Source organism: Sphingomonas citricola (assembly GCF_019429535.1).
In the GTDB taxonomy this organism is placed as follows: domain Bacteria; phylum Pseudomonadota; class Alphaproteobacteria; order Sphingomonadales; family Sphingomonadaceae; genus Sphingomonas; species Sphingomonas citricola.
The window spans coordinates 223,840-280,143 of record NZ_JAHXZM010000004.1 but is presented as its reverse complement, the minus strand read 5'-3'; the positions used below and the strand labels follow the sequence as shown (position 1 = coordinate 280,143).

The following is a 56,304-nucleotide window of genomic DNA, read 5'->3' as shown; positions in this document are numbered from 1 at the left end:
GTTACCCGTCTCACCGCCCATCCGCTTCGCAGTCGCGGCAAAGAAGGCGCGTGTCGTGTCGGTGAAGGTGACGGGGAATTCGTACCCCTGCACCGCCTTCAACGCGTCGGCGAGTTCGTAGATCGCATTGTCGGGCGGCGGCGCCGAGCTGTGGCCGCCGGGGTTGGTGACGAGGAAGGTGTAATTCTGCGCCGCCTTCTCGCCGACCTGCACCGCGAGCAATTGCCGGTTGCCCTGCGCGTCGAGCCGTCCGCCGCCGCCTTCGTTGAGCGCAAACTCGGCCGCGATCAATTCGGGGCGGTTCTTGGCCAGCCATTCGGCGCCGTTGAACGCGTAGGTCGTCTCCTCGCCGCAGCTTAGCGCGAGCTTGATCGTGCGCTTGGGCTTGTACCCCTGCTGACGAAAACGGATCATCGCGTCGGCCCAGATCGCGGCCTGCGCCTTGTCGTCGACGGTGCCGCGCCCGTAGTAGAAGCCGTTCTCCTCGACGAGGGTGAACGGGTCGCGCTGCCAGTCGGCGCGCTTCGCCTCGACGACGTCGAGGTGACCCATCAGCAGCATCGGCTTGGCGTTCGGATCGCTGCCTTTCAGCACCGCGACCAACCCGCCGTCATTGGGGTGATCGGGGGTGGAGAACAGCGTGATGTCCTGATCGGTATAGCCCGCCGCCTTCAACCGCGTCGCGATCTGCGCCGACGCCTTGGTGCAGCTGCCGGTGCCGACGACGGTGTTGGTCTCGACCAGCTGTTTATACAGGTCGAAGAACGGCTTCTCGTCCGCGCGCATCTGCGCACCGGCCGGCATCGCGGCGAGCATCACGCCCGCTCCCGCCAGCGCCGTGCCGAGCAGCCCCCGCACCCACATTCCACGCATGCCCATCCCCTCGTCGATCTCGTTGGCAGCAGCGTTGCAGCGATCGCGCGCGGACGCAACGCCGATCAGCGCGCGGCGGCACCTCGCGGCAGCAGCAGCCGCAATTCGCGATTGGCGAAGTCGACCTCGACCCTTCGGAACAGCTTGAGCGCATCCATGCCGAGGAACAGTGCGGGCTTGTCGTCGAGCGCGAAGGCGCGGAACGGCGCCGCATCGGCGAAGGCGATCGGCAGCCCGGAGATCGACGCGGTGCCGAGTTTCAGTTCGCGCACCGCCGCGTAATCGGCGACCAGCGTATCGCCCAGCACGCTCACCATTTCCGCCTGCGCCTGCTTGCCCCCGCGTGCCAGCATCCGCTGCAATGCGCGGTTGCCGAGGCTGATCGAGGTGCCGGTATCGAGCACGACGCGCACACGCCGCCCGTTCAACGTCGCGCTGGTGACGACGAGCTGGCCGAACAGGCTCCGCGCCTGGATCACGATCTCACCGGGCGCCGCGCGCGGTGCGCGGTCCTGCCGCGTCGACGGTGCGACACTCATCCGCCCCGCGTCGAAGTCGATGACGAGCCGATGCCCCTGCAACGTATCGATGCCGAGCAGACCGAGCGCGCCGAGATCACTGCCCTCGAGTGCGGGCGCCTCGATCCGTTCGCCGCCGATCGTGCTGACCGACAGCGACGGGATGATCACCGTATCGACCACGCTCGACCCCGTCATCGCGGTCAGCCGGACGCGGCGGCCCGCGGGCAGGTTGAGCCGGCGCGCTAATTGCCGCGAGATCACACTGCGCTGCGCACCGGTATCGATGATGAAGCGGTACGGTCCCGCGCCCGCGATCTGCACCGGCACGGTCATGCGCCGGTCGACCTCGGCGAAGGACAGATCGTCGGGGGCGGGAGCGTTCGCCGCGGGCGCGGGCCCGGGCCCGGTTGTGGACGGAGCGGAGACGGCGGCGGGCGGGCCGGGCACGGGAACCTGCGCGGGCGCGGCGCACGTGATCGCGCCGAGCAGCAGCGCGGCCGGATACCTCTCCATGGCCGCGATGCTACGCCTGTCCGCGGCCACGTCAACGCGGGGTCGCCTTACTCGATCGCCATCGCTTCCTGTGCCAGCGCCTCGGCCTCGATCAGCAACGCGTCGTCGGCGCTGTTGGTCGAGATACGCTCGCGCCCGATCAGCACCAGCACCGGCACCGCAAGCGGCGAGACGCGCGGCAGGTCGACGTGGACCATCGTATCCGCCGCGCGCTCGAGCAGGCTGGCGAGCCGCCCGACATCGGTCATCCGCGCGCGCGCGTCGTTCCACGCGGCCTGCAGCAGTACGTGGCCGGGCTCGTACTGGCGGAGGACGTCGTAGATCAGGTCGGTCGAGAAGGTGACCTGCTTCCCCGTCTTGCGCTTGCCGGGATGCTGTCGCTCAACGAGCCCGCCGATCACCGCCACCTCGCGAAACGCGCGCTTCAACAGGTGCGAGCGCTCGACCCAGTCGACGAACTCGTCCTCCAGAATGTCGGCGGAAAAGAGCGCGGCGGGATCGGTGATCTTTTCCAGCCCGAAGCACGCCAGTGCGTAATCGTTGGCGACGAAGCCGAGCGGCTTCAGCCCCATCGTCTCCATCCGCTTGGTGACGAGCATGCCGAGCGACTGGTGCGCGTTCCACCCCTCAAAACTGTACGCGACCATGTAATGCCGCCCTTCGCGCATGAACGTCTCGACCAGCAATTGGTCGGGGCGCGGCAGGACCGAGCGGCGATCCTGTATCTCCAGCCATTCGCGCACGTCGGGCGGGAAGCGGTGCCATTCGGCCGGGGTGGCGAGGAAACCGCGCACGCGATCGGCAAGGCTGGTCGACAGCGGCATCCGGCTGCCACCGTAGGTCGGGATCCGCGCAGGCCGGCTGGTCGCGCGGACGATCAGATCCTCGGTATCGATCTTCTCGACCTCGAGGCTCAACCCGGCGAAGAAAAACGTGTCGCCGTGTGACAGCGTCGAGGCGAAACCCTCCTCGACCTTGCCGAGCGCGCGGCCGTTGCGGAAGCGGACCTTGAGCATCGTCGCCTCGACGATGATCCCGGCGTTCAACCGATGCTGCGCGACGAAGCGCGGATGGCTGACGCGCCACATGCCGTCCGCGTCCTGCGCCAGCCGCTTGAACCGGTCGTACGCGCGCAGCGAATAGCCGCCGTCGCGGATGAAACCGAGCACGCGGTCGAACAATTCGTCTGTCAGCGCCGAATAGGGAAGGGCGGCGCGTACCTCGTCGAGCATCGCGGCCTGTTCGAACGGGGCGGCGCACGCGCACGCCATCAGATGCTGCGCGAGCACGTCGAGCGCCCCCATGCGGAAAACGTCGGGGTCGAGCTCGCCTGCCTCGACCGCATCCAGCGCGGCGCGTGCCTCGAGATATTCGAACCGATTGCCCGGCACGACCAGCGCGCGCGACGATTCGTCGAGCCGGTGGTTCGACCGCCCGATCCGCTGGAGCAGCCGCGACGATCCCTTTGGCGCCCCCATCTGGATCACACAATCGACGTCGCCCCAGTCGACGCCGAGATCGAGGCTCGAGGTCGCGACCAGCGCGCGCAGCCGACCCGACGCCATCGCCGCTTCGACCTTGCGCCGCGCCTCTTTCTCCAGACTGCCGTGGTGGATACCGATCGGCAGCTGGTCGGTGTTCGACTTCCACAAATCCTGAAAGATTAGCTCGGCGAGGCTGCGCGTGTTGCAGAAGATGATGCTGGTGCGATTGCGCGCGATCTCCGCCATCACCTGCGCCGCGGCGTAGCGGCCCGAATGACCCGCCCAGGGCACGCGGTCCTCGGGCAGAAGGATCGCGATGTTCGGGTCGGCACCGCCTTCGCCCTGCACCAGGCTGACCGTATCGATATCGCCATCGGGGGCGAGCCAGGCGCGATAGCCGTCGGGGTCGGCGACCGTCGCGGACAGCGCGACGCGGCGCATGTCGGGCGCGATCCGCTGCAATCGCGCCATGCACAGCGACAACAGGTCGCCGCGCTTGCCCGTAGCAAAGGCGTGGACCTCGTCGACCACGATCGTGCGCAACTGCGCGAACATCGTGAAACTGTCGGAATAGCTCAGCAGCAGCGACAGCGATTCGGGCGTCGTCAGCAGGATCTGCGGCGGCTTCACGCGCTGGCGTGCCTTGCGGTCCGATGGCGTGTCGCCGGTCCGCGTCTCGACGCGGATATCGAGCCCCATCTCGTCGATCGGCGTGACGAGATTGCGCTGGATATCGACCGCCAGCGCCTTCAGCGGGGAGACGTAGAGCGTGTGGAGCCCATCGGTCGGCGCGTCGATCAGGTCGGCGAGCGTCGGCAGGAACCCGGCGAGCGTCTTGCCCGCGCCAGTGGTCGCGACCAGCAGTGCCGACCGGCCGCGCCGCGCCTCCGCCAGCATGGCGAGCTGGTGGCGGCGCGGTTGCCACTGACGCGCGTCGAACCAGCGCGCGAGGGGGGCGGGCAGATCGGTGGATGCGGTCACGGGGTCATCCGACCGCGACGATATCGCTCAGGCAAGCGCGATCACGGCGTGCGCGCGCGGTCCTCGGCCGATTGCTCGTGATAGTTTCGCCGCGTTGCCTCTTCGGTGCGGCGGAGTTCCGCCGGCGTCTGCTTGTTGCGGGTTTTGGCGAACAGGATCGCGCCGCCCAGAACGACGAAGCCGAGAATGACGACGATCGCCAGCAGACTGTCACCGAACATACGCGCCACTCCCGTTTCGTGATTGCGCGTCCAACGTGCGTGCCGCACGATTCGATCCCGGAACGCAGCCGCCGCCCCGCCGGTTGTGGGGGTGATGGCCGCTCGCACACAAACCCTCGGCGACTGGATCGAACCGCACCCGCACGGCATCTACGTGCGCCCCGCGGACGCGTGGATCGATCCCTCGACTCCGCAACCGCGTGCGCTGGTGACGCACGGGCACGCCGACCACGCGCGCGGCGGGCACGGCGCGGTCTGGGCGACGCCCGAGACGCTCGCGATCATGGACGTGCGCTACGGGCAGCAATCCGCGCACCCGGTGCAGTACGGCGAGACGATCCGCATGGGCGAGGTCGAGGTCGGCTACGTTCCCGCGGGTCACGTGCTCGGCTCGGCGCAGATCGTGCTCGACTATCGCGGCGAGCGCATCGTCGTGTCGGGCGACTACAAGCGCCGCAGCGACCCGACCTGTACCCCGTTCGAGCCGGTCAAATGCGACGTGTTCGTCACCGAGGCGACGTTCGGCCTGCCGGTGTTCCGCCACCCGGATACGGGCGACGAGATCGACAAGCTGATCGCGGCGCTCCACGCCAATCCGACGCGCTGCGTGCTGGTCGGCGCCTATGCACTCGGCAAGGCGCAGCGCGTGATCGCGGAATTGCGCGAACGCGGCCACGAGGCGCCGATCTACCTCCACGGCGCGTTGCAGCGCCTGTGCGACCTGTACGTCGAACAAGGCGTGCGGCTGGGCGAGCTGCGCGCGGTCGCCGACGCGACCAAGGCGGATATGGCGGGGCACGTCGTCATGTGTCCGCCGGGCGCGCTCAACGACCGCTGGTCCAGGCGACTGCCCGACCCGATCACCGCGATGGCGAGCGGGTGGATGCGCGTGCGCCAGCGCGCGCGGCAGAAGAACGTCGAGCTGCCGCTGATCCTCTCCGACCACGCCGACTGGGACGAATTGACGACGACATTGCTCGAGATCAGCCCGAAGGAAGTATGGGTGACGCACGGGCGCGAGGATGCGCTGGTCCACTGGTGCATGACGCGGCAGATTCGCGCGCGCGCATTGGCGCTTGCCGGGTTCGAGGACGAGGACGACTGACCGCGCATCAACCGCAATCGGGTTTGCCGCCGCCGTTCGCGTAGAGGAACGCGATCACGTCGGCGCGGTCGAGCCCGTTGCGCAGGCCGGGAAAGCGCATCGACGTACCCTTCACGAACGCAGCCGGGTTGGTCAGCCAGCGATCCAGCCGCGCGCACGTCCATGTGCCGCCGACCGATTGCAGCGCGGCGGTATAGCCGAAACGCTGGCTGTTGTGCCCGACCTGCGCGCGCGTGACGCCGTACAGGTTGGGCCCGTCGCGGTCGCCCGCGCCCTCGTTGATCGTGTGGCAGGCGGCGCACTGGCGAAACACCGCGCGCCCGGCCCCCGCATCCGCGACCTTCATCCGTGCTGCGAGCGGCGCATCGGGTGAGACACCGCGGTCGCGCGCGGCGGGCGCGCAGGCGGCGGTGAATGCCGCGAGCGCGAGGCTAGTCGAACGAACTGCCGCCCGCATCCTGATCACGCCCCTCCAGTTTCGCCCACAATCCCCCGGTCCCCGCCTCCTGCGCGCGATTGACGTATTGCGACGCGACGAGGCAGCCCTTGATCGGGCGCAGCGGCAACAGGCAGCCGAGCGCCATGATCGGTACCGAGGTGACGAGATGCACCCACGCCGGCGGGTCGTACGCCACCTGTATCCACACCACGATGAACGTCAGCGGCAGCGCGATGATGCAGAGCGAGAAGAACGCAGGCCCGTCGTCGGCGGCGGCGAAGCGGTAATCGAGCCCACAGCGCTCGCACTTGGGTGCGATCTTGAGCCAGGAGGAGAACAATCGCCCTTCGCCGCAGCGCGGACACAACCCCTTCAACCCGCAGCGCAGGATCCATTTGAGCGGCGACGGGCGCTCGGCGGGCGGTGTCTCGGGCTCGTCCATCTCGGCTAGATGGGCGCTCGCTCGCGGATTGGCGAGGGCGGCGCGACGACGAATGGCTGATCCACGTTACCGCGTCCCCTCCGCGTCAGCGCGCCGGCGCGCGCTCGACCTCGCCGCCCTTCATCACGAACGCGACATGCTCGAGCGTGCGCACATCCGACAGCGGATCGCCGTCGACCGCGATCAGGTCGCCGTATCGACCGGGCGCGATCGCGCCGACGTCGCTGCGGTTGAGTGCCTCGGCCGCGTTCTTCGTCGCCGCCTGGATCGCCTCGACAGGCGTCATGCCCCATTCGACCATCTTGGCGAACTGCCGCGCATTGTCGCCGTTGGGATAAACGCCGCCGTCGGTGCCGAACACCATCTTCACGCCGGCGGCGTGCGCGGCGCGGAACGTCTCGCGCTGCTTGCGGCCGATCACCTTTTCCTTCTCTAGGCTCTCGGGGAAGGCGCCGTTCTTCGCGCCCTCGGCCAGAATGTAGTCGTCGTTGTAGATGTCCATGCTGAACCACGCGCCGTGCTCGCGCGCGAGCTTGAACGATTCCTGGTCGGCGAGGCTCGCGTGCTCGATCGTGTCGACGCCTGCGCGCAGCGCGTCGTTGATCCCCGCGGTGCCGTGCGCGTGCGCGGCGACGCGCATGCCGAGCATGTGCGCCTCGTCGGTCACCGCCTTCATCTCGGGGTAGCTCATCTGCTGCGCGCCGGGCGAATCGCGCTTCGACAGGACGCCGCCGGTCGCGCAGATCTTGATCACCTCCGCGCCGTATTTGCGCATCGTGCGCACCAGCTTGCGATAACCGTCGGGCGTATCGGCGACGCTCGGATTGGGCAGCACCGCGAACGACGGCGGCAGCGCCTCGGTCGCGTCGCAGTGACCGCCGGTGGCACCCAGCGCATAGCCCGCGGGGACGATGCGCGGACCGGGCACGTAGCCGCCCTCGATCCCCTGTTTCAAGGCGACGTCGTCGTAATTGCCCGACCCGACGTTGCGCACGGTGGTGAAGCCCGCGTCGAGCGTCTTCTTCGCGTTCGCGACGCCGACGACGGTGGCGAAATTGTCGGTGAACTCCAGCCCACGATACCCCGACAGCCGCGGATCGCTGGTCAGGTGGACGTGCATGTCGATCAACCCGGGCAGCAGCGTGCGCGCACCCAGGTCGACCCGCTCCGCGCCCGCGGGAACGGCGTCACCGCGACGGCCGACCGCGGTGATCCGGCCATCGGTCACCACCACCTGCGCGTCGTCGACGCGGCGGCCCGACAGGACGTCGATCATGCGCGCGGCGGTGACGACGACGGTGCGCGCCTCGGCGGCGAGCGGCGAGAGCGCGAGCATGGTGGCGCCGAGAAGCGCGGAGAGACGATGCATGAAAAACCCTTCCCCTGTTGTGCACAACCTCGCCGCGCGGACGGCGGCGCACAAGTGCTTTCACGCAGTCGCGCCGGGTGCGCTCGCCCGGCGCGGCGGCGGCGGCCCGCTTTCGCTTGAATGGGTGAAGGATGCTGGCCTAGGTTCGCGCAAACGAGATTGAAGAGGGGATTGCGCGTGGTGCGATTGGCGTCGTTGTTGCTGCTGGGCGCGGGGTTGACCGTCAGTACCGCCGGATTGGCCCAGGAACGCGCGGGCGATCGCGCCGGCGCCGACAAGGCCGCGGCGAAGGAGAAACCCGGCCGCACCAATGCCGAGGTCCAGCGCGACGCGGTCGAGGCCGATTACGCCAGTGCCCCCGTCGCCGAGCGCGCGGAAGTATCGCGCGGCAACGTGACGGTCGCTGGCAGGCGGCTCGGCTATACCGCGACCGCGGGCACGCTGACGCTGCGCGATACCGAGGGCAAACCGACCGCGTCGATGTTCTACACCGCCTACACGCTCGACGGGACGAAGCCGGGCACGAAACGCCCGATCACCTATTTCTACAACGGCGGACCGGGCAGCCCGACCTTCTGGCTCCACATGGGGTCGTTCGCGCCGGTGCGGCTCAAGACCGGCAACCCCGAATCGATCCGCCCCGCGCCGTATGACTTCGGCCCCAACCCCGACACGTTGCTCGACAAGACCGATATGGTCTTCCTCGACGCGATCGGCGCGGGCTATTCGCGGCCCTTGGGCGACATGAAGCCCAGCGCCTTCTACGGCACCGACGAGGATGCCGACGCCTTTGCCAAGGCGATCATCCGCTACTCGACCAAATACGGCCGCTGGAATAGCCCGAAGTTCATCTTCGGCGAAAGCTACGGCACGCTGCGATCGGGCGCGCTCGCCTATCAGTTGCAGGACCGCGGCATGGCGCTGAACGGCGTCGTGCTGCTCTCGTCGATCATGAACTACGGCTATCGCCAGCCTGGACTCGATCAGGTCTATCTCAACTACCTGCCGAGCTACGCCGCGACCGCCTGGTACCACAACCGTGTCCCCAACCGCCCCGCCGACGTCGCGACGATCGTGCAAGCCGCGCGCGAGTTCGCGACCGAGCCATACATGTCCGCGCTTGCCAAGGGGCAGAACATTTCGGTGCAGGAACGCGACGCGGTCGCGCGGCGGATGAGCGAGCTGACCGGGCTCAGCCCGGAATTCATCATCCGATCCAACCTGCGCGTCGACCTGCCGCGGTTCCAGAAGGAACTGCTGCGCGGGACGCGCCAGACGATCGGGCGGTTCGATTCGCGCTACACCGGGCTCGACGCCGATGCGGCGGGCGAGCGGCCCGAAACCGATGCCTCGTCCGACGCGATCTCGGGCGCGTTCATCGCGACGTTCAACGATTATGCGACGCACACGCTCGGCTACAAGACCGACATGCCCTACCGCCTGTCGGCGCGCGACGCCGCCGGCTGGGACTGGAACTGGAAGCACCGCGCGCCGGGCGGCGGGCAGGGGATGCAGAACAACCCCAACACTGCGGTCGATCTCGCCGCGGCGATGCGCGCCAACCCGTACCTCCACGTATTATCGATGAACGGTTGGTACGACATGGCGACGCCGTTCTTCGGAACCGAGAATGACCTCGGCCACATGATGCTCGAACCCGCGCAGCAGCAGAACCTGAAGTTCACCTACTATCCCGCCGGTCACATGACGTACCTCAACCCCGAGGCGCTGCACGCCATGAAGCGCGATCTGTCGGCGTGGTACGACGCGGCGGTCAGCGATGCGAGGAACGGCACGCCCGCGCAGCCCGCCAGCGTGTCGGCGGCGCAGACGACGCCGCCGAACTGATCAAGAACAGGGGAGAAGATATGTCGATCCGTCACCTGACGCTGGTGCTGCTCGCCGGCGTCACCGCTCCTGCCATCATCGGCGCGACGCAGGCTCCGTCACCCGCGGCGCCCGCCGCCAGCAACACCGCGGCCGAGGATGCGCGCCTCGTCGCGTTCCTCGACCGCGCCTTCGACGAGCAGGTCGCGCTCAGCCCGGAGGCGCAGACGAGCCTGGGGTTGAAGACCAACTACGATCGTCTCGACGATTACACCGATGCCGCCGCGGTCAGGAGCCGCGACCTCGGCGAGCGTCAGCTCCGGCAGATGCGCGCGCAGTTCAGCCCCGCTCGGCTGGGGACAAGCGCACGGCTCAGCTACCGCCTGTTCGAGCAGCAGGCCGAGCAGGCGCGCGAGGCGTTCCGCTTCCGCGACCACGGCTATCTCATCTCGACCAACGGCAGCCCGATGGGCGAGGTGCCGGTGTTCCTGATCAACAATCACCGCATCGACTCGGCCGACGACGCGCGCGCCTACATCGCGCGGTTGCGCGATACCGAGCGCGTGATGCGCGAGAGCGCGGCCGAACTGCGCGCGCGTGCCGCCAAGGGAATCGTCCCGCCGAAGCTCAACTTCGCCCCCGTCCGCGCCGATGCGATGAAGGTCGTGACCGGCGCGCCGTTCACGACCGGCCCCGACACCGCCGTCCTCGCCGATTTCAAGAAAAAGGTCGCCGCGCTCACCATTCCGCAGGGGGAGAAGGACAAGCTCGTCGCCGATGCGGTCGCGGCGATGACGGGTCCGTTCAAGCGCGGCTACGACGTGATGTTCGCAGCGCTCGACGCGGTCGAACCGATGGCGAAGGGCGACAATGGCGCGTGGAGCCTGCCCGACGGCGCGGCTTATTATCAGCAGCGGTTGCGCGCGACGACGACGACCGACCTGACCGCCGACCAGATCCACCAGATCGGGCTGAACCAAGTCGCCTCGATCGGCCGTGAGATGGAGGCGATCAAGCGGCAGGTCGGCTTCACCGGCACGCTGCCGCAATTCTTCGACTACATCCGCACCGATTCAAAGTTCAAATATCCCAACACCGAGGCGGGCCGCGAGCAGTATCTGTCGGACGCGCGCGCTGTGATCGCGGACATGATGGCGAAGGCGCCGCGCTGGTTCAGCCACCTGCCAAAGGCGAAGCTCGAGGTGCGCGCGGTCGAGAAATGGCGCGAGGCGACCGCGCCCACCGCCTTCTACAACCAGCCCGCGCCCGACGGTTCGCGCCCCGGCATCTATTACGTCAATCTGGTCGACATGAACCAGACGCAGAAGGTGCAGATGGCGGGCATCTCGGTCCACGAAGGCGCGCCCGGCCACCATTTCCAGATCGCGCGCGCGATGGAGCTCGAAGGGCTGCCCAAGTTCCGCCGCTTCGGCGGCTACGGCGCCTATGCCGAGGGGTGGGGGCTCTATACCGAGCGGCTGGCGAAGGAGATGGGGGCGTACAAGGACCCGTATTCGGAATTCGGGATGCTCTCGCTCCAGATGTGGCGCGCGATCCGGCTGGTGCTCGACACCGGCATCCACGCGAAACGCTGGACCCGCGCGCAGGCGATCGAATATTTCAAGGCCAATAGCTCGGTCAGCGACACCGACATCGCGCGCGAGGTCGATCGCTACATCAACTGGCCCGGACAGGCGACCGCGTACAAGATCGGCCAGCTCAAGATCACCGAGCTGCGCGCCAAGGCGGAGCGGGCGCTGGGGCCGAAATTCGACATCCGCGACTTCCACGAGGCGGTGCTGGCGCAGGGCGCGCTGCCGCTCGACGTGCTCGAGGAAGAGGTCGACCGCTACATCGCGGCGAAGAAGGGATAGGCGACGGGACAGGCCGGGTCCGCGCCCGGCCTGTCGACAAGACTGTGGATAAGCCGTGGATTGTTGCGGCTAGCCCGCCAGAGCGCGCGCGCGTCGGCGCTGGACCGAGCTGCCGATCCCCATCGCCTCGCGGTATTTCGCCACCGTCCGCCGCGCGATGTCGAAGCCCTTGGCGTTGAGCAATTCGACCAGCGTATCGTCCGACAGGATCTTCGCCCCCTCGTTCGCGATCAGCGCGCGGATCGCGCTCTTCACCGCTTCTGCCGACACCGCGTCGCCGCCGTCGGCCGACTGGATCGCCGAGGTGAAGAAATATTTGAGCTCGAACAGCCCGCGCGCGCACGACAGATATTTGTTCGACGTCACGCGGCTGACGGTCGATTCGTGCATGTCGATCGCCTCGGCGATCCGCGACAGTGTCAGCGGCTTTAGGTGCGATACGCCGTGGACGAAGAACGCCTCCTGCTGGCGAACCAGCTCGGTCGCGACGCGGATGATCGTGCGCTGCCGCTGGTCGAGCGCCTTGACCAGCCAGTTGGCGCTGGCGAGCTGATCGCCGAGCCAGGCCTTCGACGCCTTGTCCTGCGCGCCGGCGGCGAGCTCGGCATGATAGCGGCGGTTGACCAGCACGCGCGGCAGCGTCGCGCCGTTGATCTCGACGTTCCAGCCCTTGGCCCCGCGCGTGACGTAGACGTCGGGGACGACCGCGGGCGCGACCTCGCCGCCGAAGCGGCAGCCGGGCTTGGGATCATAGCCGCGCAGTTCGCGGATCATGTCGGCCATGTCCTCGTCGTCGACGTGGCACAGGCGTTTGAGACGCGACAGTTCGCCGCGCGCGAGCAGGTCGAGGTTGTCGATCAACCGCGCCATGCACGGATCGTAGCGGTCGACCTCGCGCGCCTGGATCGCGAGGCATTCCGCCAGATCGCGCGCGCCGACGCCGGTCGGATCGAACGTCTGGATGACGCCGAGTACCGCCTCCACCTGCGCGAGCGGCACGCCCAACCGCTGCGCGACCTCGAGCAGGCGGACCTGTAGATACCCGGCCTCGTCGATGTGGTCGATCAGATGCTGCGCGACGAACAGGTCGCCGGCGGCAAACGCGGTGCCGGCCTGCGCGAGCAGATGGTCGGCGAGGCTTTCCGCGCGCGTGTCGGCGAACGCGTCGAGGTTGGGCATCTCGCCCCCAGCAACGCTGCCGCCACTGGGCCCCAGTGACGTGCCTCCATCCGAGGGCCCGTCGTCGAACCGCTCCGCCGCGATGTCGACGTCGAGCGCCTCGCCCGCGGCCTCGCCCGCCATCACCAGCTCGTCAGCACCCGCGGGCTCCTCGCGCGCCGGCGTTGGCGCGTCGGGTGCGACCACCGGCGCGTCGTCGGCGGCGGGCGCGGTTTCGAGTAGCGGATTCTTCTCGACCTCTTCGGCGATCACGCCCTCGATTTCGAGGTTCGACAGCGCCAGCAGCTTGATCGCCTGCTGCAACTGCGGCGTCATCACCAGCGATTGCGACTGGCGCAGGTCGAGCCGCGGCGCGAGGCTCATCGTTGGTCAGGCTCGCTCACGCCGGTGCGGCGCCGGCCGACTTCCCCACCCGACCGCCCGGGCGGCGTACCGACGCGACGCTCGGGTGGTAAAGCGGACCGGCATCGCACGAACCTCGACCAGCCCATGGCTACAGCGTGAAGCCTTCGCCGAGGTAGAGCCGCCGGACGTTGGCGTCGGCGACCAGTTCCTCCGGGCTGCCGGTGAACAGCACGCGCCCGTCGTAGATGATGTAGGCGCGGTCGACGATGTCGAGCGTCTCGCGCACGTTGTGGTCGGTGATCAGCACGCCGATGTCGCGGCGCTTCAGGTCCTTCACCAGATCGCGGATGTCGGCGATCGAGATCGGGTCGATGCCCGCGAACGGCTCGTCGAGCAGCATGATCGACGGATCGGCCGCGAGCGCGCGCGCGATCTCCGCGCGTCGCCGCTCACCACCCGACAGCGCCATCGCGGGCGCGTCGCGCAACCGCGTCAGCCCAAATTCGTCGAGCAGTTTCTCGAGCTTGGCCGAGCGCGCCGACGCATCGGGCTCGGACAGCTCGAGCACGGTCATGATGTTCTTCTCGACCGACAGCCCGCGGAAGATCGACGTTTCCTGCGGCAGATAGCCAAGCCCCAGGATCGCGCGGCGGTACATCGGCAATCCGGTGATGTCGTCGCCGTCGAGCATGATGCGCCCGGCATCGGGCTTCACCAGCCCCATCACCGAATAGAAGCACGTCGTCTTGCCCGCACCATTGGGGCCGAGCAACCCGATCACCTCGCCGCGCCCGACCGACACCGACACGTCGGTCAGCACGGTGCGCTTGTCGTATGATTTGGCGATCGAGACGACCTGCAACCCGTGGCTGACGGGGGCTTCGTGGATCGCCTCGACCTGATCGAGCGTGGGGTCGGCCGTAGTTGCCATGCGCGCGGGCACTCTCGTGGATAACGGGGGAACACCCCTTGAGCGGCATTCCGTTATGCATGCTCTACGCCAAAGCTGATCGGGCGAAAAGCTGGAGCGGGCATTTGCGCCGCCCGCCCCTCGCGGCAGCGGTATCAGCGAGCCTTTTCAACCCGCTGCGTTGATCGATGTTAGGTCGTTCGCGCGGAACCGCGCCCATGATTCGCCCGTATGGCCGATCCATGCCTATGCCCGAGACCCCGATGTTCCCCTGGCGCCATTCCGCGCAGGCGGAGCTCGAATCGATGATGCACGCCCATGTCGACGACCGCGCTTTTCCCTGTGTCGGTGCGAAGGCCGCGCTCGCGAAGGGGACGTTGCAGGTGCTGGCGTGCAACAGGATCGACAGTTCGTGGGACGATCTGCGCATCCACGACGGGCTGATGCGCTTCGCGCAGGCCTACCGCGACGAACCCGGGTTGTTCCGCAGCTTCGCGGTGGTGTTCGAGGGGCCGGACGACCTCGACGAACAGACCTTCGAGCGCGCTTTGTGGAAACGCATCCAGTCGCTGTCGGACAAGGATGTCTGGCGCGGCCAGGATTACGACACGCGCGTCAGCGCCGATCCCGATGACCCGCATTTCTCGCTCAGTTTCGGCGGCGAGGCGTTTTTCGTCGTCGGGCTCCACCCGCACGCCTCGCGGCCGGCGCGGCGCTTTGGTCGCCCGACGATGGTGTTCAATCTCCACGACCAGTTCGAGACACTGCGCGCCGAGGGTCGCTACGAGACGATGCGCGAAAAGATCATGGTGCGCGACGAAGCGATCGCGGGGTCGCGCAACCCGATGCTCGCGCGCCACGGCGCGTCGAGCGAGGCGCGGCAATATAGCGGGCGCGTCGTCGATGAGGCATGGCGCTGCCCGTTCCATTATTCGGGTGACAGCGAACAGTGACCGACCGCGTGACGACGACCGAGATTCCGCCGCGTTCGGGCACCGCCTTCACGCTCGACGCGGGGCAGACGCTGACCGTGATCGACCCGCGCGGGGTGCAGGTGGCCGATCTGCTCGCCTACAACCGCGACGATCTGCGCGAGGTGATCTCCTCGGGGCGGACGCTCGATTACGCCGAGACGATCCGGCTGACGACCGGGCACCTGCTTTACTCGAACCGCTCCCGCCCGATGCTGGAGATCGTCGCGGACGATGTCGGGGTGCACGATTTCCTGCTGACGCCGTGCTCCTACGACACGTTTCGCCATTTCTACCCCGCCGAGCCGCCGCACCGCGGCTGTTTCGGCAATCTCGCCGCCGCGCTCGCCCCCTACGGCGTGGCCGAGGACATGATCCCGATCGCGTTCAACTGTTTCATGAACGTGCCGGTCGACGGCGCCACGGGCCGCCTGCAGGTGCTGCCCCCGCTCAGCAAGGCAGGTGACCGCATCGTGTTCCGCGCGGCGATGGACCTCGTCATCGGGCTGACCGCCTGTTCCGCGGGCGCGTCGAACGGCGGCAGTTTCAAGCCGATCGAATATAGGGTCGACTGACCAGCAATTCGCTCGCCCGCACGTGCGCGGCATAGAGGTCCGCGCGGGCGAGGTGGATCTGCCGGATCGCTGGCGAGATCGCGCGGTCGGCCATCTGGCGCGCCTGATCGGCACGCCGCCGCCAGAAATCGACGTCATTCTCTGTTCTCATGTCCCGGCTCCTTTGAACAAAGCGGTGGTGAGGGTGATGACGAAACGCCATGATACGCGCACCTGACGGGGACTGCCTTGATATGCATCAGCGACGAGCGACAATTCGGCGGCAATCCTCGTCACTTACATCAGCAGGGGCGATGGGAACGCCCCGGTGAGCGACGCGTCGGCCTTTACCCGCGTCGCCGCCGACGGCGCACGCGACACGGTTGTTCGCGCGCTGGTGCCCGAGCATCCCGTCGCGATCGAGATCAACGGGCTGGGCTATGCCGTGATGATGGCGACACCCGCCGACCTCGCGGATTTCGTCACCGGCTTCGCCTTGTCCGAGCGGATCGTCGCGCGCGCGGACGAGATCGCCGAGCTCGACCTGTTCGAGGCCCCGCTCGGCTGGATCGCGCGGCTGTCGGTCCCGCCCGCGCGCGCCGCCGCGGTCGCCGCACGCGTGCGTGCGCGCGCGAGCGACAGTTCGTGCGGCCTGTGCGGGATGGACAATCTTGAGGCGGTCCACCGCGCGCTGCCGCAGGTGCCCACGACCACGATCGACCCGCCCGCGATCTTCCGGGCGCTGGCCGCGATGCGCGCGCACCAGCCGCTCAATGCCGCGACCGGTGCCGCGCACGCGGCGATGCTGTGCGCGGCCGACGGCGCGATCCGCCTCGCGCGCGAGGATGTCGGGCGCCACAATGCCTTCGACAAGCTGATCGGCGCGATGGCGCTGGGCGGGCTGGAATGGGACGGCGGCTTCGCCTTGCTGTCGTCGCGCTGCTCGTACGAGCTGGTCGAGAAAGCCGCGCTCGCGCTCTGTCCTGTGCTGGTCACCGTGTCGGCGGCGACCGATCTCGCACTGGCGCGCGCGGCGCAGGCGGGGCTGACGCTCGTCAGCCTCGCGCGATCGGACGCGGTTTTGTTCCCGCCGCCCGCACCCGCCGGTACTTTTCCCCGTTTCGCGAGTTAGATGTCCATGGCCAAGCAACACGAAGATCGCCCCGATTTCACGCCCTATACCGGGCCCTCGGGCGGTTGGGGCTCGATGCGCTCGCTCGCCGACATCGTCCCGCGCGAGAAGAACCCGGTTGAAACCTCGGCCGAGCTGCTGCGGCAGAACAAGCATGATGGGTTCCAGTGCGTCAGTTGTGCGTGGGCAAAACCCTATCCGCCCAATCCGGCCGAATTCTGCGAGAACGGCGCGAAAGCGACCGCGTGGGAGATCACCAGCCAGCGCGTGACCCCCGAATTCTTCCGCGCCAACACGCTGACCGCACTTCGCGAATGGAGTGACTACCGTCTGGAGGAAGCCGGGCGGCTGACCCATCCGATGAAGTACGACGCGGCGAGCGACAAATATGTCGTCGTGCCGTGGGAAATGGCGTTCAAGGAGATCGGCGCGAAGCTCAAGAGCCTCGCGCCCAAGTCGGTGGTCTTCTACGCCTCGGGCCGCGCCAGCCTCGAAACCTCGTACATGTACCAGTTGCTCGCGCGGATGTACGGCAATCAGAACCTGCCCGATTCGTCGAACATGTGCCACGAATCGACCTCGGTCGGGCTGAAGGCGGCGATCGGCGTGCCCGTCGGGACGACGCGGCTCGAGGATTTCGACACCACCGACTGCATCCTGCACTTCGGTCAGAATGTCGCGACCAACAGCCCGCGGATGCTCCACCAGCTCCGCTCAGCGCGCAAGCGCGGCGTGCCGATCATCGTGTTCAATCCGCTCCGCGAACGCGGGCTCGAACGCTTCACCGACCCGCAGAACCCGATCGAGATGGCGACTGGCGGCGAGACGCGGATCGCGACCCAATATCATCAGGTGCGCGCGGGCGGCGATCTCGCCGCAATGATGGGGATGGCCAAATGGCTGATCGAGCACGACCGGCTCGATCACGACTTCATCGCCGAGAACACGCACGATTTCGACGCTTTCGCCGCGAAGGCGCGCGCGACCGGCTGGGACGAGATCGAGCGCGAATCGGGGCTGACGCGCGACGCGCTGTCGATGGCGGCCGAGGTATACGGCCGCGCCAATGCGACGATCGCGATCTACGGGATGGGGCTGACGCAGCACGTCAAGGGCGTCGACAACGTGCGGATGCTCGTCAACCTGCTGCTGATGCGCGGCAACATCGGAAAACCTGGCGCGGGCCCGACTCCGGTGCGCGGCCATTCCAACGTCCAGGGGCAGCGCACCGTCGGCATCACCGAGAAGCCCGAACTCGCCCCGCTCGACAAGTTCAAGGAGATGTACGGCTTCGAACCCCCGCGCGAGAAGGGGCTCGACACCGTTGAGGCGTGCCGCGGCGTGATCGACGGCAGCGTGCGCGGCTTCGTCTCGCTCGGCGGCAATTTCGTCCGCGCGACGCCTGAGACGCGGTTGATGGAGGAAGGCTGGCGCCAGCTCGACCTGTCGGTCCAGATCGCGACCAAGCTCAACCGCAGCCACCTGATCCCCGCGAACGGCGACACCTGGCTGCTGCCGTGCCTCGGCCGGATCGAGCGCGACCTGCAGGAAACGGGCGCGCAGCACGTGACGATGGAGGATTCGACCAGCGTCATCCACCCGTCGTTCGGCAAGGTCGATCCCGCCAGCCCGCATCTGTTGTCCGAACCCGCGATCGTCGCCGGCATCGCGAAGGAAACGCTCGAACCCAATCCGCGCGTGCCGTGGGATAAATGGGTCGGCGATTACGCGCTGGTGCGCGACCAGATCGCGGAGGCGTTCCCCAATTTCTTCGAACGCTTCAACGAGCGGTTGAAGGAGCCGGGCGGGTTCTGGAAAGGCAACAAGGCCGCGGGCCGCGAATGGGACACGCCGTCGAAAAAGGCCGAATTCATCGTGCCCGACGTGCTCAACGCCACCGGCTTCACCGATACCGACGGCCGCTACCGCATGTTGACGGTACGCTCGAACGATCAGTTCAACACCACGATCTACGGCTATTCGGATCGCTTCCGCGGCATCAACGGCACGCGGCAGGTGGTGATGATGAGCCCCGCCGACATCGCCGAGCGCGGGTTGTCAGAGGGGCAGAAGGTCACGCTGGTGGGCGACGCCGGGGACAACGTCTCGCGCCGCGTCGAGGGACTGATGGTCGTCGCGCGTGACGTGCCCAAGGGCTGCATCGCGACCTATTACCCCGAGTGCAATCCGCTGATCGCACTCGAACACCATGCCGAGGAAAGCCACGTCCCCGCGGCGAAGTCGGTGCCGGTTCGCATCGAGATCGAACCGATCGGCGCTTGACGCCTGCGCCAGCATAACAGATGTTATCCTGCATGACGGGCGCGCAGCCCGCATGCGGGAGAGCGATGTGGAGCTAGGGCCGGAACTCGCGGCGATCATCACCGGCGGCGCCTCGGGGTTGGGGCTCGCCACCGCGCGTGCGCTGCGCGACCACGGCGTCCGCGTCGCCTTGTTCGACAAGAATGCCGAGATCGGCCCAGGTATCGCCGACGAGATCGGCGCAACCTTCTGCGCGGTCGACGTGATGGACCAGGCGTCGGTCGACGCGGGCTTCGCCGCCGCGCGCGCCGCGAATGGGCAGGAACGCATCCTCGTCAATTGCGCCGGCGGCGGCTTCGGCGGCCCGAACAAGACGGTCGCGCGCGCGCGCGACGACGGCGCGATCACGCCCTATCCGATCGAGAATTATCAGAAGACGATCGAGCTCAACCTCGTCGGCTCGTTCCGCTGCATCGTCGGCGCCGCGGCGGGGATGATGACGCTCGACCCTCTGCCCGACGGTGATCGCGGCGCGATCGTTAACACCGCCAGCGTCGCGGGCGAGGAGGGGCAGGTCGGGCAGGTCGCCTATGCCAGTGCGAAGGCGGGGGTGATCGGCATGACGCTGGTCGTCGCGCGCGATCTCTCGGCCGAACACATCCGTTGCAACACGATCCTGCCCGGTATCTTCGACACGCCGCTGCTCGGCCGTGCCAAGCCGCAGGTAAAGGCGGCGCTGTCGGCGATGGTCCCCTTCCCCAAACGGCTAGGCCAGGCGGAGGAATATGCGCGCCTCGCGCTCGAGATGATCCGCAACGGTTATTTCAACGGCGAGGACGTCCGGCTCGACGGCGCGATCCGCATGCAGCCGCGCTGATCGACGGGGGAGCGACATGAACTTCGATTATTCCGACGAACAGAAAATGCTGAAGGACGAGGCACGAAAGTTCCTCGACGCGAAATGTCCGCCCGCGGTGGTGCGCGGGGTCCTCGATCACGCCGACCGCGCCTATGACGAGTCCTTGTGGCGCGGGGTCGCCGAACAGGGCTGGCTCGGCGCGGCGATCCCCGAGGCGCATGGCGGGCTCGGGCTCGGCCACGTCGAACTATGCGCGCTCGCGGAGGAACTGGGCCGCGCCTGCGCGCCGACCCCCTTCGCGTCGACCGTTTATTTCGTCGCCGAGGCGCTGATGCTGTTCGGCTCCGAGGCGCAACAGGCGAAATGGCTGCCGCGCATCGCCGCGGGCGAGGTGATCGGCGCGTTCGCGACGAGTGAGGGACCGGGGCCGACGACGGCGCGATCGATCGGGACGAGCGTGACCGGCGGGCGTCTGTCGGGGGTGAAGATCCCGGTCACCGACGGCGACGTCGCCGACCTGATCGTCGTGCTGGCGGGCGACGGCCTCTACCTTGTCGAGCGCGGCGCGGGCGTCATCGCCGAGGTGCTGACGACGCTCGACCCGACGCGGTCGGCGGCGCGGCTGACCTTCACCGATGCCGCGGCCGAACCGCTCGGCGACGAGGACGGCTTCACCGCCGCGCAGCAGGTGTTCGACCGCGCCGCGGTGCTGCTCGCATTCGAACAGATCGGCGGCGCGGACAAGGCATTGGAGATGGCGAAGCGCTACGCGCTCGACCGCTACGCCTTCGGCCGCCCGATCGGCGGCTATCAGGCGATCAAGCATAAGCTCGCCGACGTGTACGTGAAGAACGAGATCGCGCGCTCGAACGCTTATTACGGCGCCTGGGCATTGAACGCGCGCGCCGCCGAACTCCCGCTCGCCGCCGCCACCGCGCGTGTCGCGGCGAGCGAGGCGTTCTGGTTCGCATCCAAGGAAAACATCCAAACGCATGGCGGGATCGGCTTCACCTGGGAGGCCGATCCGCAGCTCTATTACCGCCGCTCGCGCCAGTTGAGCCTGGTCGCGGGTGCGCCGGCGCAGTGGCGCGAGCGGTTGGTGGCACAGCTCGAGATGAAGAACGCGGCCTGAAGGGAAGAGCGACGATGGACTTCAACGACACCCCCGAAGAGGCCGAGTACCGCGCCACCGCCCGCGCCTGGCTCGACGCCAACGTACCCGAACATAAGGCGATGCCGCATGCCGACGACCTGGCGGCGGCGCGCGCGTGGCAGGCGCGCAAGGCCGCGGCGGGCTACGCGCAGATTACCTGGCCCAAGGAATGGGGCGGCGGTGGCGGCACCCCGATCCAGAGCGTGATCTTCGGTCAGGAGGAGGCGCGCCACCCGGTTCAATACGGTTATTTCACCATCGGGCTGGGCATGTGCGTGCCGACCGTGATGGCGTTCGCCGACGATGCCACCAAGCAGCGCTTCGTCGGCCCGGCACTGCGTGGGGAGGAGATCTGGTCGCAGCTCTTCTCCGAACCAGCTGGGGGATCGGACGTGGCGGCGATCCGCACGCGCGCGGTGCGCGACGGCGACGACTGGATCGTCAACGGGCAGAAGGTGTGGACCTCGGGCGCGCATTATTCCGATTTCGGCATCGTGCTGGTGCGTACCAACCCCGACGTGCCCAAGCACAAGGGGCTGACGATGTTCTGGCTCGACCTGCGCAGCGCGGGCGTCGAGATCAGGCCGATCCACCAGATGTCGGGCGGGTCGAACTTCAACGAGGTTTATTTCACCGACGTCCGCATCCCCGACGCACAGCGGCTGGGGAAGGTCGACGACGGCTGGCGCGTCGCGCTCGTCACGCTGATGAACGAACGGCTCGCAGTCGGCGGCGGGGGCGGCGCTGGCCCGAGGGAGATTCTGAAGCTGGCGCGTGAACTCGACGCGGGCGAGGGGACGCTGCTGCAGGACAAGGCGTTCCGACAGAAGCTCGCTGACTGGTACGTCCAGGCCGAGGGGCTGCGCAACACGCGGATGCGCACGATCACCGCGCTCAGCCGCGGGCAGACGCCTGGTCCCGAAAGCTCGATCGGTAAGATCATCGCCGCCAACCAGTTACAGGACATCGGCAACAGCGCGGTCGAGGCGGAGGATCAGTTCGGGATCATCAACGACGCCGCGGTGTCGCCGATGCGCGCCCTGTTCCAATCGGCCGTGATGAACGCGCCGGGCCTGCGAATCGCGGGGGGTACCGACGAGATATTGAAGAACATCATCGCCGAACGCGTCCTCGGCCTGCCGGGCGAGATTCGCACCGACAAGGAGGCCGCGTTCCGCGATCTGCCCGCCGGGCGCTGACGCCATGCGGGCATAATTGCGCGACATTTCACCGCTAGCGCCGACGCGCCCGCCGATTGGGTAAGGGAGTGTGGCGTTGCGATTGTTCCTGTTGCTGGCGAGCACCGCCGCTGTTCCCGCCTTTGCGCAAACGGCGCCGCAGCTTCCTCCTGCTCCCGCACCGGCGCAGCCGGCACCCGCGGATGCGCCGACGCCCGCGACAACGGCGGAACAGGCGCCTGCCGTCCCCGCCGCGATACCGCCCGCCGGCTCCCCCAGCGAAGCCGCCGCCGCTTCACCCGACGCACAGGGTGAAGCGGGTGAGGGCGAGGACATCGTCGTCACCGGGCGCAAGCCGGTCGGCAGCGTCGTTGGCGACATCCCGCCCGAACAGACATTGTCCCCCGCCGACATCCGCAGCTACGGCGTCAGCTCGGTCGCCGACCTTTTGACCGAGCTCAGCCCGCAGACGCGCTCGGGTCGCGGATCGGGCGGCGCGCCGGTGGTGTTGCTCAACGGGCGGCGGATCGGCGGCTTCTCCGAGATCCGCGACCTGCCGACCGAGGCGATCCTGCGCGTCGAGATCCTGCCCGAGGAGGTCGCGCTCAAATACGGCTATCGCGCCGACCAGCGCGTCGTGAACTTCGTGCTGCGCCCACGCTTCCGCGCCTATACCGGCGAGCTGATCGACACGCTCGCGACCGACGGCGGGCGCAACCAGCCCGGCGGCAAGGCCGACTGGCTGCGCATCCAGCGCACCGGGCGCACCAGCGTCCACTTCGAATATGATCAGGCGAGCGCGCTGACCGAGGCGGAGCGTAGCATCATCCAGGCGCAGGGCGGGGCGTCGAGTGCGGGCACGGTCACGTTGGCCGACGGCACCACGCTCGGCGCACCCGCGTCGGCGGCGAACGGCGTGGTCGCTGCAGGTGATTTCCTCACGACCGTCAGCTCCGTCGACCAGTCGCGCTTCCGTACGTTGCTGCCCGCAACCAAAAGCTTCCAGGCGAATGGCGTCTACGCCACCAGCCTGACCGATCGGATCGGCGCGACCTTCAACGCGCGTGTTCAGCATGACGTGAGCGATGCGGACCGCGGACTCGTGACGGGGAACCTCCTGCTGCCCGTCGGTAATCCTTTCTCGCCCTTCGCCAGCGAGGCGCGGGTCAGCCGGGCGTTTCCCGATCTCGGCGTGCTCGGCCAGCATGTCGAGAGCACCGACGCGCATCTGGGGGCGAGCGCGAACGGCGACCAGGGGCGCTGGCGTTGGACCGTCAACGCCAACGCCGACTACAGCGCCAGCGACACGCGCAGCCAGACGGGGCTCGACACGACCGCGTTTCAGGCGCTGCTGACCGCTAACGACCCCGGCGCCAATCCGTTCGGCGCATTCGATCTGGTGCGGACGCCCGACAATCTCGGCCGCTCGCGCTCGACCAACCTTGCGCTCGACACATTGGTGACCGGGCCGGTCTTCTCGCTGCCCGCGGGGGACGCCAACACCAGCATCCGTATCGGCGCGTCGAGCGCCGATTTCGCCAGCCGCTCAACGCGCGCAGGCGTGACGCTGCCCGCCGACATCTCGCGCGATATCGGCAACGCGCAGGTCAATCTCGACCTGCCGATCGCCAGCCGCACGCGCGGGGTGCTGAGCGGACTCGGCGACTTCTCGCTGAACGCCAATGTCGCAGCGGATCATTTGTCGGACTTCGGCACGCTCTGGACGCTCGGCTACGGCGCAAACTGGTCGCCGCTGCGCGGGTTGCGACTGATCTACTCGGTGACGAACGAGGACGAGGCACCCTCGGCGCAGCAACTGGGCAATCCGCAGGTGCCGACCGCGGGCGTGCGCGTGTTCGATTACGTCCGCGGGACGACCGCGACCGTCACGACGGTAACCGGCGGCAACCCATTCCTACGCGCCGACGAGCGCCACGTGACCAAGCTGGGCGCGACGCTCCAGCCGTGGTCGGATCGCGACATCAATCTTATCGCCAATTACGTCACCGAACGCGTCGACGATCCGATCGCGAGCTTCCCCGCCGCCAGCGCCGCGATCGAGGCGGCGTTCCGCGATCGCTTCACGCGCGTGAACGGCGATCTCGTTCGCCTCGACACCCGCCCGGTCAATTTCGCGCGCAGCGAGCGGTCGGAGCTGCGCTACGGCTTCAACGTCTCGTTCAAGCTCAAGTCCAAGATCCAGAAGGAGCTGGAGGCGTTCCGCGCCGGCACCGGTCCCAACCCGTTCGCGGGGCTGCGCCCGCCCGGTGGGCGCCGTCGCGACGGTGAGGGTGCGACGGCCGATACGACCCGCCCCGACGGCAGCGGCGCGCGCGCGGCGGCGAACGGCGGCGAGCAACCCCGCGGCGGTGACGCGCCGGGTGGCGGACGCGGACCCGGCGGCGGCTTCGGTGGTGGTCGCGGTGGTTTCGGCGGTGGGCGCTTCGGCGGCGGCGGCGGGGCGGCCGCCGGGGGACGCGTGCAGTTCGCGCTGTACCACACCTGGCACTTCACCGACCGGGTGACGATCGCCAACGGCGGCCCGGTCCTCGACCTGTTGAACGGCGACGCGATCGGCGGCTCGGGCGGACAATCGCGCCACGAGCTGGAGGGGCAGGCGGGTTACTCGAACAACGGCCTCGGTGCGCGCGCATCGCTCAATTTCCAGAGCGCGACGCGGGTCAACGGCGGGACCCCGACCAGCCCGCAGACGCTCGATTTCGGCAGTTTGACAACGGTCAACCTACGACTGTTCGCCGACTTCGGGCAGCGGATCGACCTGATCCGCGCGCATCCGTGGCTGCGTGGCACGCGTGTCACGCTCTCGCTCAACAACGCGTTCAACCAGCGTCAGCGCGTTACCGATCAGACCGGCACCGTGCCGATCGGGTTCCAGCCGGGCTACCTCGACCCATTGGGCCGGACGGTGCGGCTGTCGATCAGAAAGCTGTTCTTCTAGAGCCCGACCTTGGCGGCGAGCCAGCGCGCCGCCGCCTCGGGCGTCGCCTTGTTGGCGTCGCGATCGACCATGTAATTCGCCTCGCGCATCGCGGCGACGTTGATGCGGCCGACGAGCGGGCGGAGCGCAGCAAGGAAGCGCTGATCCTTCGTACGCTTCGGCGCGACGAGCAGGATCGCGTCGTAGCCGGGGATCGCGCGGCGAGGGTCGGTGAGCGTCACCAACCGGTCGGCCGCGATCCGCCCGTCGGAGGAAAAAGCACTGATCACGTCGGCGCGCCCGCTCTCCAGCGCACGGTACATGAAGGTCGGGCTGTACGGCGTCGCAGCGGCGAACCGCATCGGATAGGCGCGCCGGATGGCCGCCCATTCGGCACGATCGAGAAATTCGAGATCGGCGCCCAGCTTCAGCTGCGGCGACGCGGCGGCGAGGTCGGCGAGCGACGCGATACCCCGCCGCCGCGCATCGTCCCCGCGCATCGCGAAGGCGTAGGCATTCTCGAAGCCGAGCGAACCGACCAGCCCGACACCGCGCTTCGCACGCGCCCATTCGGTGATCGCGCGCACCTGCACGTCGCGCGGCGGCACGTCGGCGCGCTTCATCTCGCCCGCCCAGATCGTGCCGGCGTAATCAACGTACGCGTCGATCTCACCCCCAGCCACCGCCCCGAACGCGACTGCGGAGCCGAGCCCGTCGCGATACTGAACGGTATAGCCGGCGCGCGTCAGCCGATCGCCGATCAACCGCGCGAGGATGTACTGCTCGGAGAAATTCTTGGCCCCGATCACCACTACCCGGTCGCCGCCGCGCGCCCACAGTGGCGTACTCGCCACGACGGTCGCCGCCGCCAGCGCTACCACCGCGCCCCAGGTCAGCCATCCGCGCTGCGTCCGCGCACCATGTTCGGCCAGCCCCAGCAGCGCATCGACGCCTAGCGCAAGCGCCGCCGCCGACACGCACCCCGCGATCACCAGCGTCCACGCCTGCGTCTGCAACCCCGCGAAGATCAGGTCGCCGAGACTCGGTTGGCCGACCGTGGTCGACAGCGTCGCCGCACCGATCGTCCACACCGCCGCGGTGCGGATACCCGCCATCGCGACCGGCAGGACGAGCGGTATCTCGACCAGCCTGAGCTTCTGCGCCGGGGTCATCCCGACGCCGTCCGCCGCCTCCAGCACCGCGGGGTCGATGCCCGTCAGACCGGTCACAAGATTGCGGATAATCGGCAGCAGCGCGTAGAGCGTCAGCGCGAGCAGCGCGGGCAGGAAGCCGAGCGCGGGCACGCCGCCGCCGACCACACCCGACACCCACAGCAGCACGGGATAGAATAGCGCCAGCAGTGCGAGGCTCGGGATCGTCTGCACCAGGCTTGCGAACCCCAGCGTCACGCGCGCCACCCGCGGACGCCTGGCCGACCACCAACCGAGCGGCAGCGCGACGCCGAGCGCCAGCACCAGCGCGCACATCGCGAGCAGCAGATGCTGCGCAGCGAGCGCGGGGACGCGAGCGAAGGCGTCGCCCATCAGTGCAAGCCACCGGTCGCGAGTGCCGCGATCCGCTCGGCCTGCGCGCGCGGCACCGCGACCAGTCCTTGCGCGGTGTCGCCGCCTTCACCGCGCATCAGTGCCGCGGGCGACGTGTCGGCGGCGATCCGCCCGTTCTCCATCACCAGCACGCGTGTCGCGTCGAGCAGCGCCTCGGCCATGTCGTGCGTCACCATCAGCACGGTCAGCCCGCGTTCGCGCTGCAATCGCGCGATCGCCTGGCCGAGCGCATCGCGCGTGACCGGATCGAGCGCGCCGAACGGCTCATCCATCAGCAACAACCCCGGATCGGTCGCCAGCGCGCGCGCGACGCCGACGCGCTGGCGCTGCCCGCCCGACAATTCCGCGGGCATCCGCCGACCAAGCGCGCGCGGCAGCTCGACCGTGTCGAGTAACGCGTCGACGCGTGCGGGATCGGCCCGACGTTCCAGCTTGAGCGGTAGAGCGATATTCTCCGCCACCGACAGATGCGGAAACAGTCCGACGTTCTGGAACACGTAGCCGATCCGCCGCCTGACCTGCCACGCCGGCCCCTCGCTCACGTCCGCGCCGTCGATCAGCACGCGGCCGTCGCTCGGCGGCACCAGCCGGTTGACCGTCTTGAGCAGCGTCGACTTGCCCGACCCCGACGCACCCACCAGCGCGACGAAGCTGCCGGCTGCGATCTCGCACGACACCGCGTCGACCGCGACCGTGCCGTCGGCGTAGCGCTTGGTCACGCGCTCGAACGTCACCGCAGGTCCGGATGGCGGTTGCCCGGATTTCTCTGGCATCGCCCGCGACGATGCGGGAAGGATGCGCACACGACAAGAGGGGAGAGGGCATGAAGGCGATCCTGATCACCGGCGGCGGCTCAGGGATTGGGCGCGCAGTGGCGCAATTGTTCGCGGCGAAGGGCTGGCGCGTCGGATTGGCCGATGTCGACCGCGGCGGCTTGCGCGACACCGCCGCACTGCTGCCGCCCGAGCGCACCAGCACGCACCAGATGGACGTGCGCGACCCCAGCGAGTGGGAGCATGTGCTCGACGATTTCGCGGGGCTGAGCGGCGGTCGGCTCGACGTCTTGTTCAACAATGCCGGCATCGCGCTCGGCGGGCCGTTCGGCGAGCTGTCACTCGACGCGCTCGACCGCGTGATCGACATCAATTTCCGCGGCATCGCCTACGGCGCGCGCATGGCCTATCCGTATCTCAAGGCGACACCGGGATCGTGCCTGCTCAACACCGCCTCGGCATCGGCGATCTACGGCTCGGCGGGGCTCGCGGCCTATTCGGCTACCAAGTTCGCGGTGCGCGGGCTGACCGAGGCGCTCGATGCCGAATGGGCGGCGGATGGCATCAAGGTGCGCGACCTGATGCCCGGCTTCGTCGACACCGCGCTCCTTAATGCCGGGCTGCCCGGCACCAACCGCAGCGTGCGCGAGGCAGTGGTCGCGGCCAAGCTCGAGTTCACACCCGTAGAGACGGTCGCGGAGGCAGCATGGGACGCGGTGCACGGCGATAAGGTGCACGCGGTGATCGGCCCGACTGCACGGCGGCTGTCGTTCGGCGCGCGCTGGATGCCGGGCCGCGTCCGTCGCATGATGACCGCGCGCTCGCTCGGCTAGTAACAGGCGATCTCGCCGCTCGCGTCCGACACGCAGCGGCGCACCGGCGGCGCGCCCGCGGGGCGGGGCGCGGTCGGCACACGCACGCGCGGACGCGCGACAGGCAACGGTGGGTCGATCCGCTCCAACTCGATCCGCGGCGCCGAAGGTGGCGTCGGTGACGATGCAGGCGCCGGTGCGGCCGCGACGGCCGGGCGCGGCTCGGCGGTGGCCGGGCCGACATCGGTGAACCACGACGGCGCGCCGGTTTCAATCACGAGATCGAACGACTGCAGATAGCCTGCGTCGCGGCCGACCCGCGCCGGGTCGAGCGTCAGCAGCACGACGTCGACCCCGCCCGGACCCCGCCGCAGCATGAATTGCCCACGATAGCGAATCGGCGAGCGGATCTTGAGCGCGGGCTCCAGCCTCCGTGCCTGCGCGAACTCGGCCGCCAGCTGCGTGAAATCTAGGATCGTGCGCGACAAACGCTTGGTTGCGGCACAATCGAGTCCCGACGCCCCCGGATTGAGCGCGAGCCTGGGGTCGAGTTCGAACGGAACCGTTAGCCCGTTGCCGCTCGGCACGTTGGTCGAGGCGGTGTCGTCCAGCCGCAGGCCGCCGGGCGCGACCGGCACGCCGAGCGTCGCCGCGGTCCCGATCCGGGACAGCGTCACGCGCAGTTCACCGCGCACCTTGCCCACCGCCAGCCGCTGCTGCCGCGCATAATCGGAATAGGCGAAGTCGAGGTAATCGCACTTCACCTCGTTCAGCAGCGTCGCGACGGGCACCAGCGCGACCGGCGGCGTAGGGGCGGGCGCTGGCGAACGGTCCCGCGCGTCACCTACCGACGTCGCGCACATCAGCGCGAAACCGCCGATCGCGTGCGCGGCGATGCGCCACGCAGCGCACCTCGATGTGGAGCCGATCATCCTGCACCCCCGCTCCCCCTCGCGCACTGCCCCGTGCCGCGCGCGAGTGTTGACGATTCGTTAACGATCGTCGGGAAAGCGCGCCCGCCCGTCAACCGGCTGCGTGGCGGCGCAGGCGTGAGCCTCAGCCGCCCAGGATGTCGTCGATCGCCCCCGCCAACTCGACGTCGCGCGACGACAGCCCGCCCGCGTCGTGCGTCGTCAGCAGGATTTCGACGCGGTTGTAGACGTTTTTCCACTCGGGATGGTGATCGGCGCGTTCGGCGAGCAGCGCGACCTGTGTCATGAAGCCGAACGCTTCGGCGAAATCGGTGAACACGATCGTGCGCGTGATCGCGTCGCGCGACTCCTCGAAATCCCATTCGGGCAGCGCGTCCAGCGCGTCGGCGCGCTCGGCCTCGCTCAATTGCTCGATCATGCCCTCGTCTCCCTGCTTGCCGCCCGAACCTGCCTCCGCCTATGGCGAGCGCGATGGAGCGGCAAGAGGTCTTGGGCGCGGCACCCGGCGCCGCGGTGATCGAGGCGTATGCGCTGGGCGTGATTGCGCGGCTGCCCGCCGCCTTCCGGCAGCATCTGGGTGATGTCGTGCTGCTGGTCGAGGAGGAGGCCGATGCCGAGATGCTGGCGGGGGTCGGGCTCGATCATCCGCTTGACCTGACGGGCGTCTATGTCGGGCGACCGGTCGGGGAGAAATCGTCGTTCGACAGCGGCGCGCTGCCCGATCGCATCCACCTCTATCGTCAGGCGATCCTCGCCGAATGGTGCGAAACGGGCGTGCGGCTCGACGATCTCGTTGCGCACGTGACCGTGCACGAAATCGGGCACCATTTAGGCCTCAGCGACGATGACATGCACGCGCTTCAAGACGCGGTGGCGGATTGAGCGACGCGCTGGTCGTCGACCGCCTCGTCGTCACCCGCGGCGAGCGGCGGTTTTCGCCGGTCAGTTTCGTTGCGCCGCCGGGCGGGGCGGTGCTGGTCACCGGACCCAATGGCGTCGGCAAGTCGAGCCTGTTGCGTGTGCTCGCCGGCATCGGGCGTATCGGCGAGGGGGACGTCGTGCGACCCGCGGGCGGGGTCGCGCTGATGGACGAGGCACACGCGCTCGACCGCACGCTGCCGCTCGGCGCCGCGCTGCGTTTCTGGGCGCGGCTCGATGTCGCGCCCGAGTCCGCGACCCGGGTCGCGGCGGCGCTCGCGGACGTCGACCTGACCGAGCTCGCCGCAGTGCCGGTGCGGTTGCTCTCCGCCGGCCAGCGCCGCCGCGCCGCGCTCGCGCGCGTGGTGGCAAGCGGCGCGCGCTTGTGGCTGCTCGACGAGCCGGGCAATGCGCTCGACGCCGCCGCGCTCGATCGTCTGTCGGCGCTGATCGCCCGGCATCGTGCACGAGGCGGGATCGTCGTGGCGGCCACGCACCAGCCGCTCGCATGGCCGGGTGCTGAGCAGGTGCGTCTGTGATCGCGCTCGTCTGGCGCGATTTGCGGCAGGGCTACGCGGGCGGTGGCGCGACGCTGGTGGTTGCCTTCTTCCTGCTCGTCGCGATCCTGTTCCCGTTCGCGATCGGCCCCGACACCGCGCTGCTGTCGCGCATCGGCGGCGGGGTGATCTGGGCGGCGGCGCTGCTCGCCGCGCTGATGCCGGTCGAGCGGCTGGTCGCGCCCGATCTCGAATCGGGTGTGCTCGATCAATTGGCGGTGCGCGGGGCTTCGCTGGCGGCGGTCGCAGCGGCGAAGATGCTCGCCCACTGGCTCGCCTTTGCGCCGCCGCTGATGCTCGCCGCGGTGATCGCGGCCGGCCTGCTCGACCTGCCCGGCGAAACGCTGCTGCTGGTCGAGGCGGGGCTGCTGCTCGGCACGCCGGGGCTCGCCGCGCTCGCGGTCGCGACCGCCGCGCTGCTGGCGGGCGCGCGCGGGGCGGGTGCCGTCGCGGGGCTCGTCATGCTGCCGCTCGCGGTGCCGCTGCTGATCTTCGGCGCGGGCGCGATCACGGGGGGGCCAAGCGGTCTGAAGCTGCTCGCCGCGACCAGCCTGCTGCTCGTCGCCGGCGCGCCCCTCGTCGCGGGCGCGGCGATCCGCGCGGCGATGGAATAAGCCGGCGCCTCAGCGGCTCCAGCGCGCCCAGATCGCGGTCGGCAGCGTCAGCCCGCGCGCTTCCTCGCGTACCGCCAGTTCGCCCGCCTCGACCGTGCCCGGCAGGTCGGCGAACGCCTGGCGCAGCATCTCGCCGATCGCCAGCGCCGACATCCGCACTGCGTAGACGGTCAGGAACAGATAGCGCGACTCGGCGTCGAGCAATTGCCGGCAATCGGCGATCAGCCGCGGCAGATCCTCTTCCAGCCGCCACACCTCGCCCGTCGGCCCGCGCCCGTATTTGGGCGGATCGAGCAGGATGCCGTCGTAGCGCCGCCCGCGCCTGACCTCGCGCGCGATGAACTTCGACGCATCGTCGATGATCCAGCGCGTCGGCGCGTCGGACAGCCCCGACACCGCCGCATTGTGGCGCGCCGCCTCGACCGACTTCTTGGATGCGTCCACGTGCACCATCCGCGCACCGATCGACGACAGCGCCAGCGTGCCGACCCCGGTATAGCCGAAGAGATTGAGGCATTCGGGACTCTCGGCGCCCTCAAGCTGCTGGCGCATCCACACCCACACCGGCGCCATGTCAGGAAAGAAACCCAAGTGGCGGAACGGCGTGTTCTGCGCGGTGAAGCGCGCCTCGTGCCACTCCAGCGTCCATCCGTCCGCAGGCACGCGCTTGGTGAAGCGCCACTGCCCGCCGCCATCTTCGTCGCTGCCGGGCACGAACTCGCCGTGCGCGTCCCAATCGGCGCTGGCTGGCGCCCACAATGCCTGCGGCTCGGGGCGGATGAAGCGATACGGGCCGTAGCGCTCAAGCTTGCGGCCGTGCCCCGAATCGATCAGCCCGTAATCGCCCCAGGGCTCGCCGATCAGCGTCTCGAGCTTCATCGTGCCACCGCCCGCTCGGCGATGTACCCGCTCACCGCAGCGTAGCTGGCGTCGAGCACGTCGTACCGCTCCTCGCGCTCGAACAGGTCGCCGACGCGTGCGGGTAGCGCGGGACGCGTGCCGGTCGCGCGCTCCACCGCGTCGCGGAACTTCGCCGGATGCGCGGTCGCGAGCGTCACGATCGGCACGTTGCTCGCGTGGCGCTGCGCGGCGGCGAGTGCGATCGCGGTGTGCGGGTCGAGCGTCTGGCACGCATGTTCGTGCGCCCAGCGCATCGCCAATGCCATCTCGTCGAGGTCGACACGCTCGGCGGCGAACAGCCCCGCCGCGCCCTGCGACTGCGCGTTGGTCAGCCGCATCGCGCGGCTCCCCTCAAAGCCGCGCATCTGCGCCGCGATCGCATCGCCGTCACGGTTGCCGAGGTCGAACAACAATCGCTCGAAATTGCTCGACACCTGGATGTCCATCGACGGCGTCGGCGTCTGCACCACATCGCGGCTCGAATAATCGCCGGTGGTGAGCGCGCGCGCGAGGATGTCGTTGACGTTGGTGGCGACGATCAGGCGGGCGATCGGCAGCCCCATCTTTGCCGCGACATACCCCGCGAACACGTCACCGAAATTACCCGTCGGCACGCTGAACGCGATCCTGCGCTCGGGCGCGCCGAGCCTGACCGCGGCGTAGAAATAATAGACCACCTGCGCCATCAACCGCGCCCAGTTGATCGAATTCACCGCGGAGAGGTGAAAACGACCCGCGAAGGCGGGATCGTTGAACATCGCCTTCACCAGTGCCTGCGCATGATCGAAGTCGCCGCGGATCGCGATGTTGTGGACGTTGGGCGCGCCCACCGTCGTCATCTGCCGCCGCTGGACGTCGCTGACGCGACCTTCGGGGTGGAGCATGAAGATGTCGACGCCGGCACGCCCCGCGACCGCGTCGATCGCCGCCGATCCCGTATCGCCGCTGGTCGCGCCGACGATCGTCAGGTGGTACCTCGATCCGGTCAAAAACCGCTCGAACAACAGGCCGAGCAACTGCAACGCCACGTCCTTGAAGGCGAGCGTGGGGCCGTGGAACAGCTCGAGCAACCATTGATCGTGGTCGAGCTGGACGAGTGGCGTGACCGCGGCGTGCGAGAAGCGGCCGTATGCCTGCGTACACAAGGCGTGCAGCTCGTCGCGCGTCATCGTCGTCCCGACGAACGGCATCATCACCGCGACCGCGGTATCGACATACGACAGCCCCGCGAGCGCGGCGATCTCGTCCTTCGTTAACGTCGGCCATGCCTCGGGCACGTAAAGCCCGCCATCGGTGGCAAGCCCGGCGAGCGTGACCTCGCGAAAGTCGAGTACGGCCGCCCGGCCGCGCGTGCTGACGTAGCGCATGGACGCGCGGGGTAGCCCTAAGCCCCTGGCCCCGCAACCGGCGCGCGACGCCGGAGCACCGCAACCGCGTAGATGATCGCGGCGACCGCGGCGAACAGGAACCACTGCACCCCGTATGCCAAGTGATTGTTGGGTACGACGCTGACGTCGGGCCTGGTGTTGGCGGCAAGCCCTGCGACCGGGCGGTCGGCGACCAGAAGCATCTCCTGCGGCCTGTGGTCGAACAGCCCCGCAATCAGCGGGCGGGGGTCGGGCGCGTGGCTGATGAAGCCCGACACCGCGCCGCCGCGCCAGTCAACCCGCTTGTTCGGATCTCGCGTGGTGCCGAGCTGGACCTTCACGCCCGGACCTTCCGCGCCGGTGCGGCAGGCGGCGATCAATCGGAAGCCCGCATTGCCCGCGCCGGCACGCATGATCGTGACGGGCGACAGACAGACGATGCTGCTGCGCCGGAACAGCAAGGCGTCGTCGCTCTGCCTAGGGAAGGCGACCGCCGGCTTCGCCGGATTCCCTGCGAGCTGCGCGAGATAGGCTTCCTTCTCGGGCAGGCGGACCGTGATCTGCCAGATGCCGAGCGCGATCATGCCGCATACCGCGAACGCGACGATGATGGTTGGGACGACGGGGATGCGCTTCATCACGCCCGCCTCTTACCCCGGCCTGCGTGCGCCGTCGCGCAACAAAGAAGGGGCGCGGTTCGCATCCGAACCGCGCCCCCTCATCGAACCGATGGCCGGTCGATCAGCCGCCGTGGACCGGCGCGCCCCAGCCGCCCCAGACGTAGATCGTGACGAACAGGAACAGCCACACCACGTCGACGAAATGCCAGTACCAGGCCGCGGCCTCGAACCCGAAATGTTGCTTCGGCGTGAAATCGCCCTTGTAGGCGCGGATCAGGCAGACGATCAGAAAGATCGTGCCGACCAGCACGTGGAAACCGTGGAACCCCGTCGCCATGAAGAACGATGCGCCATAGTTCAGTCCCTTGAACGGGAACGGCGCATGCATGTACTCATACGCCTGAATCGAGCTGAACAGCGCGCCGAGCGCTACCGTCAGCCACAAGCCCTTCAGCACGCCGTCACGGTCGCCCACGCCCAGCAGACCCCAGAAACCGCGCTTCTCACCGCCGCGCTGGTTGTGGATCAGCGCGTGGTGCGCCCAGGTGACGGTGGTGCCGCTCGTCAGCAGGATCAGCGTGTTGAGCAGCGGCAGCTCGAACGCGTTGATGACCTCAAGCCCCTTGGGCGGCCATTGCGCCGCGATCGCGGCCGCACCTTCGGCTGCGCGCTCGACCTGTCCGTCGACGAAGCTCATCGCGGTCGGGAACAGCGCGAAATCGAAATACGCCCAGAACCAGCCGACGAAGAACATCACCTCGGAGGCGATGAACAGGATCATGCCGTAGCGGAAGTGCAGCTGGACGACCGGGGTATGATCGCCCGCGTGCGCCTCGCGGATGACCTGATGCCACCAGCCCCACATGGTGCCGAGCACGCCCGCCAGACCGATCAGGAACACCCAACCGCCGCCGACCGCGCTGTGCATGTACATGATGCCGCCCGCCGCCATAACGAGCGCCATCATCGATCCGATGAGCGGCCACGGGCTGGGTGGAAGGATATGATAATCGTGGTTCTTCGCGCCGGCCATGCGTGGCATCCCCCTAAAGGCGTTTCTTTACGCCTTAACCCGCCGTTTTGGCAGAATCCACCGGGTAAAACGTGTAGGAGAGCGTGATCGTCTCGACGTCCTTGGTGTCGGGATCGGTCAGGATCTTCGGGTCGACGAAATAGATCACCGGCATCCGCTGCGTCTCACCGGGCTTGAGCGTCTGCTGCGTGAAGCAGAAACACTGGATCTTCGTGAAATATTTCCCTGCCACCGCCGGCGTGACGTTGTAGGTCGCGGTGCCCGTCACCTCCTGTGCACCGCGGTTGGTCGCCTGGAAGAACGCCATGTCGCGCGCACCGATGTCGACCTCCTGTTCCTCCTGCTCGGGCGTGAAGCGCCACGGCAATTTGGGGCTGGTGTTGGCATCGAACGCGATGCGGATCGCGCGGTGGACGCCGCCGGGTGCCTTCAATCCGCGGTTGGTCGTGCCGTTCAGCCCGGTCGCTTCGCAGAACAGGCGGTAGAGCGGCACGCTCGCGAACGCGACGCCGGTCATGAAACAGATGCCCAGCACCGCCAGCAGCGCGGTGCGCACGCGCCGGTCGAGCCGTCCGATCACTGCGCCATCCCCTCCCTGATCTTCGCGATGGTGATGAAGAAGGTCAGCACCACGAACGCGAGCAGCAGCACCGCGGTCACGATCGCACGCGCCTTCTGCCGCCGCTGGATCAGCTCCTGTTCGTCACCCATGGGTCCATCCGTCATGCGAGCCACCGATCGACGACCAGCGCGCCGAAGATCACGAAAAGATAGATGATCGAGTAAGCGAACAACCGCTTCTCCGGCTTCATGCCGGGGGTGTTGCGCCCGATCGTCACGCGCGCGGCGAGTGCGCCGAAGATCGCAGTCAGCGCAATCGAGGCCGCGCCGTAGAACGCGCCGGTCAGCCCGAGCGGCCACGGCGCCACCGCCACCAACGCCATCGGGATCGTGTAGAGCCCGATCTGCCGCCGCGTCGCACGCTCCCCCGCCACCACCGGCAGCATCGGGATCCCGGCCTTGGCATAGTCCGACTCGATGAACAGCGCGAGCGCCCAGAAATGCGGCGGCGTCCACAGGAACACCAGCGCGAACAGCAACACCGGCAGTACCGCGACCTCGCCGGTCGCCGCCGCCCAGCCGATCAGCGGCGGAAACGCACCCGCCGCGCCGCCGATGACGATGTTCTGCGGCGTGCGTCGCTTCAGCCACACGGTGTAGATCAGCACGTAGAACAGGATCGACACGGTCAAGATCGCCGCGGCGGCCATGTTGACCGCCAGCCCCATCAGGATGACCGAGAAGGCGGCGAGCCCGACGCCGAAATGGAGCGCCGATTGCCGGTCCATCCGCCCCGCGGGCAGCGGGCGCTTGGCGGTCCGTTTCATCACCGCGTCGAGGTCGGCCTCGTACCATTGGTTGAGCGCCCCCGCCGCACCGGCACCGAGCGCGATGCATAGGATCGCGGTGAAGGCGAGCACGGGCGCGATGCCGCGCGGCGCGGCCAGCATCCCGCACAATCCGGTGAAGACGACCAGCGTCATCACCCGGGGCTTGGTCAGCGCCAGGAAGTCGCGCCAGTCGGCGGGCGGCAGCAGGGGAGCGGCGGTGGTCATCGCGAGCCCGCGGCTATACCCGTCGCGGACGCCGCGCGAAAGGCTCGCTTTTTCGCAGCACAGTGAGGGCTATCAACGCCGAACCCCTCCTCCTCGGGGAGAGTCGCGAAAGAGGGGAATCAATCGGGCAGTCGCGCCAGCCAGTCGAGCAGCAGCCGGTTGACCTGCGCCGGGCGCTCCTGCTGCGTCCAATGCCCGACACCGTCGAGGATATGCCCCTCGACCCTGGGAACATGCGGCCGCATCACCGCGATCGGATCGGTCATCGCGCCGAAGCCGCTGGTCGCCGGATCCTTGCTGCCGCCGATGAACAAGGCGGGTGCCTCGATCCGGCGTCCGGCGAACTGCTGCTGCCATGCCCAGTCGCGTTCGTGATTGCGATATCGGCTGAGCGGTCCGAAGAAGCCCGAGCGCTCGAACTCCGCGACGTAATAATCGAGATCGGCATCGCTCAGCCACGCGGGAAACGTGCCGGGATCGACCATCCCGTCGAGCAAGGTTGCGCCCGCGGGCTTGTCGGGCCACGTACCCGGCGGCGCATCGCCCGAGATCGCGTAGTAGAATTTGCGCAGGAAATCGCGCACGTCGGCTTCCGCCTCGCGTTCGGCCGGGCCGACGGCGGCGAACCATTCCTGGTAGAAGAAACGCCCCTTGTCGGTGAAGGCGCGGCGGAAGGTCTCGTTGAACGGCCGCTTGGCGACGCCGGTGAACGGCACCGACAATGCGGCGACCGCGCGGAAGCGCTCGGGTCGCGACAGGATCGTGTTCCAGACGATCGGTGCACCCCAGTCGTGGCCGAGCAGGATCGCGGGTGCCCCCGGCTGCAGCGCGTCGGCCACGCCCGCGACGTCGGCGGTCAGCGCTTCCATCGCATAGGCCGCGACATCGGTCGGCTTGTCCGATCCGCCGTACCCGCGCACGTCGATCGCCGCCGCGGTGAAGCCCGCGTCCGCCACGACGGGCATCTGGTGCCGCCACGAATACCAGCTCTCGGGAAAGCCGTGCACCATCACGATCAGCGGTCCGCTGCCCTCGACGGCGACGCGCAAGCGGGCGCCGCCGGTGTCGATGGTGCGAAATTCAGGCATGACGGATCCCTCGTGGCCCTCGATGGGATCAATCGTGCGCAATCGGCGTGCGCGGCGCAACCGCTTCAGTCGTAGGCGGCGGGCAGCCAGTTGCGCGTGACGAGCACGTCGTCACCGACGCGGACGTTGCGAAACAGGAGGCGCGCGAACGGCAGCGGTACGCCGATGCAACCGTGCGTTACCCAGTCCCACTCGACCTTGCTGCCGTGGATCGCGACATAGCTGCGGGTCAGTCGCAGCGCGTAGGGCATCGGCGCGTCGTAGCTGCGCGAATATTTGTCGGCGTCTTTCTCCAGGATTGGGAAGCGCCCGAGCGGGGTGGGACTTTCAGGCGGTCCCGCGACCGCGAACGAACGCCCGATCTCTACCCCGCCGCGATAGACGTAGAGTTGCCGCCGCGCGGTATCGACGACGATGTGCGTCGCGCCGGCGGGTGCTCCGTCTTCGTCCCAGACATAGTCGCCCGGCTCCAGCGGGTGGCCGACATCGAGGATGGTGTGAACGTCGGGGCCGCCCGCACGCTGCGGAATACCGCGCGCGGCGGCAGGTGCGGTGGAAAGCGCGGTGAGCAGCAACGCGAGCAGCAGCCAGGGGAAAGCGACGCGGGTCATGGACGCGTGATCGCGCGGGGGCGTGCGGGGTTCCAGTGGCGGTTTTGCCACGTCTCGCCCCGGGACGATTTCGGATCGCGGTAAGGAGGCGGGGGCGCTGCTCTTGGCGAGTGGCAGAGAGGAAATCGAGAAACGGATCGGCCATCAAAAGAAAACGCCCCGGCGCGGTGGCCGGGGCGTTCGGAAGGTTTGCCGTCGTACCTTCGATCAGTCGATCTTGGGCAGCGTCTCGAACTGGTGGAACGGCGGCGGGCTCGACAGCGTCCACTCGAGCGTGGTCGCACCCTCGCCCCAGGGATTGTCGGGCGCCTTCTTGCCCGCGATCAGCGACCAGACGACGTTGACGAAGAAGATCGCCATGCCCGCGGCCATGATCATGTAGCCGATCGAGGCGACGTTGTTCCAGTGCGCGAAACCGTCCGGATAGTCCGGGTAGCGGCGCGGCATGCCCTGCAGGCCGAGGAAGTGCATCGGGAAGAACATGATGTTCACGCCGACGAAGAACACCCAGAAGTGCGCCTGGCCGAGTGCCTCCGAGTACATCTTCCCCGACATCTTGGGGAACCAGTAATAGAAGCCCGCGAACAGCGAGAACACCGCGCCGAGGCTCAGCACGTAGTGGAAGTGCGCGACGACGTAATAGGTGTCCTGCATGTAATCGTCGACGCCGCCGTTGGCGAGCACGACGCCCGTCACGCCACCGACCGTGAACATGAAGATGAACCCGATCGCCCACACCATCGGGGTCGGGAAGCGCAGGCTGCCGCCCCACATCGTCGCGATCCACGAGAAGATCTTGATGCCGGTCGGCACCGCGATCACCATCGTCGCGGCGGTGAAGTACATCTTCACGTTCACCGACAGGCCGGTCGTGAACATGTGGTGCGCCCACACGACGAAACCGACGACGCCGATCGCGACCATCGCGTACGCCATGCCGAGATAGCCGAAGACGGGCTTGCGGCTGAACGTCGCGACGATGTGACTGACGATGCCGAAGCCCGGCAGGATCATGATGTACACTTCGGGGTGGCCGAAGAACCAGAACAGGTGCTGGTAAAGCACCGGATCGCCGCCGCCTGCCGGATCGAAGAAGGTCGTGCCGAAATTGCGGTCGGTCAGCAGCATCGTGATCGCGGCCGCGAGCACCGGCAGCGCCAGCAGCAGCAGGAACGCGGTCACCAGCATCGCCCAGGCGAACAGCGGCATCTTGTGCAGCGTCATGCCCGGCGCGCGCATGTTGAAGATCGTGGTGATGAAGTTGATCGCCCCAAGGATCGAGCTCGCGCCCGCGAGGTGGAGCGACAGGATCGCCATGTCGACGCTCGGCCCCGGCTCACCATAGGTGGAGAGCGGCGCGTAGACCGTCCAGCCCGTGCCTGCGCCACCGAAAAAGGGCGAGGCGAGCAGCAGGATGAACGCGGGCACCAGCAGCCAGAACGACACGTTGTTCATCCGCGGGAACGCCATGTCGGGCGCGCCGATCATGATCGGCACGAACCAGTTGCCGAACCCGCCGACCATCGCGGGCATGACCATGAAGAACACCATGATCAGGCCGTGAGCGGTGACCAGAACGTTCCACAGGTGGAGCGCCTGGTCGAACGTCTGCGCCTGCCCGCCGTGGAGCATCGCGACCCAGGTCGGCAGATACTGGATGCCCGGATGCGCCAGCTCGGCGCGCATCAGCCCCGAGATCGCGCCGCCGACGATGCCCGCGACGATCGCGAAGATCAGGTAGAGCGTGCCGATGTCCTTGTGGTTCGTCGACATGAACCACCGCGCGAAGAAGCCCGGCAGGTGATCGGCATGCGCGTCGTGATGATGCGCGTCGTGCGCCTGAAAGGCGGATGGATGGAGTGCGGTGTCGGTCATGGTCAGCGTCCAGCTTCGCCGACGCCACCGGGGTTACCGGTCGCGCCCTGCGGAATGACGGGGGGAGTGGCGGTGCCGTTCTCGGTCGGACCGGTCAAATTGTCGACGATCGCCGCTTCGGACGCGACCGTCGCCGAATTGTCCGAGCCCGGCTGCGGGATCACCGCGTCCGATGCCTTGCCGGGGGTCGGCATCGTGCCGCCCTTGGCGCGTACCCAGGCGGCGAATTGCGCCGGCGACACCGCCTCGACCGCGATCGGCATATAGGCGTGACGCGCGCCGCACAGCTCGGAGCACTGGCCGAAATAGAGGCCGGGCTTGTCGATCGTGAAGCTCGTCTCGTTCAGCCGGCCGGGGATCGCGTCGAGCTTGATCCAGAACGCGGGCATCGCCCAGCTGTGGATCACGTCGTTGGCGGTGGTGATCAGCCGGATCGGCACGCCGACCGGCAGCACGACGCGGTTGTCAGTCGCGAGCAGGCGCGGACCGTCGGCGTCGGTTCGATACCGCTCGCCCGCGGCCACGTCCTGCTTTTCCTTCAGCAGGTTGGCGGTGATCTCGATCCCGCCGTTGTCGGGATATTGATAGCTCCAGAACCACTGGTTGCCGATCGCCTTCAGCGTCACCGCCCCCGCAGGCGCGGGCTTGAACTGCGCCTGGAGCAGCCCGATCGAGGGCACCGCGATCGCGACCAGGATCAGCACGGGGGCAAGCGTCCACACCACCTCGATGAAGGTGTTGTGGCTGGTCTTCGACGGGACCGGATTGCGCGCCGCGCGGAAGCGGATGATCACCAGCACCAGCAACGCCAGCACGAACAGCGACACGACCGTGATCAACGGGAACAGGATCTTGTCGTGAAACCAGTGCGCGCGCAGCCCGTTCTTGGTTACCTGCGGCTGGATGCGCATCAGGCCGTCGGTCGGCTGACCGATCATCGGCTTGGCGCTCATGGTGGGGGCGCCGTCCTGCGCCAGTTCGAGCGCGGCGGGCGCCTTCTGGTCGAGCTTCGCGGGGGTAGCCGCACTCATCTTCGGCGCGGCGGGATCGGCGGCGTTGGCGGGTTCGAGCGCGCTCGGGACGCCGGGTTGCGCGGTCTTGATCGCCGGCGCGGCGGCGGGCGTCTGGGCAGAGGCGCCGCCTCCGGTTCCCAGCCCCAGCCCGGCGAGCGCGAGCCCGCCTGCCAAGATCATCGTCTTCAAGCGGTTCATCGTGCTTCCATCACCCCTGCGTCGTGGCACGGGAGTGCCCCCCCAAATACCGAGCGGGCATTGTCGCCCATTGCCTTTGCCTATACGCGGCGCTCCCATCTGCCTCAAGAGGGCGCGATTGCGCGAATTTTTCCCGCTCGCGCCGCGTTGCGTCGGCGCGCTGCGATCCGTATCTGCGCCCCCCATGACGTCGACGGAGGATGCGCGATGACCGAGGACGAGGTACTGGCCGAGTTCCGTGCCGCGGATGCTCTGCTCGAAGGGCATTTCATCCTGTCGTCGGGGCTGCGCAGCCCGCGCTACCTGCAGTGCGCGCGCGTGCTGATGGACCCGCGCCGCGCCGCCCGCCTGTGCGCGGCACTCGCCCAGACGATCCCCGACGGTCTGCGCGCGCGGATCTCCGCGGTGGTCGCGCCCGCGATGGGCGGGGTGATCGTCGGCTACGAGATGGCGCGCGCGCTGGGTGTCGAGGCGATGTTCGTCGAACGCCCGACCGGCACGTTCGAACTGCGCCGCGGGTTCCGACTTAAACAAGGACAGGAGGTGCTGATGATGGAGGACGTCGTCACCACCGGTCTGTCGAGCCGCGAGGCGATCGCGGCGATCGAGGCGGCGGGCGGACGCGTGATCGCGGGCGCGGCGCTGGTCGATCGCTCGAACGGTGCCGCCGACATCGGCGTACCTTTCTTCCCGCTGCTCCGTCTCGACGTGCCGAGCTACGCCGCCGAGGCGCTGCCGCCCGAATTGCAGGCGATCCCGGCGATCAAACCCGGCAGCCGGGCGGGGGCCTGACATGGCGCAGCCGTTGCGTCTCGGGGTCAACATCGACCATGTCGCGACCGTGCGGAACGCGCGTGGCGGCGCGGTTCCCGATCCGGTTCGCGCCGCGTTGCTCGCCGCGTCGGCGGGCGCGGACGGGATCACCGCGCACCTGCGCGAGGATCGCCGCCACATCACTGACGCCGACATCGCGCGGCTGGTCGCCGAGCTTGCCGCGCTCGACCGCGCGATCCCGCTCAACCTCGAAATGGCGGCCACGCAGGAGATGCTCGGCATCGCGCTGCGCCACCGCCCCCACGCCGCGTGCATCGTGCCCGAGAAGCGCGAGGAGCGTACCACGGAGGGCGGGCTCGATGTCGCCGGGCAGCACGACGTCCTCGCTTCGATGGTGCGCGCGCTGCGCGAGGCGGGCGTGCGCGTGTCGCTGTTCATCGAGCCGTCGCCCGAACAGATCGCCGCGGCGGTGTCGCTTGGCGCGCCGGTGATCGAGCTCCACACCGGCCGCTACGCCGACACCGAGGGCGAGGCGCGCGCCGACGAACTGCGCCGGCTGAGCGACGCTGCCGCGCTCGCCGCCAAGAACGGCGTCGAGGTCCATGCTGGACACGGGCTGACGTTCGACAACGTCCAACCGATCGCCGCCATCCCCCAGGTGGTCGAACTCAACATCGGGCATTTCCTCGTCGGCGAGGCGATCTTCGTCGGCCTGTACGAGAGTGTCCGGCGGATGAAGGCCGAGATGGCGGCGGCGCGATGAGGACGCACGCTTGATCATCGGATTGGGCTCCGACCTCTGCAACATCGAGCGGATCCAGGCATCGCTCGACCGGTTCGGCGAGCGGTTCGAGCAGCGCGTGTTCACCGACGTCGAGCGCGCCAAGGCGGCGAGACGGCCGTTCACCCGCGCGGGCACACTCGCCAAGCGGTTCGCCGCGAAGGAAGCCTTCTCCAAGGCGGTCGGCACCGGATTCAGGGCGGGCGTTTTCATGCGCGACATCGGGGTGGTCAACGCCGCCTCGGGCGCGCCCACGCTCGCGCTGACGGGTGGCGCGAGGGCGCGGCTCGACGCGATGGTGCCCGCGGGATATGACGCGCATATCCATCTGACCTTGACCGACGATCATCCGTGGGCGCAGGCCTTTGTGATTATCGAAGCCCTACCCATCGGATGATCTGACGTGGCCGACGACCTCACGCTTCCCTCCAGCGGTCATCCAGGCGATGCGCATCGCGGCGACGCGGCGCCGGCCGACCAGCAGCAACGTGCCGGGTTCGATTGGTGGAGCGAGGCGAAAGGCCTGTTCTGGCTCGTCCTCGCCGTCCTCGGCTTTCATTCCTTCATCGCCAAGCCGTTCTACATCCCGAGCGAATCGATGCTGCCGGGGCTGATGGTCGGTGACCGGCTGGTGGTGTCGAAGTTCGCCTATGGCTGGTCGTTCGTCTCGCCGACGATCCCCGACCCCGTCGCGATCGCGCGCGACCTCGTGCTGCATCAGCCGGTCGAGAGCTGGTCGGTCCAGCTTCCCTTCATTCCCGGTCGCGTGTTCGGCAGCCTGCCCGAGCGCGGCGACGTCGTGATTGTGACGCCGCCGGGGTCGTCGAGCGACTATATCAAGCGTGTGATCGGGCTGCCCGGCGACACGCTCGAGGTGCGGGGCGGCGTCGTCTTCCTGAACGGGGTCGCGGTGCCGCGCGGGGCGCTGCACTTCCGCGACCTGCCCGTCGATGCGAATGCGACCTGCGACCCGCTGCAATATCCGGGGGCGCGGCGCACGCTCGCCGACGGGCGCACTGTCTGCCACCTGCCGATCGTGACCGAGACGCTGCCGAACGGCCGGCGCTACGACACGGTCGATCTCCAGCCCGATTCGCCCGGCGACAATTACGGACCCGTCCGCATCCCCGCGGGGCGCGTGTTCCTGATGGGCGACAATCGTGATCGCTCCGCCGACAGCCGCTTCGCGCTTGGCGGGTTCGAACGCGGGCTGGGCGGGCCGGTGCCGGTCGAGAACCTCGGTGGCCGCGCCGAGTTCATCACCTTCTCGGTCGACGGCAACGCGACGCTCAATCCGCTAACCTGGTGGCCGGCGCTGCGCGGCGGACGCGCGGGTACTTCGCTCCACCCGGAGCGCACGCAGTGAGCGAGCGTCGTCACGACGATCGCGTCGATCTGGTCGCCGGCGCGAGCCCGCACGAGGTCCGCGATCCCGCCGTTCGTGCCGAGATCAAGCGCGCCGCGGTGTGGCTGGGGCTTGCCGGCGCGATCGCGCTGGTGGTGCTGCTCATCCAGCCGTTGCTCGTCATCTTCGCCGGGCTCGTCTTCGCGGCTCTGCTCGATGGCGGCGTACGGTTGCTCGGCCGCGTGCTGCCGATCGGGCGCGGTTGGCGTCTGCTGATCGTCTGCCTGCTGACGCTCGTCTTCCTCGCGGGCACGTTCTACGTCGCGGGTGTCCAGATCACGCAGCAGGTGATGCAGTTGCGCTCGACCGTCGAGACGCAGGTCGTGCGGCTGTCGGGCTGGCTGTCGTCGCAGGGGCTGATGCCGGGCGCGTCCGACCTGAACGGCATCGCGCGCCAGGCGCTCGGCTCGGTCGGCAAGGTGACCGCCTGGGTCGGCACGGCATTCGGCGCGCTGACCACCATGTTCATGATCCTCGTGATCGGTCTGTTCGTCGCGATCGACCCGCGCGTCTACGACCGCGGGTTCCAATGGATGATCCCGCAGGCGAACCGGGCGGAGGTCGCGATCACGACGCAGCGGATGGCACGGACGCTTCGTCGCCTGCTCGCCGGGCGCCTGCTCGGCATGGCGTTCGAGGGCGCATTCGTGGGTACCGCGCTCGCGCTAGCGGGTGTGCCGATGGCGCTGATCCTCGGCATCATGACCGGGCTGCTCGCCTTCATCCCCAACGTCGGCGCGTTCGTGTCGGGGGCGATGACGATCGCGGTCGGCTTCTCGGCGGGGATGCACACGGGCGTGCTCGCGATCCTGATCTACGTCGCGGTGCAGATCATCGACGGTTATGTCGTGATCCCGATGGTCGCGAAACGGACGGTCGACCTGCCGCCCGCGCTGACGCTCGGCGCGCAGATCCTCGCCAGCGCGTTGTTCGGGATCATCGGCCTCGCGCTCGCCGATCCGATGACCGCGATGATCAAGGCGGCGATGGAGCGCCGGTCGGAAAAGGCCGGGGACGCGGCATGAGCGAGATCGTGCTCCACGATTACTGGCGCTCGTCGGCGGCGTATCGCGTGCGGATCTGCCTCAACCTGAAGCAGGTGCGCTATACTTCGGTCGCTGTGAACCTGGTTGAGGGCGCGCAGCGCGGCGACGACAACCGCCGGATCAATCCGCAGGGGCTGGTGCCGACGCTGGTCGTCGACGGCCGCCCGCTGACGCAGAGCCTCGCGATCGTCGACTGGCTCGACGCGACCTTTCCCGATCCTGCGATGGTCTCGTCCGATCCGTTCGTCCGCTCGGGCCAGCTCGCGCGTGCGCTGGTGATCGCCGCGGACATCCATCCGATCGACAATCTGCGCGTGCTCAAGCGGCTGGAACAGCAATTCGGTGCCGATCAGTCGGCGCGCGACGATTGGTACCGCCACTGGGTGGTCGAGGGATTAGCCGCGCTGGAAGCGATGGCGGCGGATATGCCCGCGGGGCCGTTCCTGGGCGGTGAGGCGCCCGACATCGCCGATCTCTGCCTGGTACCGCAGCTCTACAATGCGCGACGCTTCGCGGTGCCGCTCGATGCCTATCCACGGTTGTGCGCCGCCGACGCGGCGATGGCGGCGCTGCCTGCGGTCGCCGCCGCGCACCCCGACCGCGTGAAGCCGCACTGAAGGCGCCGTTTCGCGTGACGCCGTCGACGATCGACGCCCGGCCGGAGGAGCGGCCCTGCATCGCGGGCGCGGGGTGCCGGTCGTGAACGCGGGCGACCTCCCCGCCGCGGGGGACACCGCGCGCGACGGCGACGCGGCGCCTCTGTCCGCGCTCGAACCGCTCCGCCGGCGCCGCCCGCGCTGGCCGCGCGCGCTCGCCACCGCGCTCACCGGGCTGATGCTCGTCGGCCTCGCGCAGGAATTGCTCGATCACGGCCTCGCCGGCCTGACGCGGACGCTGCCGCGCAGCGGGTGGTTCTACCTGCTGTTCCTTCTGTCCTATCTGACCACGCCGGTGGTCGATTTCCTCATTTTCCGCCGTCTGTGGCGCGTGCCCGCGCGGGCGTTCGGCGCGCTGAACCTCAAACGCGTCGCGAACGATCTGCTGATCGGCGTGACCGGCGACGCCTATTTCTACGCCTGGGCGCGCGAGCGGTTGAAGATGGTCACGGCGCCCTTCGGGGCGGTGAAGGACGTCAGCATCCTGTCGGGCCTTGCTGGCAATACCGCCGCCATCCTGCTCGGCGCGATCGCGCTGCCGCTCGGCTACAAGCTGATCGATCCCGACGTGCTGCGCGCGATGCTATGGTCGCTCGGATTGACCGGGCTGGTCGTCGGCGCGGTGCTGTTCCTGTCGCCGATCGTCTTCTCGCTCGCGCGGACGCAATTGTGGTGGATCTACCGCTGGACGCTGTACCGCATCGCACTCAGCAGCGTGGCACTCGCGGTCGCGTGGCATTTCGCGATGCCGAGCGTGTCGGTCTTCATGTGGGTGTTCCTGATGGCGGGGCGGCTGCTCGTCTCGCGCCTACCGTTCCTGCCCAACAAGGACCTGTTGTTCGCGAACTTCGCGATCCTCGTCATCGGACACGATCGCGCCTTGTCGGAGTTGATGGCGTTCACCGCCGCGTCAACCTTGCTGGCGCATATCGCCGTGGTCGGCATCTTCGGTACCGGATTCGTGTGGGAAAGGCTCAAGGCATGGCGAAGGCGAGGGTGAGTTTCTGGCGCGGCGCGGCGATCGCGGCGGCAGGGCTCGCGGCTGTCCCGGCGGGCGCGCAGGTGCTCGGGCCCGATGCGCCGGCGTGCAGCGGCGGGCAGGGGCCCGCGATCCTCGCCACCGTCACCGGGCTGAAAGACGCGCGCGGCACGATCAAGCTCGAACTCTACCCAGCGAACGAGACCGATTTCCTCGAGGACGACAAGAAACTGCTCGCCGCGGGCAAGGTGTTTCGCCGCATCACGGTCGCTGCACCGCAGGGGAGTGTCGCGCGCATGTGCATCCGGGTTCCGCGTCCGGGTCGCTACGCGCTGTTCTTCGGCCACGACCGCGACGGCAAGCGCAAGTTCGATTTCTGGAGCGATGGCGCAGGCTTTCCGGGCAATCGCAAGATCGGCCGGTCGCGCCCCAAATTGTCCGACGCGCTGATCCAGGTTGGGCCGGGTGTCACGCAGACCACGATCCGCGCACAATATCTGCGCGGGCTCGGCGGGTTCGGGTTCTGACGCCGTGCGCATCGTCGAGGTGAACGAACTCTACTCGCCGACCGGCGGGGGAGTGCGAACCTATATCGACGCCAAAATGGCGATCCTGGCGAAACAGGGTCACGAACTGATCGTGATCGCGCCCGGCCGCGTCACGCGGGTGGAGGAACGCCCGACCGGCGGGCGCGTGATCTATGTTAAATCGCCGACGATCCCGATCGACCGCAATTACGGCCTGTTCTGGGACGCGGCACCGATCCATTCGCTGCTCGACGACCTACAGCCCGACGTGGTGGAAAATTGCTCGCCGTGGCGGTCGGCCGGGATCGTCGCCGACTGGACCGGCCCTGCGCTCAAGAGCTGGTTTCTCCACAACGACAATCTCGAGGCCTATCCCAAGCGCTGGCTTGGCCGGATCGCCTCGGGTGAGCGGATCGAGCGCGCGTTCGACTGGTACAATCGCTATCTGGACCGCTGTTTCCGGCGCTACGACGCGGTCATCACCAACGGCCCGGTGCTGTTCAAGCGCTACCGCGCGCGCGGCGTGCGCGTCGATGCGGCGATCCCGCTCGGGATCGATCGTGCGCGGTTCTCGCCAGCCTTGCGCGACGAGGCGCTGCGCGCGTCGATGCTGGCACAGTGCGGCCTCCCGCCCGACGCCCACCTCCTGCTCGCGGTCGGTCGCCATCATCCCGAAAAGCGCTGGCCGATGGTGATCGACGCGGTGCAGCGCGCGGGGGCGCGCCTGCCGGTCGGCATGATGATGCTGGGGCAGGGCCCCGATACCGCCGCGCTCGAACGGCATATCGGCCGCAGCCCGCACATCCGCCTCTACCGCCCGGTCTATGATCGGCCCCAGCTGGCAACCTTCATGGCGAGCGCGGACGCGTTCATCCACGGCGCGTCGAACGAGACCTTCGGACTGGTCGCGTCGGAAGCGTTGGCGAGCGGGTTACCGCTGGTCGTCCCCGACGCGGGTGGCGCGTTCGAAGTGGCGCGGCCGACCTATGCCGAAACGTACCGCGCGGGCGACGCGTATGATTGCGCGGCGGCGATCGTGCGATTGTTCGCCCGCGATCAGCCGCTGCTCCACCGCGCGGCGCGCGTCGCCGCGGCGCACGTCCGCTCGGACGAACAGCACGCCGCCGACCTCGTCGCCTTCTACGCGCGCCGCATCGCCGAACGCGACGCGCAGGCATCCGATCAGGCGAGAAGATCCGCGTAGGCCGCGGGCGCGTGATCGCGAAAGGCCGCGAACGTTCGGTCGATACTCGTCATCAGCGCAGGCACGCGTGTGTCGCCGGGGTGGACCGCAATCCGCACGTGCCGTGCCGGCTGCAGCGCGCGGCGCAACACCGCGGCGGCGGCGAGCGAACTCAACTGCCGCGCGCGCGACCGGCTTGCCCAGGTGATCACCGGCCCACGTGCCACGATGCGCCCGCGCGGCTGCCACACGCGCGCGTGATCCTCCGCCAATGCGAAGCCCGCATCGCCCAACGCACGCCGCGCGTCGTCCGAATATAGCCAGGCCGGCGCGATGAAGCCCGCGGCACCCCTTCCGATCGTGTCCTCGACCAGCGCCTTGCCGTGTTGCATCCGCGCCAGCGCCTCGGCGTAATCGAGCCCGAGGAACTCGCCCTCGCCCGCGGTCATGTGTCGCGCCTTGAACGCGGCGGCACCGGCGTGCGCGGCGGTGTCGCGGTGGTACCAGCCGTGGACGAACATCTCGATCCCGCGATCCGACCAGTCGCGCAGCCGCGCCTTGAACGCGGGCGTCAGCGGGGCGGCACCCCAGTGATCGGGCACCACCAGCATCGCCAGCCGCTTGCCGACATGGGGGTGGAGGTGCGCGAGCAACTGGTCGACCTCGCGCTCGAACCGGGGCGACACGTCGTGGATCGATGCGAACAGGCGTTTCATCGTCCGCGCCCATAGCCGATCGCGCGACCTGGCGCAGCAATCCGCTGTCACGATAGCATCATCGATCTGCGGCAAGGCCGATACCGACATCGGGGAAGGGGACACGCACGTGACGCTCACCATCAGCAGGCGCGCCTTGATCGCGACCGGCACGCTCGGGCTTGGCGCGCTGTCGGTCCCCGGCCTCGCGCAAGCCGTACCTGTGCTCGGCGCGACCGGTTTCACCCACTCGGTCGCGAGCGGTGAGCCTGGGCAGGACTCGATGCTGCTGTGGACGCGCTACGTCGCGCCGCGCGGCGATTCGGCGAAGCTGGTCGTCGAATTGAGCGAAACGCCCGATTTCGCGCGCGTTGCCGCGACCGGTAGCGAGATCACGGGTGCGTGGCGCGACTGGACCGCGAAGATCACCGTCTGGGGGCTCAAACCCGGCACGCGCTACCATTACCGTTTCGTCGCGCCCGACGGCACGCGCTCGCCCACCGGCACCACCAAGACGCTGCCGCAAGGCGCCGCACGCTCGTTCAAGGCGGCGATCTTCTCCTGCTCCAACATGGGGTTCGGCTGGTTCAACGCTTACGCGCACGCCGCGGCGCGCGACGACCTCGACCTCGCGATCCACCTCGGCGACTATTTCTACGAATATGCGCCGGGCAATTACCCGCCCGCCAACGTCGCGGTGCCCGGCCGCGTGCCGCAGCCGCTGGGTGAGACGATCCACCTCGCCGACTATCGCCTGCGCTACGCCAGCTACCGCGCCGACCCCGACCTGCAGACGCTCCACGCGCGTGTGCCGTGGATCGTGCAATGGGACGATCACGAGAGCGCGAACGATTCGTGGGAAGGCGGCGCGCAGAACCATGATCCGGCAACCGAGGGCGACTGGAACGCGCGCCGCGCCGCCGCGGTCCAGGCCTACCGCGAGTGGATGCCCGTCTCCGACGAGCCGTGGAAGGCATATGAGATCGGTCAGCTCGCGACCTTGTGGCGCACCGAGACGCGGCTGTTCGCGCGCACGCGCCAGACCGAGATCGCCGAGCTGCTCAAGGCGCCCGATCCCGCCGCCGCGATGCGCGCTTTCCGCGACGGCGCGTGGAGCGACCCCGCGGTGACGATGATGGGGACGCAACAGGAGTCGTGGCTGTTCCACGACCTGCGCCGCTCGGTGAACGCGGGGCAGCGCTGGCAGGTCGTCGGCTTCGGCACGATCATGGGCAATCTGTCGACGCCCAAGGCGGCGGAGGGATGGCTCGCCGGGTCGAGCGAGCGCGTGCGCGGCTATATCAAGGCGGGGATCATGGCGGCGCAGAACGGGCTGCCGTCGAACCTCGATTCGTGGGGCGGCTATCCGGCGGCGCGGCGGCGGTTCCTTCAGGCGGCGCAGTCGGCCGACGCCGAGCTCGTTGTGATCTGCGGTGACAGCCACAATGCCTGGGCGTTCGACCTCGCGCAGGACGGCGCGGCTGGCGTCGAATTCGCCGGCCACGCCGTCAGCTCCCCGGGGTATGAAAGCGCACTGTCGCAGGACCCGGCCCTCGTCGCGCGCACCCTGGTCGCGGCCAATCCCGAGCTGAAATGGTGCGACACCGCGCGCCGCGGCTACATGGCGATGACGATTACGCCCGACCGGGTCAGCAACGACTGGCTATTCGTCGACACGATCCGGCAGCGCAGTGCGGCGGCAAGCGTCGGCCACACCGCCACCGTCCTGCGCGGGCGGCGGCGCATGGTCGCGTAGCGGCGTTCCGCCGCGATCAGCACCACCGCCGCGAGGCTCACCCCCGCGGCCGCGTCCACAAGTCCGCCGCGCGCGGCGTGTCGGGGATCGTCATTCGCCCGCGCGCCGCAACCCAGCTGCGCGCGATCCAGCCGAGCTTCTCCCACTTGCTCGTCGTCACCCGGTGGTCCCACGCCGCGCCCCCGCGCGCCGCGACCTTGCGCGCGATGTCGCCGTAGATGCCCGCGGCGGCCAGCACCGCCCAGGCCGATCGCCTCGACAGCGCCTTGGTCCCCACGCACGCGCTCGCCTCGTGCATCTCGGCACGTGTCGCGAGCCGCCGTGCGAGGACGACCAGCCGGTCGCGGAACGGCGGCTTCATGTGCTGCCCAGGCGGGATATCCATTTCCGCCAGCCACTCGTCGGGCAGATAGCAGCGCCCGGCGCGATCATCCTCCTCGATGTCGCGCGCGATGTTGGCGAGCTGGAACGCCAGCCCCAGGTCGCACGCGCGGTCGAGCGTTTCCTCGTCGTCCGGCGACACCCCCATGACCAGCGCCATCATGCACCCGACCGCCCCCGCGACATGGTAGCAGTAACGGTAGAGGTCGCCTTCGCTGCGCGGCCGCCATTCCTCGGCGTCGAGCTGAAACCCGTCGATCAGGTCGTGCGCCAACGCGCGCGGCAGCCCGACCTCTGCCGCGACAATCCGCAACGCGTCGAACGCCGAATCGCCGATCACCTCGCCGTCGAGCGCGCGGTCAGTCAGCCGCCGCACCTCGGCGACGCGCGCCTCCGCATCCGCGACGCGGCGAATGCCGTGGCCATGATCCTGCCCGTCGACAATATCGTCGCACCGGCGGCACCATGCGTAGAGCAGCCACGCGCGTTCGCGTGTCTCGCGGTCGAACAGCTTGGAAGCCGCGCCGAAACTCTTCGATCCCCGCGCGATCGACTCCTCCGCCGCCGCGACGATCGCGTCGCGCGTCGGGAGTGCCCCGTGACCCGCGGCCTCTGCGCTCAAAGGTCCTCCGCCGCCATGCGCACGATCGGCTGCGTCGGGCGGTGATCCGCCATCGCGTCGAGCAGCGCGTCGAACGTGTCGGCGACGATCAGGAGATCACGGTGCTGCGCGCGCAGGAAGCCGACCTCGCCCATCTGCTGCCAGAAGTTTATCAGGTGATTGTAATACTCATTGGCGTTCAGCAGACCCACCGGATCGGCGTGATAGCCGAGCTGCGCCCAGCTGAGCGCCTCCCACAGTTCGTCCATCGTACCGGTGCCGCCGGGCAGCGTGACGAAGCCGTCCGACAGGTCGGTGAACGCGCGCTTGCGCTCGTGCATGCCGCCGACGACGTGGAGCTCGGTCAGCCCGCGGTGCGCGACCTCGGCGTCGACCAGCGCTTGCGGGATGATGCCGATCACCTCGCCGCCGGCTGCCAGCGCGCCGTCCGCGACCGCGCCCATCAATCCCAGCCGTCCCCCGCCGTAGACGACCCCGATCCCGCGCTGGGCCAGCCCCTCGCCGACCTCGCGCGCGAGGTCGATGTACGAGGGGTCGGCGGGGGTGGCGGAACCACAATAAACGGCAAGACGCTTCATGCCCGCCCCGCTAGGCCAAGCGGCGCGGGCCGACAACCGTTCGTCGCCGCCCGTCTGTCCGCACCCCTCACGCCGCGACCGGCGTGCGGTAGCCCTCCAGCATCAGCGCCGCGGTCGCCTTCGCGCTACCGACGACACCCGGAATGCCCGCGCCCGGATGCGTGCCCGCGCCGGTGAAGAACAGGTTGGCGATCGCGTCGTCGCGATTGTGGACGCGGAAATAGGCGCTCTGCGTCAGCACGGGCTCGAGGGAGAAGGCGCTGCCCAGATGCGCGTTCAGATCGTGCTGGAAATCGGTCGGCGCGTAGCTGAACTTGGTGACGATCCGCGAATGAATGTCGGGGATCAGCCGCCGCCCGACCTCGTCGAGGATGCGCTTTTCCAGGATCGGCTTCACCGTTTCCCAGTCGCCGGTGAACTTGCCCATGTGGGGGACGGGCGCCAGCGCGTAGAAGGTCGAATGTCCCTCGGGCGCCAGACTCGGATCGGTAACGGTCGGATGGTGGAGGTAGAGCGAGAAATCCTCGCTCAAGACGCCGTGGTCGTAGATGTCGTCGAGCAGCCCTTTATAGCGCGGGCCGAACAGGATCATGTGGTGCGGGATGCCCGGCCACGTGCCGGTCACGCCGAAATGGACCACGAACAGCGACGGCGAATAACGCTTGCGCTCGAGCTTGCCCGCGGTCCGCCTCGCCGCCCCCGAATCGGGCAGCAGGTCGCGATAAACGTGCATGATGTCGGCGTTGGCGGCGATCTGGTCGACCTCCTGCCGGTATCCGCCCGCGGTCTGCACCGCGGTCACGCGGTCGCCCAGCGTCTCGATCTTCGACACGGGATCGTTCAGCCGCAATTTCCCGCCCAGCCGCTCGAACAGCGCGACCATGCCCGCGACCAGCCGATTGGTGCCTCCTTGCGCGAACCACACGCCGCCGTCGCGCTCCAGCTTGTGGATCAACGCGTATATCGCGCTGGTGGTCATCGGATTGCCGCCGACGAGCAGGGTGTGGAAGCTGAGCGCCTGCCTGAGCTTCTCGCTTTCAACGAACTTCGACACGATCGAATAGACCGAGCGCCACGCCTGATATTTGGCGAGCGCGGGCGCGGCCTTCACCATCGACGCGAAATCGAGGAACGCGACATGGCCGAGCTTCTCGTAACCCTCGCGGTACACGCCCGCCGAATAATCGAGGAAGCGGCCGTAGCCCGCGACGTCGGCCGGGTTGAGCTTCGCGATCTCGGCGCGCAGTATCTCGTCGTTGTTGGTGTAATCGAAGCTGGTGCTGTCGGGCCAGTGGAGCCGGTAGAAGGGCTGCACCGCCTCCAGCACGACGTCGTCGGCCATGCGGTTGCCCGACAGGTTCCACAATTCCTCCAGGCACGCCGGGTCGGTAATGACGGTCGGGCCGGCGTCGAAGGTGAAGGTCCCGGCCTCGGTCGCGCGTTCCCAATAATAAGCGCGGCCACCCGGCTTGTCGCGCGATTCGAGGATCGTCGTCTCGACCCCGGCGGACTGAAGCCGGATCGCGAGCGCGAGCCCGCCGAAGCCTGCGCCGATCACCACTGCACGCGTCATGATGCATCCTTCAAAGCGTGGAGCGCGCGCCCAATCGGGACCGGCGGCTTGCCGGCGAGCACGCGCATCTTGTCGAGCGTCGTCGAACGGCCCGCGTAGAAACGCGACACCAATCCGGGACGAAGGCGATAGAAACGTTCCAGCACGCGGTAACGCTCCGCGGGCTCGGCCGCCTTGAACAGCATCAGGTCGAGCATGCGGTAGAATTTCCGCTCGCGCCACGCTTGCCGCGCGTGCGCGTGGGTCAGGTCGTGGAGCGCCGCGCCCGACAGGTCGTTCGCGTCCGCGATCAGATGCGCGAACCGGACGGCGTCGGGCAGCGAGTAACCGGTGGTCGGATGAAACATCCCCGCGCGCCCACCCGCCTTCGCGACCCTGCCGGTCGAACGCCAGTACGCCTCGAAATCGCCGCCGAGCACCACCGGCAGCACGCCGTGCTCCTCACGCAGCGGATTGCCAGTCGTCCAGCCCGCGGCGCTCGCATATTCGCCGATGCGCGTTCGGATCGTCGGCCAGTCGAGTTCGGGCGTGTCGCTGTAATAGGTGTCCTCGACCAGCAACGTGTCGGCGTAGAAGGGCAGCAGATAGACGAAGCGATAGCCATCCAGCTGCTCGACCGTCGCGTCCATCACCACCGGCCGCGCAACGCCGTGCCCTGCGGTTACGCTCAGCTCCTGCCCGACGAATTTCTGCCAGCCGCATTCGAGCGCGGCGAGATCGCCGGGCCCGCGCGCGTCGATCACGCCGCGCGCCTCGACGCGGTCGCCGTCCGCCAGCACCACCGCGGTCGCGCTGCACGCCAGCACCTTGCGTCCGGTCATGAGCGCGAGCGCGGGGAGCGTCGCGCGCAGATGCGCGTCGAGACGCTCGGAGCGCACCGTATAATAAGCCTGCGCGAGCGTCCGCGCGTGCGCGGGAAAGCGAACGTCGTAATCGGGCCAGGCGTGCGCGACGATCGGCGCGATCAGCGGGCGGTGCGCCTTCACCACGTCGGCGCCGAAGAACGACCACAGGTGATGGCCGCCGAACGTCTCCCCGCCCTCGATCACGCGCACGTCGAGATCGGGCCGCCGCGCGCGCAGCGCAAGCGCGATCAGCGATCCGGCAAGCCCGCCGCCGACGATCGCGACATCGCAGAGGATGGTGGAGCGCATTGCCGATCCGCCTAGCCGATCGGGGGGCGAGCGGGAAGGTCCGGTGTGGGATTGTCGGGGCGGACGGAGGCGCGCGGGGCTTGATTTCCGCGCCATCCTCGCGGACGGCTGCGCCCATGACCGATATCGAAGAGTTGAAGGCGCACTACCTCGTCGCGATCGACGCATGTGCCGGGCTGGAGGCGCTGGAGACGGTGCGCGTCGAGGCGCTCGGCAAGCAGGGCCGCGTCACCGCGCTCCTGAAGACGATGGGTGCGCTGTCGCCGGAGGAGCGGCAGGTGAAGGGCCCCGCGATCCACGGCCTGCGCGAGGCGGTGACGTCGGCGCTCGCCGCCCGCCGCGCGGCGCTGGAGAATGTCGCACTGGAGGCAAAGCTCGCTGCAGAGCGCGTCGACGTGACCTTGCCGGTCGACGCGATTCTTACCGGCAGCGTCCACCCCGTCAGCCAGGTCATGGACGAGTTGGCCGAGATCTTCGCGGACCTCGGCTTCGCGGTCGCGACGGGGCCGGAGATCGAGGACGACTGGCACAATTTCGGTGCGCTCAACATTCCCGACACGCATCCCGCGCGG

The 56,304-nt window shown here is 68.5% G+C and carries 56 protein-coding genes (2 of these 56 cut by a window edge); 26 read left to right on the top strand and 30 right to left on the bottom strand.

The genetic code is table 11. The annotated features are described in order from the left end of the window. The 4 genes from KZ810_RS11970 to KZ810_RS11955 all read right to left on the bottom strand — a co-directional run. A protein-coding gene (locus KZ810_RS11970; RefSeq protein ID WP_219769338.1) for a M20/M25/M40 family metallo-hydrolase crosses the window boundary here: on the bottom strand, positions 1–873 show its 5' portion. 546 nt of this gene lie to the left of the window's left edge; 873 of the gene's 1,419 nt are visible here — the first part of the coding sequence; the start codon lies at positions 871–873; the stop codon falls past the left edge of the window. 65 nt (positions 874–938) lie between these two features. Beyond that, positions 939–1,907 carry a retroviral-like aspartic protease family protein gene (locus tag KZ810_RS11965; protein WP_219769337.1) on the bottom strand — a complete coding sequence of 323 codons (969 nt, stop codon included), beginning with the start codon at positions 1,905–1,907 and terminating at the stop codon, positions 939–941. A gap of 47 nt (positions 1,908–1,954) precedes the next feature. Next, complete coding sequence (locus tag KZ810_RS11960) at positions 1,955–4,372, bottom strand: ligase-associated DNA damage response DEXH box helicase (protein ID WP_219769336.1); 2,418 nt, start codon at positions 4,370–4,372, stop codon at positions 1,955–1,957. A 41-nt stretch (positions 4,373–4,413) separates the two neighbouring features. Continuing rightward, positions 4,414–4,602 (bottom strand): hypothetical protein, encoded by a 189-nt coding sequence (locus KZ810_RS11955; RefSeq protein ID WP_219769335.1) that lies wholly within the window; start codon positions 4,600–4,602, stop codon positions 4,414–4,416. Between the two features lie 85 nt (positions 4,603–4,687). Between KZ810_RS11955 and KZ810_RS11950 the strand changes: the two genes are divergently transcribed. Continuing rightward, positions 4,688–5,698: a ligase-associated DNA damage response exonuclease gene (locus KZ810_RS11950; RefSeq protein ID WP_219769334.1), complete on the top strand. Its 1,011-nt coding sequence runs from the start codon at positions 4,688–4,690 to the stop codon at positions 5,696–5,698. A 7-nt stretch (positions 5,699–5,705) separates the two neighbouring features. Here KZ810_RS11950 and KZ810_RS11945 read toward each other — a convergent pair whose 3' ends face one another. The 3 genes from KZ810_RS11945 to KZ810_RS11935 all read right to left on the bottom strand — a co-directional run bounded on the left by KZ810_RS11945 (position 5,706) and on the right by KZ810_RS11935 (position 7,948). After that, the gene (locus tag KZ810_RS11945; RefSeq protein ID WP_219769333.1) at positions 5,706–6,155 is read right to left on the bottom strand and encodes a c-type cytochrome; all 450 of its coding nucleotides are present in this window, start codon (positions 6,153–6,155) and stop codon (positions 5,706–5,708) included. Continuing rightward, the gene (locus KZ810_RS11940; RefSeq protein WP_219769332.1) at positions 6,130–6,579 is read right to left on the bottom strand and encodes a DUF983 domain-containing protein; all 450 of its coding nucleotides are present in this window, start codon (positions 6,577–6,579) and stop codon (positions 6,130–6,132) included. Before KZ810_RS11940 ends, KZ810_RS11945 begins: the two co-directional genes overlap by 26 nt. Positions 6,580–6,664: 85 nt before the next feature. Next, positions 6,665–7,948: a Xaa-Pro dipeptidase gene (locus tag KZ810_RS11935; RefSeq protein WP_219769331.1), complete on the bottom strand. Its 1,284-nt coding sequence runs from the start codon at positions 7,946–7,948 to the stop codon at positions 6,665–6,667. Between the two features lie 180 nt (positions 7,949–8,128). Between KZ810_RS11935 and KZ810_RS11930 the strand changes: the two genes are divergently transcribed. Both KZ810_RS11930 and KZ810_RS11925 read left to right on the top strand, forming a co-directional pair. Further along, positions 8,129–9,796 (top strand): S10 family peptidase, encoded by a 1,668-nt coding sequence (locus KZ810_RS11930; RefSeq protein WP_219769475.1) that lies wholly within the window; start codon positions 8,129–8,131, stop codon positions 9,794–9,796. Positions 9,797–9,816: 20 nt separating this feature from the next. Beyond that, positions 9,817–11,649, top strand: a complete 1,833-nt coding sequence (locus tag KZ810_RS11925; protein WP_219769330.1) for a DUF885 domain-containing protein — start codon at positions 9,817–9,819, stop codon at positions 11,647–11,649. A gap of 69 nt (positions 11,650–11,718) precedes the next feature. On the opposite strand, the gene rpoN is transcribed toward KZ810_RS11925, so the two are convergent. Both rpoN and lptB read right to left on the bottom strand, forming a co-directional pair. Beyond that, positions 11,719–13,191 (bottom strand): RNA polymerase factor sigma-54, encoded by a 1,473-nt coding sequence (gene rpoN, locus KZ810_RS11920; protein ID WP_219769329.1) that lies wholly within the window; start codon positions 13,189–13,191, stop codon positions 11,719–11,721. Between the two features lie 130 nt (positions 13,192–13,321). Then, positions 13,322–14,104: an LPS export ABC transporter ATP-binding protein gene (gene lptB, locus KZ810_RS11915; RefSeq protein WP_219769328.1), complete on the bottom strand. Its 783-nt coding sequence runs from the start codon at positions 14,102–14,104 to the stop codon at positions 13,322–13,324. Between the two features lie 221 nt (positions 14,105–14,325). On the opposite strand from lptB, the gene gntA reads away from it, so the two are divergent. Together gntA and KZ810_RS11905 are read left to right on the top strand one after the other, a co-directional pair. Further along, entirely contained in the window at positions 14,326–15,036 is a 711-nt protein-coding gene (gene gntA, locus KZ810_RS11910) for a guanitoxin biosynthesis heme-dependent pre-guanitoxin N-hydroxylase GntA (protein WP_219769327.1), read from the top strand. Further along, complete coding sequence (locus tag KZ810_RS11905) at positions 15,033–15,629, top strand: DUF1989 domain-containing protein (protein ID WP_308461542.1); 597 nt, start codon at positions 15,033–15,035, stop codon at positions 15,627–15,629. The genes gntA and KZ810_RS11905 overlap by 4 nt, the downstream gene beginning before the upstream one ends. Here the strand turns inward: KZ810_RS11905 and KZ810_RS11900 are convergent. Then, a complete protein-coding gene (locus KZ810_RS11900) occupies positions 15,601–15,780 on the bottom strand; it encodes a hypothetical protein (protein ID WP_219769326.1) in 180 nt (59 codons plus the stop codon). The genes KZ810_RS11905 and KZ810_RS11900 overlap by 29 nt on opposite strands. 156 nt (positions 15,781–15,936) lie before the next feature. Between KZ810_RS11900 and fdhD the strand changes: the two genes are divergently transcribed. From fdhD to KZ810_RS11870, 6 genes are all read left to right on the top strand, one after another. Further along, positions 15,937–16,740, top strand: coding sequence for a formate dehydrogenase accessory sulfurtransferase FdhD (gene fdhD, locus KZ810_RS11895; protein ID WP_219769325.1), 804 nt, complete (start codon positions 15,937–15,939; stop codon positions 16,738–16,740). 6 nt (positions 16,741–16,746) lie between these two features. Then, positions 16,747–19,023, top strand: a complete 2,277-nt coding sequence (locus tag KZ810_RS11890; RefSeq protein WP_219769324.1) for an FdhF/YdeP family oxidoreductase — start codon at positions 16,747–16,749, stop codon at positions 19,021–19,023. A 67-nt stretch (positions 19,024–19,090) separates the two neighbouring features. Beyond that, positions 19,091–19,879, top strand: coding sequence for an SDR family NAD(P)-dependent oxidoreductase (locus tag KZ810_RS11885; protein WP_219769323.1), 789 nt, complete (start codon positions 19,091–19,093; stop codon positions 19,877–19,879). A gap of 16 nt (positions 19,880–19,895) precedes the next feature. Further along, entirely contained in the window at positions 19,896–20,993 is a 1,098-nt protein-coding gene (locus KZ810_RS11880) for an acyl-CoA dehydrogenase family protein (RefSeq protein ID WP_219769322.1), read from the top strand. Between the two features lie 14 nt (positions 20,994–21,007). Beyond that, on the top strand, positions 21,008–22,213 hold the full coding sequence (locus tag KZ810_RS11875; protein ID WP_219769321.1) for an acyl-CoA dehydrogenase family protein: 1,206 nt from the start codon (positions 21,008–21,010) through the stop codon (positions 22,211–22,213). 76 nt (positions 22,214–22,289) lie between these two features. Then, entirely contained in the window at positions 22,290–25,151 is a 2,862-nt protein-coding gene (locus KZ810_RS11870; RefSeq protein ID WP_219769320.1) for a TonB-dependent receptor, read from the top strand. On the opposite strand, the gene KZ810_RS11865 is transcribed toward KZ810_RS11870, so the two are convergent. Next, positions 25,148–26,674 carry an ABC transporter permease/substrate-binding protein gene (locus tag KZ810_RS11865; RefSeq protein WP_219769319.1) on the bottom strand — a complete coding sequence of 509 codons (1,527 nt, stop codon included), beginning with the start codon at positions 26,672–26,674 and terminating at the stop codon, positions 25,148–25,150. The two genes, KZ810_RS11870 and KZ810_RS11865, sit on opposite strands and share 4 nt — an antisense overlap. Then, entirely contained in the window at positions 26,674–27,468 is a 795-nt protein-coding gene (locus KZ810_RS11860; protein WP_219769318.1) for an ATP-binding cassette domain-containing protein, read from the bottom strand. The genes KZ810_RS11865 and KZ810_RS11860 overlap by 1 nt, the downstream gene beginning before the upstream one ends. A 50-nt stretch (positions 27,469–27,518) precedes the next feature. Here KZ810_RS11860 and KZ810_RS11855 point away from each other — a divergent pair, with 50 nt between their 5' ends. Then, positions 27,519–28,301: an SDR family oxidoreductase gene (locus KZ810_RS11855; RefSeq protein ID WP_219769317.1), complete on the top strand. Its 783-nt coding sequence runs from the start codon at positions 27,519–27,521 to the stop codon at positions 28,299–28,301. Here KZ810_RS11855 and KZ810_RS11850 read toward each other — a convergent pair. Then, positions 28,298–29,212: a hypothetical protein gene (locus KZ810_RS11850; RefSeq protein WP_219769316.1), complete on the bottom strand. Its 915-nt coding sequence runs from the start codon at positions 29,210–29,212 to the stop codon at positions 28,298–28,300. The two genes, KZ810_RS11855 and KZ810_RS11850, sit on opposite strands and share 4 nt — an antisense overlap. Positions 29,213–29,336: 124 nt before the next feature. After that, positions 29,337–29,630, bottom strand: a complete 294-nt coding sequence (locus tag KZ810_RS11845; RefSeq protein WP_093006519.1) for a 4a-hydroxytetrahydrobiopterin dehydratase — start codon at positions 29,628–29,630, stop codon at positions 29,337–29,339. Between the two features lie 41 nt (positions 29,631–29,671). Between KZ810_RS11845 and KZ810_RS11840 the strand changes: the two genes are divergently transcribed. The 3 genes from KZ810_RS11840 to KZ810_RS11830 are packed head-to-tail and all read left to right on the top strand — an operon-like array spanning position 29,672 to position 31,301. Further along, positions 29,672–30,094 (top strand): metallopeptidase family protein, encoded by a 423-nt coding sequence (locus KZ810_RS11840; RefSeq protein WP_219769315.1) that lies wholly within the window; start codon positions 29,672–29,674, stop codon positions 30,092–30,094. Continuing rightward, entirely contained in the window at positions 30,091–30,669 is a 579-nt protein-coding gene (ccmA, locus tag KZ810_RS11835; RefSeq protein WP_219769314.1) for a heme ABC exporter ATP-binding protein CcmA, read from the top strand. Before KZ810_RS11840 ends, ccmA begins: the two co-directional genes overlap by 4 nt. Next, positions 30,666–31,301, top strand: a complete 636-nt coding sequence (locus KZ810_RS11830; protein ID WP_219769313.1) for a heme exporter protein CcmB — start codon at positions 30,666–30,668, stop codon at positions 31,299–31,301. The genes ccmA and KZ810_RS11830 overlap by 4 nt, the downstream gene beginning before the upstream one ends. 9 nt (positions 31,302–31,310) lie before the next feature. Here the strand turns inward: KZ810_RS11830 and KZ810_RS11825 are convergent, their stop codons facing one another. The 11 genes from KZ810_RS11825 to coxB form a co-directional block, all read right to left on the bottom strand. Further along, entirely contained in the window at positions 31,311–32,180 is an 870-nt protein-coding gene (locus tag KZ810_RS11825; RefSeq protein ID WP_219769312.1) for an RsmD family RNA methyltransferase, read from the bottom strand. Further along, entirely contained in the window at positions 32,177–33,568 is a 1,392-nt protein-coding gene (thrC, locus tag KZ810_RS11820; RefSeq protein ID WP_219769311.1) for a threonine synthase, read from the bottom strand. The genes KZ810_RS11825 and thrC overlap by 4 nt, the downstream gene beginning before the upstream one ends. Positions 33,569–33,585: 17 nt before the next feature. Further along, positions 33,586–34,206: an SURF1 family cytochrome oxidase biogenesis protein gene (locus KZ810_RS11815; protein WP_219769310.1), complete on the bottom strand. Its 621-nt coding sequence runs from the start codon at positions 34,204–34,206 to the stop codon at positions 33,586–33,588. A gap of 103 nt (positions 34,207–34,309) precedes the next feature. Next, positions 34,310–35,221, bottom strand: a complete 912-nt coding sequence (locus tag KZ810_RS11810) for a cytochrome c oxidase subunit 3 (protein ID WP_219769309.1) — start codon at positions 35,219–35,221, stop codon at positions 34,310–34,312. A 34-nt stretch (positions 35,222–35,255) separates the two neighbouring features. Beyond that, positions 35,256–35,801, bottom strand: coding sequence for a cytochrome c oxidase assembly protein (locus KZ810_RS11805; protein ID WP_219769308.1), 546 nt, complete (start codon positions 35,799–35,801; stop codon positions 35,256–35,258). Continuing rightward, positions 35,798–35,932 (bottom strand): cytochrome c oxidase system small membrane protein, encoded by a 135-nt coding sequence (locus KZ810_RS17280; protein WP_258044803.1) that lies wholly within the window; start codon positions 35,930–35,932, stop codon positions 35,798–35,800. Before KZ810_RS17280 ends, KZ810_RS11805 begins: the two co-directional genes overlap by 4 nt. Before the next feature lie 11 nt (positions 35,933–35,943). Continuing rightward, on the bottom strand, positions 35,944–36,837 hold the full coding sequence (locus KZ810_RS11800; RefSeq protein ID WP_219769307.1) for a heme o synthase: 894 nt from the start codon (positions 36,835–36,837) through the stop codon (positions 35,944–35,946). A 119-nt stretch (positions 36,838–36,956) separates the two neighbouring features. Continuing rightward, positions 36,957–37,925: an alpha/beta fold hydrolase gene (locus KZ810_RS11795; protein ID WP_219769306.1), complete on the bottom strand. Its 969-nt coding sequence runs from the start codon at positions 37,923–37,925 to the stop codon at positions 36,957–36,959. A gap of 65 nt (positions 37,926–37,990) precedes the next feature. Further along, positions 37,991–38,536: a L,D-transpeptidase family protein gene (locus tag KZ810_RS11790; RefSeq protein WP_219769305.1), complete on the bottom strand. Its 546-nt coding sequence runs from the start codon at positions 38,534–38,536 to the stop codon at positions 37,991–37,993. A gap of 207 nt (positions 38,537–38,743) precedes the next feature. Then, positions 38,744–40,411, bottom strand: coding sequence for a cytochrome c oxidase subunit I (ctaD, locus tag KZ810_RS11785; protein WP_219769304.1), 1,668 nt, complete (start codon positions 40,409–40,411; stop codon positions 38,744–38,746). 2 nt (positions 40,412–40,413) lie between these two features. After that, the gene (coxB, locus tag KZ810_RS11780) at positions 40,414–41,622 is read right to left on the bottom strand and encodes a cytochrome c oxidase subunit II (protein WP_219769303.1); all 1,209 of its coding nucleotides are present in this window, start codon (positions 41,620–41,622) and stop codon (positions 40,414–40,416) included. Between the two features lie 207 nt (positions 41,623–41,829). Between coxB and pyrE the strand changes: the two genes are divergently transcribed. The 9 genes from pyrE to KZ810_RS11735 all read left to right on the top strand — a co-directional run bounded on the left by pyrE (position 41,830) and on the right by KZ810_RS11735 (position 48,994). Then, complete coding sequence (pyrE, locus tag KZ810_RS11775) at positions 41,830–42,414, top strand: orotate phosphoribosyltransferase (RefSeq protein ID WP_219769302.1); 585 nt, start codon at positions 41,830–41,832, stop codon at positions 42,412–42,414. Between the two features lies 1 nt (position 42,415). Next, on the top strand, positions 42,416–43,159 hold the full coding sequence (locus KZ810_RS11770) for a pyridoxine 5'-phosphate synthase (protein ID WP_219769301.1): 744 nt from the start codon (positions 42,416–42,418) through the stop codon (positions 43,157–43,159). A 10-nt stretch (positions 43,160–43,169) separates the two neighbouring features. Continuing rightward, the gene (gene acpS / locus KZ810_RS11765) at positions 43,170–43,574 is read left to right on the top strand and encodes a holo-ACP synthase (protein ID WP_219769300.1); all 405 of its coding nucleotides are present in this window, start codon (positions 43,170–43,172) and stop codon (positions 43,572–43,574) included. 6 nt (positions 43,575–43,580) lie between these two features. Continuing rightward, positions 43,581–44,543 carry a signal peptidase I gene (gene lepB, locus KZ810_RS11760; RefSeq protein ID WP_219769299.1) on the top strand — a complete coding sequence of 321 codons (963 nt, stop codon included), beginning with the start codon at positions 43,581–43,583 and terminating at the stop codon, positions 44,541–44,543. Beyond that, a complete protein-coding gene (locus tag KZ810_RS11755) occupies positions 44,540–45,607 on the top strand; it encodes an AI-2E family transporter (protein ID WP_219769298.1) in 1,068 nt (355 codons plus the stop codon). Before lepB ends, KZ810_RS11755 begins: the two co-directional genes overlap by 4 nt. Then, positions 45,604–46,245: a maleylacetoacetate isomerase gene (gene maiA / locus KZ810_RS11750; RefSeq protein WP_219769297.1), complete on the top strand. Its 642-nt coding sequence runs from the start codon at positions 45,604–45,606 to the stop codon at positions 46,243–46,245. Before KZ810_RS11755 ends, maiA begins: the two co-directional genes overlap by 4 nt. Before the next feature lie 73 nt (positions 46,246–46,318). Continuing rightward, a complete protein-coding gene (locus KZ810_RS11745; protein ID WP_308461541.1) occupies positions 46,319–47,284 on the top strand; it encodes a hypothetical protein in 966 nt (321 codons plus the stop codon). Further along, positions 47,266–47,790 carry a DUF2141 domain-containing protein gene (locus KZ810_RS11740; protein WP_219769296.1) on the top strand — a complete coding sequence of 175 codons (525 nt, stop codon included), beginning with the start codon at positions 47,266–47,268 and terminating at the stop codon, positions 47,788–47,790. Before KZ810_RS11745 ends, KZ810_RS11740 begins: the two co-directional genes overlap by 19 nt. 4 nt (positions 47,791–47,794) lie before the next feature. Then, positions 47,795–48,994: a glycosyltransferase gene (locus KZ810_RS11735; RefSeq protein ID WP_219769295.1), complete on the top strand. Its 1,200-nt coding sequence runs from the start codon at positions 47,795–47,797 to the stop codon at positions 48,992–48,994. Here the strand turns inward: KZ810_RS11735 and KZ810_RS11730 are convergent. After that, positions 48,973–49,689: a polysaccharide deacetylase family protein gene (locus KZ810_RS11730; protein WP_219769294.1), complete on the bottom strand. Its 717-nt coding sequence runs from the start codon at positions 49,687–49,689 to the stop codon at positions 48,973–48,975. The two genes, KZ810_RS11735 and KZ810_RS11730, sit on opposite strands and share 22 nt — an antisense overlap. Before the next feature lie 109 nt (positions 49,690–49,798). On the opposite strand from KZ810_RS11730, the gene KZ810_RS11725 reads away from it, so the two are divergent. Continuing rightward, a complete protein-coding gene (locus KZ810_RS11725) occupies positions 49,799–51,424 on the top strand; it encodes an alkaline phosphatase D family protein (protein ID WP_219769293.1) in 1,626 nt (541 codons plus the stop codon). Positions 51,425–51,461: 37 nt separating this feature from the next. Here the strand turns inward: KZ810_RS11725 and KZ810_RS11720 are convergent, their stop codons facing one another. The 4 genes from KZ810_RS11720 to crtY all read right to left on the bottom strand — a co-directional run bounded on the left by KZ810_RS11720 (position 51,462) and on the right by crtY (position 55,732). After that, on the bottom strand, positions 51,462–52,427 hold the full coding sequence (locus KZ810_RS11720; protein WP_219769292.1) for a phytoene/squalene synthase family protein: 966 nt from the start codon (positions 52,425–52,427) through the stop codon (positions 51,462–51,464). Continuing rightward, a complete protein-coding gene (locus KZ810_RS11715) occupies positions 52,424–53,005 on the bottom strand; it encodes an LOG family protein (protein WP_219769291.1) in 582 nt (193 codons plus the stop codon). The genes KZ810_RS11720 and KZ810_RS11715 overlap by 4 nt, the downstream gene beginning before the upstream one ends. Positions 53,006–53,072: 67 nt before the next feature. Beyond that, on the bottom strand, positions 53,073–54,578 hold the full coding sequence (locus KZ810_RS11710) for a phytoene desaturase (protein ID WP_219769290.1): 1,506 nt from the start codon (positions 54,576–54,578) through the stop codon (positions 53,073–53,075). After that, positions 54,575–55,732, bottom strand: a complete 1,158-nt coding sequence (gene crtY, locus KZ810_RS11705) for a lycopene beta-cyclase CrtY (RefSeq protein ID WP_219769289.1) — start codon at positions 55,730–55,732, stop codon at positions 54,575–54,577. Before crtY ends, KZ810_RS11710 begins: the two co-directional genes overlap by 4 nt. A 116-nt stretch (positions 55,733–55,848) precedes the next feature. On the opposite strand from crtY, the gene pheS reads away from it, so the two are divergent. Next, on the top strand, positions 55,849–56,304 hold the 5' portion of the coding sequence (pheS, locus tag KZ810_RS11700) for a phenylalanine--tRNA ligase subunit alpha (protein ID WP_219769288.1). 690 nt of this gene lie beyond the right edge of the window; only the first 456 of its 1,146 coding nucleotides appear in the window; its start codon is at positions 55,849–55,851; its stop codon lies off the right edge, out of view.

Bases quoted from the DNA above. Each gene is read 5' to 3' on its own strand.
- KZ810_RS11810 (WP_219769309.1), bottom strand. From the start codon at position 35,221: ATGGCCGGCGCGAAGAACCACGATTATCATATCCTTCCACCCAGCCCG.
- KZ810_RS11825 (WP_219769312.1), bottom strand. From the start codon at position 32,180: ATGAAGCTCGAGACGCTGATCGGCGAGCCCTGGGGCGATTACGGGCTG.
- KZ810_RS11890 (WP_219769324.1), top strand. From the start codon at position 16,747: ATGGCCAAGCAACACGAAGATCGCCCCGATTTCACGCCCTATACCGGG.
- KZ810_RS11715 (WP_219769291.1), bottom strand. From the start codon at position 53,005: ATGAAGCGTCTTGCCGTTTATTGTGGTTCCGCCACCCCCGCCGACCCC.
- KZ810_RS11790 (WP_219769305.1), bottom strand. From the start codon at position 38,536: ATGACCCGCGTCGCTTTCCCCTGGCTGCTGCTCGCGTTGCTGCTCACC.
- lptB (WP_219769328.1), bottom strand. From the start codon at position 14,104: ATGGCAACTACGGCCGACCCCACGCTCGATCAGGTCGAGGCGATCCAC.
- KZ810_RS11795 (WP_219769306.1), bottom strand. From the start codon at position 37,925: ATGCCTGAATTTCGCACCATCGACACCGGCGGCGCCCGCTTGCGCGTC.
- KZ810_RS11900 (WP_219769326.1), bottom strand. From the start codon at position 15,780: ATGAGAACAGAGAATGACGTCGATTTCTGGCGGCGGCGTGCCGATCAG.
- KZ810_RS11730 (WP_219769294.1), bottom strand. From the start codon at position 49,689: ATGAAACGCCTGTTCGCATCGATCCACGACGTGTCGCCCCGGTTCGAG.
- gntA (WP_219769327.1), top strand. From the start codon at position 14,326: ATGCCTATGCCCGAGACCCCGATGTTCCCCTGGCGCCATTCCGCGCAG.
- KZ810_RS11840 (WP_219769315.1), top strand. From the start codon at position 29,672: ATGGCGAGCGCGATGGAGCGGCAAGAGGTCTTGGGCGCGGCACCCGGC.
- coxB (WP_219769303.1), bottom strand. From the start codon at position 41,622: ATGAACCGCTTGAAGACGATGATCTTGGCAGGCGGGCTCGCGCTCGCC.
- KZ810_RS11770 (WP_219769301.1), top strand. From the start codon at position 42,416: ATGGCGCAGCCGTTGCGTCTCGGGGTCAACATCGACCATGTCGCGACC.
- KZ810_RS11950 (WP_219769334.1), top strand. From the start codon at position 4,688: ATGGCCGCTCGCACACAAACCCTCGGCGACTGGATCGAACCGCACCCG.
- ctaD (WP_219769304.1), bottom strand. From the start codon at position 40,411: ATGACCGACACCGCACTCCATCCATCCGCCTTTCAGGCGCACGACGCG.
- KZ810_RS11800 (WP_219769307.1), bottom strand. From the start codon at position 36,837: ATGACCACCGCCGCTCCCCTGCTGCCGCCCGCCGACTGGCGCGACTTC.
- KZ810_RS11850 (WP_219769316.1), bottom strand. From the start codon at position 29,212: ATGATCGGCTCCACATCGAGGTGCGCTGCGTGGCGCATCGCCGCGCAC.
- KZ810_RS11945 (WP_219769333.1), bottom strand. From the start codon at position 6,155: ATGCGGGCGGCAGTTCGTTCGACTAGCCTCGCGCTCGCGGCATTCACC.
- KZ810_RS11935 (WP_219769331.1), bottom strand. From the start codon at position 7,948: ATGCATCGTCTCTCCGCGCTTCTCGGCGCCACCATGCTCGCGCTCTCG.
- KZ810_RS11965 (WP_219769337.1), bottom strand. From the start codon at position 1,907: ATGGAGAGGTATCCGGCCGCGCTGCTGCTCGGCGCGATCACGTGCGCC.
- KZ810_RS11940 (WP_219769332.1), bottom strand. From the start codon at position 6,579: ATGGACGAGCCCGAGACACCGCCCGCCGAGCGCCCGTCGCCGCTCAAA.
- crtY (WP_219769289.1), bottom strand. From the start codon at position 55,732: ATGCGCTCCACCATCCTCTGCGATGTCGCGATCGTCGGCGGCGGGCTT.
- KZ810_RS11855 (WP_219769317.1), top strand. From the start codon at position 27,519: ATGAAGGCGATCCTGATCACCGGCGGCGGCTCAGGGATTGGGCGCGCA.
- KZ810_RS17280 (WP_258044803.1), bottom strand. From the start codon at position 35,932: ATGGGTGACGAACAGGAGCTGATCCAGCGGCGGCAGAAGGCGCGTGCG.
- pyrE (WP_219769302.1), top strand. From the start codon at position 41,830: ATGACCGAGGACGAGGTACTGGCCGAGTTCCGTGCCGCGGATGCTCTG.
- maiA (WP_219769297.1), top strand. From the start codon at position 45,604: ATGAGCGAGATCGTGCTCCACGATTACTGGCGCTCGTCGGCGGCGTAT.
- KZ810_RS11710 (WP_219769290.1), bottom strand. From the start codon at position 54,578: ATGACGCGTGCAGTGGTGATCGGCGCAGGCTTCGGCGGGCTCGCGCTC.
- KZ810_RS11880 (WP_219769322.1), top strand. From the start codon at position 19,896: ATGAACTTCGATTATTCCGACGAACAGAAAATGCTGAAGGACGAGGCA.
- KZ810_RS11815 (WP_219769310.1), bottom strand. From the start codon at position 34,206: ATGAAGCGCATCCCCGTCGTCCCAACCATCATCGTCGCGTTCGCGGTA.
- rpoN (WP_219769329.1), bottom strand. From the start codon at position 13,191: ATGAGCCTCGCGCCGCGGCTCGACCTGCGCCAGTCGCAATCGCTGGTG.
- thrC (WP_219769311.1), bottom strand. From the start codon at position 33,568: ATGCGCTACGTCAGCACGCGCGGCCGGGCGGCCGTACTCGACTTTCGC.
- KZ810_RS11860 (WP_219769318.1), bottom strand. From the start codon at position 27,468: ATGCCAGAGAAATCCGGGCAACCGCCATCCGGACCTGCGGTGACGTTC.
- KZ810_RS11925 (WP_219769330.1), top strand. From the start codon at position 9,817: ATGTCGATCCGTCACCTGACGCTGGTGCTGCTCGCCGGCGTCACCGCT.
- KZ810_RS11875 (WP_219769321.1), top strand. From the start codon at position 21,008: ATGGACTTCAACGACACCCCCGAAGAGGCCGAGTACCGCGCCACCGCC.
- KZ810_RS11865 (WP_219769319.1), bottom strand. From the start codon at position 26,674: ATGGGCGACGCCTTCGCTCGCGTCCCCGCGCTCGCTGCGCAGCATCTG.
- KZ810_RS11740 (WP_219769296.1), top strand. From the start codon at position 47,266: ATGGCGAAGGCGAGGGTGAGTTTCTGGCGCGGCGCGGCGATCGCGGCG.
- KZ810_RS11845 (WP_093006519.1), bottom strand. From the start codon at position 29,630: ATGATCGAGCAATTGAGCGAGGCCGAGCGCGCCGACGCGCTGGACGCG.